Origin of the sequence: Streptomyces sp. F001, assembly GCF_004187715.1 — a bacterium.
Classification (GTDB): domain Bacteria; phylum Actinomycetota; class Actinomycetes; order Streptomycetales; family Streptomycetaceae; genus Streptomyces; species Streptomyces flavusporus.
In genome coordinates this window covers 450,779-506,852 of record NZ_QZWF01000003.1, presented here as the reverse complement: position 1 = coordinate 506,852, position 56,074 = coordinate 450,779, and the positions used below count along the sequence as shown (strand labels likewise).

Below are 56,074 nucleotides of genomic sequence, written 5' to 3'. Positions count from 1 at the left end.
TATCCGCGGATGAGGCTGGAGTTGCGCACGACGCTCTCCTGGAAGGAAGACGTGGAGCTGGCGCTGGACCGGCTGCTGGGGGCGGTGCAGAAGGAGCCAGTCTTGAGGCCTCTCTAGAAGGCTACGCATCAAACGAATGGGCCAGCCCTCTCGGGCTGGCCCATTCGTGTTTCACGTGAAACATGGTGCCGTCTGCTCGACGGCACAGCGTCACTCAGCGATGAAGTCCGCGAGGTCGCGGACGATCGCGGCCTTCGGCTTGGCACCGACGATCGTCTTGGCGACCTCGCCGCCCTGGTAGACATTCAGGGTCGGGATCGACATGACACCGTACTTGGCGGCCGTACCCGGGTTCTCGTCGATGTTCAGCTTGACGACCTCGATCTTGTCGCCGTACTCGGCGGCGATCGCTTCGAGGGACGGCGCGATCTGGCGGCACGGACCGCACCAGGCGGCCCAGAAGTCCACCAGTACGGGCTTGTCGCTCTTGAGGACGTCCTGATCGAAGGAGTCGTCGGTCACATTCTTCAGGGTGCCGGCCACGGCGGGCTCCTAACTGGTTGGTGCGTGGGGCGGATTGAGGGTTCAGGCAGAGGTCTTCTCGGGCTCGGCCTTCTTCGCGTCCGCGAGGGCGGCGAGGAAGCGCTCGGCGTCGAGGGCGGCGGAGCAGCCGGTGCCGGCCGCCGTGATCGCCTGTCGGTAGGTGTGGTCGACCACGTCACCGGAGGCGAAGACACCCGTCAGGTTGGTGCGGGTGGAGGGCGCGTCGACCTTCAGGTAGCCCTCCTCGTCCAGGTCCAGCTGGCCCTTGAACAGCTCGGTGCGCGGGTCATGGCCGATCGCGATGAACAGGCCGGTCACCGCGAGATCCGACAGCTCGCCGGTCTTGACGTTGCGCAGCTTCAGGCTGGAGAGCTTCTGATCGCCCTGGATCTCGGCGACCTCGCTGTCCCAGACGAACGAGATTTTCGGGTCGGCGAAGGCGCGCTCCTGCATCGCCTTGGAGGCGCGCAGAGTGTCCCGGCGGTGGACGACCGTGACGGACTTGGCGAAGCGCGAGAGGAAGGTGGCCTCCTCCATTGCGGTGTCGCCGCCGCCGATCACGGCGATGTCCTGGTCCTTGAAGAAGAAGCCGTCGCAGGTGGCGCACCAGGAGACGCCGCGGCCGGAGAGCGCGTCCTCGTTGGGCAGGCCGAGCTTGCGGTGCTGGGAGCCGGTGGCGACGATGACGGCCTTCGCGTGGTGCACCGTGCCCGCGGTGTCGATGACGGTCTTGATTTCACCGGTCAGGTCTACGGAGACGATGTCGTCCGGAACGAGCTCGGCGCCGAACCGCTCGGCCTGGGCGCGCATGTTGTCCATGAGCTCGGGGCCCATGATGCCGTCCTGGAAGCCCGGGAAGTTCTCCACGTCGGTGGTGTTCATCAGCGCACCACCTGCGGTGACGGCACCCTCGAAGACCAGTGGCTTCAGCGACGCGCGCGCGGTGTAGAGCGCCGCCGTGTAACCGGCGGGCCCGGAGCCGATGATGATCACGTTACGGACGTCGCTCACGGCTTGATTCCTCGTCTCTGGACTGCGTCGTTCGACCGGGGGAGCCCCTTTCAGGACTCTCACCCCACCCAACGGATCCTAAGGGGCGCGCATTCCCGCTGTGCCCGGGCACACGGAGAGCTCCCTGGAGGAGATACCCACGGGAGCACAAACGAGGCGACAGGATGAGGCCTGCTCCTCACTGGCGCGTGTAGGACTGCTCCAGCAGAACCGTGGCCCTGGCGGACGACGACTGATCCACACAGTTCGCGTCGACGACATAGGCCGTGACCCGTGTCGGGTTCGAGGTGTCGGGCAGGACGACGAGGAGGGCGCTCGTTCCCTGATATGTGCCGGACTTGGTCGCAAGGGCGGCGTCGTTGCGACCGATGCCCTGCTGGACGCACTCGGGGACCCGGACCGTGGGCTGCTGAAGGATGCGATTCCTGTCGGTGCCGGGTGTGGACTCCACACCGAAGTCGTCGGGAGTGCGGGAGCCGTTACCGGAGCTCTGGCCCTTGGCGAGGAGATCCACGACCTGCTGCTCCAGCTTCCCCTCGGAGAAGGTGTCCGCGGAGGCGGACTGCTGCTCGTGGGCCGTGGTGCCCGGCTCTGAACCGGTCAGCGAGGACACGAGGACGGAACCGAGCCCCAGAGCGGCGGCAGAGAAGACCGCACCCAGGACAGCCACCCTGCGGCGCCCGCCCCGCCTGCGGTTCTTACGCCCGGGACCGGTGGTGGAGGTGCCTGCGTGGCCAGAGGGACGAGCCGTGGCTGCCGATGTTTCACGTGAAACATGCGTGCCGTCGTCCGCGTCGGAGATCGTGTGGGCCCCGTCGGCGGGTGCCGTGGCGCTCGGCGTATCGGGTGCAGTGGCATGGAGGAGAGCCCCCGCAGCGAGAGCGGCATCGATCCGTTCGGCAACATCGGCGGGCATACGCGCCGGAGCCGGCAGTGTGCCGAGCAGCCCTCGGATCTCTTCCAGCGACGCGAAGACATCAGCGCAGAGTTCGCACTCGTCCAGATGCCGTCGTACATCTGCGGTCCGGTTCGGGGGAAGCAGGCCTTCGGCGAGGTCGGAGATCTCCGTGACGTCCGGGTGCCCGGCCGTATCCGTCGTGGATGTCACGCTCGCCCACCTCCGCCCTTCACAGCAGCTGAATCGCTTGGCCCTGCACCCCGTGGTCCCACACCGTGCGGTCCCGCTGCCGGTGGGACGGATGTCCCCTGGGCCCGGTTCCGTCCCGCGGCCTGCTCTTCGCCGTGACCGGTGTTTTCCGGACGCAGGTGGGTGAGCAGCGGGAGGAGTCTGGCTCTGCCGCGTGCGCAGCGGCTCTTCACCGTCCCGGTAGGGACGTCGAGCATGCGGGCGGCCTCGGCGACCGGGTAGCCCTGCATGTCCACGAGGACGAGGGCGGCGCGCTGGTCGGGCGGGAGTGTGCCGAGCGCTTCGAGGAGCTGTCGATGCAGGTCGTTTCGCTCGGCGGGGGCGGATGCCGACTCGTGCGGCTCGAGCAACTGCTCCAGCCGCTCGGTGTCGTCGACCGGCGAGGTCTTTCGTGAGGCCGCCTTGCGGGCGCGGTCGAGGCAGGCGTTCACCGTGATCCGGTGCAGCCAGGTTGTGACGGCCGACTGGCCGCGGAAGGTGTGGGCGGCCCGGTAGGCGGAGACAAGGGCGTCCTGGACCGCGTCAGCGGCCTCCTCGCGGTCGCCCAGGGTGCGGAGGGCCACGGCCCAGAGGCGGTCGCGATGGCGGCGTACGAGCTCACCAAAGGCGTCCTTGTCTCCCGCGACATGGCGCGCAAGGAGGTCGGCGTCCGACAGATCGGCCCGGCTCGATCCGCTATCCACACATATCCCCCGACTCCCTAGGGGAGGCAACCCTGCTGCTGTCAATCCGACTCGTAAGCCTGAGCGACAGAATGCCACACAGCGGGCCGGCCGATGGTCAGACTGTGCCTTGAAACAGAGTCAGGCTGTTCCGTCAAAGAAGATCAACTGCGCGCTCGATGTGAGTGGCCTCCCCGCGTTGATCATCTTCTTCGCAGGACGGCGCTGCGCCGTACCCGCGAGGTACCAAGGGGAGGGACAAGTGAAGCGTCGCGTCACGGCGGCGGTGCTCTCGGCTTCCGTGGCGTTCCTGGCGCTGTAGCCGACGAACGCGTCGGCAGCCACGTACACCAACTGCCCGAGCGTGAAGCAGTTGGCCCGACGTACAACGAGAACGCCTCGTTCTACTTCACGGGCAGCGGCCCCACGACGAACTGCGCGGTCTGGCGCTGACGTCGGCAGGTCCTTCGGCGGGTGAGGTTCGTTCCTCACCCGCCGTTCCGTTGTAGGCAGGGATCAAGGAATCAGAAGGTGGCACGCAGAACACTTTGGACCTGGGCTCCCGCGAGCGTCGCGCTGGCCGGCCTGAGCCTCCTCACTGCCGCATGCTCGACCGTCTCGGAGGAGAGCACGGAAGGCGGCGGTACGAGTACCCGTGCTCCACAGGCCGTTCCCAGCCCCGCGGGTGTCGCGATCGAGCTCCCGATGGACCGGTACCGGCTACAGGGGAGCGACCTGAAATCCGTCGAGGCTGCCGTGGCCGAGGCCACCAGGACCTGCATGTCCGGCAGGGACAGGCTCTGGCCCAGGGAACCAAGGCGTCCAACGGTGAACCCACCCCCAGCGGCGGGTGCAGCGGTGAGGCGGATCGGACCGTCCGGCTTCCCTACGACTGCGCCAAGGGCGTGGCGGCGGCTCGGACCGTCGACTTCGACGGGTTCGAGAGGTCACTGACTGATCCGGAAGTGGAGAAGGCCTTCTCCGAGTGGTCGTCCTGCATGAAGGCCAAGGGGTACTCGTATCCCACCTTGCTGGCGGCCATGGGGAGCGCCGAGTTCTCCAAAGGACCCATCTCCGACCATGAGTGTGCCCTGGCTCAGCACGACGTGGAGTGCAAGAAGAAGGTGGACCTCATCGGTCGCTGGAACAAGGCCGAGTCCGCGATACGGAGGAGCCTGATCAAGAAGAACCAGGTGATTCTCGACCGGTTCCTGGATCGGCAGACAGCCAAAGCGGCTGCCGCTCGGAAGCTGCTCGGCACGGATGACTGAAGCGAGCGGCCCGCGGCCTTGAACGGCTGCGGGCCGACCTCGTCGTACGGAGCTTCAGCTGGTCACCTTGACGTCGATCACCCTGCCGCGCCACTTGCCGTCGTCCGCCTGTATCGGCAGCTCGGTGAGCCACACCAGCAGGTACCGGGAGGCGAGGGTCTTGTCCGGCTCGAGCGTCACCGTCGCGCCCGAACCCTCGGCGACCTTGGTGTAGCTGTCGAGGGACGTCGGCATTGCGCCGGTGTCGCCGGAAGCGGCGCGGAGCTCGACCGACGTACTCCCCTTGAAGGAGACGGTCACCTTTCCGACCTGCTGGGCCTTGCCGAGGTCGAGGATGACTCCGACGCCCGACTTCAGGTTCCCGAAGTTGGCGCCCTCGTAGTAGCTGGTCTGCCAGTACGTACCCGGAGTGGTGTCGTAGACCTTGTCCACGTCGTCCGGGTACTCCTCGCCGTCGTTGCCGAGCGGGTCGAAGTCACGGGCGCCCTGGACGGCGATCGGCTTGCCGCTGGCCGGCTTCTTCGGGCTCTTGTCGTTCCCGTCCGTCGTCTGCGTCTGGTTCGTGTCGTCGGACTGGTTGCCCTGGTCCATGAGCGCGTCCGCGAGCTGCCAGCTGCCCAGGCCCAGAGCGGCGATGAGGAGTGCCGAGACGGCCCACTTCAAGGCCCTTCCCGTGCGGCTCTGCAGCGGAGGCGGCGGAGCCGGTACCGGCTGGGTGGTGCCGGGACGCGGGGCCTGACGGCCGTACGTGCCCTGCTGGTACGTCGTGCGCTGATACTCCGGCGGTGCGGTGAACGCGGGCTCCGGCGGGCGGATGCGGGGCATCTCGCCGATCGCCTTCACCAGCTCCTCCGGCGTCGTGCAGGGGGACTCGTGCCGGGAGGCGGTCGCGCCGTCGTTGGCGAGCGCGCGCATGGCGAGCTCCGACAGGCCACGGTGGACGCCGGCGCGCACCTGGTCGGGGGCGATGAGACCGACGTCCTTGGGCAGCCCGGCCAGTCCGTAGGCGTCGTCCTCGTACGGCCAGCGCTGGGTGAGCGACGTGTACAGCAGGGCGCCGATGGCTTCCGTGTCGGTGCGCTGCGGGGTGTCGGAACTGATGCCGCGCAGCGCGGCGTTCACGGCGAGACCGCGGATGCGCCACTGTCCGGAGGAGGTGCGCAGCACGGCGTTGGGGTTCAGCCGTAGGTGGGCCAGACCCTCACGGTGGGCGGCGGCCATGGCGGCGGAGACCTGGCTGACCATCTGGTAGGCGTCGTGCGGCTCCAGGGGGCCGGAGGAGAGGAGCGTGGTGAGCTCCGTGGCGTCCGGCAGCCATTCGTGCACGACGTACACGAGATCGTTCTCCTCGACGGCGTCGAGGACCTGCACGAAGCGGGGGTCGCCGAGCAGCGCGGAGGAACGGGCTGCGGCCAGGACGGAGCGGGCCCGGGAGTGGTCCGCGGGCAGCACGTGCACGCCGACGGCGCGGCGAAGTTTCTCGTCGACGGCACGCCAACTGCTGAAACCGTCCAGACGGGTGATGCAGTCCTCGAGGCGGTAGCGTCTGGCGAGCTTGTGGCCGCTGTGCAGCTCGGGCGGCGAGGCTTTCGTTCCGGGATCCTCCGCCCCGCCACTCCCCTGTGCTTCGTCGCGCTCCGTGTCCCGCTCCCGGTTGTTGGCCACCCCGTCGGCCGTGGACTGGTCCGCCTTGGCGGTCAGCGGCTCATCGCCGCTGTTGTCTGCCACGTCGACGGCAGCCGTGCTCCGTTCCGCCACCGTCGTTCCTGCCTCCCCATTCGTTGCGCGCCGTCCGACGCCGAAACCAATTGTGCCCACAGTCCGCCGCTATGCACGACACACGGTGGCGGACGATGGTTGTGCGCGTACCCCCCGATTCAGCGACCCAGACGCCCGCGGACCATGCCGACGAGCGAGTTCAGCTCCGCGATCCGCATGCGGCGGGCGGCGACGTAGAAGATGCCCAGCAGGACGGCACCGCCGGCCAGCAGCGCGGCGAAGGAACCGGCGACGCCCTGGCCGAGGGCCTGGGTGATGCCGTAGCAGGCCGCGCCGCTCAGCAGCGCCGCCGGAACCGAGGCGATGCTCAGCCGCGCGTACGTGCGCAGCACACGGGTGCCGTCGAGGTCACCGCCCAGGCGCTTGCGCAGTCGGTGCCAGGCGACTCCGACGCCGATGGCGTAGGCGAGACCGTAGGAGGCGGCCATGCCTACGACGGCCCAGCGGGACGGGATCAGGAAGAAGCACAGGGCCGAGGCGCCGGCGTTGACGGCGGCCACGATCACTGTGTTGTAGAAGGGTGTGCGGGTGTCTTCGTACGCGTAGAACGCGCGCAGGACGACGTACTGCACGGAGTACGGGATCAGGCCGAGGCCGAAGGCCATCAGCATGTAGCCCATGTTGGTGGCCTCGCTGGTGCCCGACGAACCGAACATCAGCGTGCACATGGGGATGCCGAGTGCCACGAAGCCGAAGGAGAGGGGCACGATCGCGACTGCCGTCGTCCTCAGTCCCTGCGAGATGTCGTCGCGGACGGCGCCGCCGTCGTCCTCAGCTGCGGAGCGCGCGAGGCGGGGCAACAGGGCGGCCATCAGGGAGACGGTGATGATCGCCTGGGGCAGGCCCCAGATGAGCTGGGCGTTGGCGTAGGCGGCGAAGCCGGTGCCGTCGACAGGCGAGTCCTTGCCCGCCGCCGTGGACAGTTGGGTGACGACGAGCGCGCCGGCCTGGTTGGCGAGGACGAACAGGACGGTCCACTTCGCGAGCGTCACGGCCTTGCCGAGGCCATGTCCCTTCCAGTCGAAGCGCAGCCGAGGCCGGAATCCGGTCTCCCGCAGGTACGGGATCATCGCCAGCGCCTGCACGACGAGGCCGAGCAGCACGCCGATACCGAGGAGCCGTTGGCCCTCCGGTGGAATGTTCGTGACCGTCATGCCCGAGTGCTCGGCAGTTCCGTACACCCAGAGGAACATGCCGAGCGTCACGATGATGACGATGTTGTTCAGGACCGGAGTCCACATCATCGCGCCGAAACGGCCACGGGCGTTGAGGATCTGACCCATCACCACATGGATGCCCATGAAGAAGATCGAGGGCATGAAGTAGCGAACGAACGTGACGCCGACCTCGTTGGCGGCGGGGTCACTGGCGACCGCGTCGGACAGCAGGCGGATGAGAAGTGGCGCAGCGAAGACGGAGAGCACAGTGAGCGCGCCGAGCGTCACCATGACCAGCGTCAGAAGCCTGTTCGCATAGGCCTCGCCGCCGTCCTCGTCGTCCTTCATGGCCCGGACGAGCTGCGGCACGAAGACGGAGTTGAGGCCACCGCCGACCGTCAGGATGTAGATCATGGTCGGCAGCTGGTACGCGACCTGGAAGGTGTCACCGAGCAGGCCGACACCCAGCGCCGAAACGATCATCGCCGACCGTACGAACCCCGTGAGACGGGACACCATCGTGCCCGCCGCCATCACGGCGCTGGACTTCAGCAGGCCTCCGGCCCGTCCGCCCTTCTTCGCCGCCGCGGGCGTCTCGTCGGCGGGCGGGGACGGCGGCGCCGGGTACTGCTGGACCGATGCCTGGTACTGCCCGGCAGTTGCCTGGTGCTGCTCCGGCGACGTCTGGACGCCGCCGTACTGTCCCGTCGGCCCCTGGCCCGTGCCGGGTGCGGCGCTCGGACCCGGCACACCGGGGTGCTGCATCGACGGATGGGCACCGCCCTGCTGCTGGTCCCGGAAGAGGTGCGCGAAGGCGTCCGGCTCGTGGCGCTCGCCGCCGACCTGGGTGACCAGGTCGTCGACGCCGACGTACTGGGTCGTGCGGGGGTCGTCGCCGTACGGCAGGTACTGGGTGGGGCCCTCCGGCTCGGGCGGCGGGGTCTGGGCCCACACGCGGGGTCGGGGGCGTACGGCGACTGGGGCGGCTGGGCGTACAGCTGCTGCGGCGACTGGTACGTGCCCGGGGGCGGCGGGGGGTGTGCGGCACGGTCGTAGAGCGCCTCGACGACCGGGTCCTGGGCCGAGAGGTCCTGGTCCCGGTAGGGGTCCTGGTCGTAGGCGTCCTGGAGGTACATGTCCGCGGGGTGCTGCGGCGGCACCTGGCCGTGCTCGGGCGGCGGGCCCTCGGGGTAGCCCGAGCTGCCCGCGGCCTGGCCGCGGTCACCGTCGTACGGCGCGTTCATGGTTACCCCACCTCATCGTCCCGGGCCCACCGGCCACGACATGTCAACGGTCCACTCTCTCACCCGTCCCGGACGGGTCGGCGCTTTCCGCTGAGGTGTCCGGTGTCGGGTCACTCGGCTGCTCCGGGGCGCCTGCCCCGGGCCGGGTGCCCGACTCCTCCCTGAGACGGTGTTCGGGGCTTTCGGGGTTCTGCGGACCGTCGCCGGGCTCGTCCGCGGTCTCGGGGGCGTCCCCGTCGGCCTCGCGGGCGGCCGCGCGCTTGCGCTGGGTGTACATCCGGAAGCCGGCCAGGACGAGCAGCAGGACACCGCCGCCGATGACCAGCATCACCGTGGCCGTGATCTCGGTGACCTTCACGTCGAAGCGGACGGGTGCCCCGTACGGATGGCCGTCCTCCGTGAACAGCTGGGCGTAGACGGTCACCCGGCCGTTGGCGTTGGCGGACGTGGTGAACTTCACGGACTGGCTGTGGCCGCCGGAGACGGCGACGGACTGCTCGTCGTAGGCCTTGCCGCCGATCTCGAGGCGGGTCGGGCTGGTCGAGGTCAGCCGCAGGACCAGGTTGTCGACGCCCTGGACCAGGTTGTTCTGCACGGTCACCGGGATCGTGGCACTGCGGCCGGAGAGTTTGGTCTCCGACTTGTCGATCAGTGTGACCCCTTCGGACAGGTCGTCGAGATATGACTCCACGCCGTCGCGGTAACCCTGGGCCTCGGTGGCCAGGCCGCGCCACGACGTGGACATCTCGCGGTTTATGGCCCGCCCGAAGGGGGTCACCACCCGGGACTGCTGGGTGAGGATCACCTTGAAGCTGTCGAGCTTGTCCTGCGTCTGCGCGATCTGTTCGAAGGCCGAGCGGGGCAGTTCCTGCTTGCGCAGCGAGGACGGGTAGTCGGAGGCCGACGGCACGTTCGTGGTGGCGCCGGGGTCCGGTTTGGCCTTGGCGGCCGAGGTGAGCTCCTGGGCCTCCGTCCAGGTGCCGGCCTGCAGGGCCGTGACCGCTTCGGCCGTGGCCCGGGCCTGGCTGGCGGTCGGCATGCGCTGCGGGGCGATGACGATGCTGCGCTGCTGGTTCGTCTGGAGGTTGAGGGCGAGGCTCTGGGCGAGGAACTTCTGTACGGCCAGTGTGTTGGCGGACGCCCTCGTCAGATCGCCCTGGAAAGCCGTCGACAGCCGCGCGTCCGCGACCACCGCTGTGGTGCCGCCGCCGATGGGACGGGCCGCGGAGGGCGTGTACGGCAGGCCGCCGGTCTCCTCCAGGCTGTCGCTGCGGGCGATCACCTTGTCGGCGCCGGCGGAGGTGGCGACCTTGACGATCGACGGGTCCACGGCGCCGTCCACAGGCCAGGCGAAGTCGGTGCTCGGTGTCACGTGGAGCACGGTCTTCACCGTGGTGGCGGCGACGTCGGTGGCCGCCTTGAACTGGCTCAGTGAGCCGGTGACGTCCGTGCCGTTGTGGGCGAGGGAGGCGAGGTCCGGGTCGGCGAAGGGCAGGGCGACGACCTCCTTGTCCGCCACCGCCTTCTGCAGGTCGGCCAGCCACTGCTTCGCGACCGCCTGGTGGGTGCCCGCCGTGGTCTCGCCCTCGCCCTGGACCCGGTAGCCGCGCGTCATCGCGTCGACGGAGGCCAGGAGGTCCGGGTCGATCACCCAGGTGACGTCGAGGTCCTTGCCCAGCGACACCAGCTGCTCCAGACGGCCGCCCGGGGCGATCTCCTTGGCGAGGCCGTCGTTGAGGAAGACCGGCGTCTGCTGTTCGTTCGAGCCCGTCTCCGCCGTCATGTGCCCGGTGGACACCAGCGGCCACAGGACCGTGGTCTTCGTCCTCGTGTCCGCTTCGGCGGGCTGCCACGGCAGGAACGTCCGCTCGATGCCCAGCACCTGCTCCCAGGGCTGCGCGGCCGTCTCGCCGGACAGCGAGACGCCGAGCTGGTAGACACCGTTACCGCCCAGGTCCAGGTCGTCGACCGGTACGGAGATACTGAAGCGCTCGCCGACGCCCGGAGTCAGCTTGGCGAACTCCTGCGTGAACGAGCCGCCGATCGCCGTGCCGTCGGCGCCCGGTACGTACCCGGTGCGCTTGGCAGCGATGTCGATCGCCGATCGGGTCGTCAGCTCGGGGCCCACACGCAGATCCACATGGGCGTTGGTGACCGCCTGCTTGCCGTTGTTGGTCACTGTGCCGGAGACGGTCAGCGTGTCGCCCTCGGTGGGTGCGCTGGGACTGAGCGAATCGAGGGCGACGGTCACTGTGCGGGAGCCGGAGGCAGCCCGCGCGGAGGTCTGTCCGGCGGCGTCCGCGGCAGGGGCGGCGGGGAGCTGGAGCAGGCCCGCCAGCAGGGGCGCACTGGCCAGCAGCGCCGCGGTGCGCCTCATCCACCGGCGGGCAGGTGAGGGACTCGTCCCCTGGAAGTCTGCCGCCTCGGCCACGCGCTGGTCCGTCCCTCGTCGTCGTCAGTGGTCGTCGGAATGTGCGTCCACGCATGGTAACGATGCGCGCTGAGGGGAAGTGCCGCGGACTGCTCCACAGGATCGGGGAAGGCGGGGCCGCGTCCCGTATGTGCGCGTATAAATGCGCGTATCAAGAGGAACGCCTGCGTACGTCGTGAGGGCTGACCTTGTGCCCGTATCGACAGCGGTGTTTGCGTGCGATCAATCGAGGCGCTCGCGGTCGGCCGGGCCACGTACCCTCTTCTGTTGTGCCGAACGCCAACGATGACACCAGTGCCCTGAGCCAGGTGCGGCACCGCGCGGTGAGTGAGCCGCTGCGGGTCGCCCCGGTCGCCGACGACCTCGCCCGCCGCTTCCAGGAGACGGGATTCTCACTTGCCCTGGTCGGCGGCTCGGTCCGGGATGCGCTGCTGGGCCGGCTCGGCAACGACCTGGACTTCACGACCGACGCCCGCCCCGAGGACGTTCTGAAGATCGTGCGGCCGTGGGCGGACTCCGTGTGGGACGTGGGCATTGCCTTCGGTACGGTCGGTGCCCAGAAGGACGGCTTCCAGATCGAGGTGACCACCTACCGGTCGGAGGCGTACGACCGGACGTCGCGCAAGCCCGAGGTGTCGTACGGCGACTCCATCGAGGAGGACCTCGTCCGGCGTGACTTCACCGTGAACGCGATGGCCGTCGCGCTCCCGGAGAACAAGTTCATCGATCCGTACGGCGGGCGGGACGATCTGGCGGCGCGGGTCCTGCGCACTCCGGGCACGCCCGAGGAGTCCTTCTCGGACGACCCGCTTCGGATGATGCGGGCGGCCCGTTTCGCGGCCCAGCTCGATTTCGAGGTGGCCCCCGAGGTCGTCGCGGCGATGAAGGAGATGGCCGGGCGCATCGAGATCGTCTCGGCCGAGCGGGTGCGGGACGAGCTGAACAAGCTGATCCTCTCCGCCTGCCCGCGCAAGGGGCTGGCTCTGCTGGTCGACACCGGGCTCGCCGATCATGTGCTGCCGGAGCTGCCGGCGCTGCGGCTGGAGCGTGACGAGCACCACCGCCACAAGGACGTCTACGACCACACCCTGATCGTCCTGGAGCAGGCGATCGCGCTGGAGAAGAACGGCCCGGACCTGACCCTCCGCCTGGCCGCGCTGCTGCACGACATCGGCAAGCCGCGGACGCGCCGCTTCGAGAAGGACGGCCGGGTCTCGTTCCACCATCACGAGGTGGTCGGGGCGAAGATGACCAAGAAGCGCATGACGGCCCTGAAGTACTCCAACGAACTGGTGAAGGACGTCTCACGCCTGGTCGAGCTCCACCTCCGCTTCCACGGCTACGGGACCGGGGAATGGACCGACTCCGCGGTCCGGCGTTACGTAAGGGACGCGGGGCACCTTCTCGACCGTCTGCACAAGCTGACCCGCTCGGACTGCACAACGCGGAACAAGCGCAAGGCGGCGGCGCTGTCGCGGGCGTACGACGGCCTGGAGGAGCGGATCGCCCAGTTGCAGGAGCAGGAGGAACTGGACGCCATCCGGCCCGACCTCGACGGCAACCAGATCATGGAGCTCCTGGACATCAAGCCTGGTCCTGCTGTGGGTCGCGCCTACAAGCACATGCTGGAACTGCGCCTGGAGAACGGGCCCATGGAGCACGATGCGGCTGTCGCGGCGCTCAAGGAGTGGTGGGCCGCACAGGGCTGAGGCGGTGAAACGGGGTCATGTTTCACGTGAAACATGACCCCGCAGCCTTGCGAACGAGCCCTATGGGAAACGGCGCCGCACCGTGGTGTTGATGCGGCGCCGTGCGACAGTCCCGACGATGTTTCACGTGAAACATCGGTCCGTGGAACCGGCTGCTTCAGATCAGACCTCAGTGAGGCACAGGAGGAATTCTTCCCCGTCGCCCGTCTCGGCATAGAAGCCGGTGGCCTCGTCGACCTTGCGGCACTCGGTCTCGGCGGTGAACTCCGTGTAGTGCCCGGGGACCTTCTTGAGGACCTTGACCTCGGCCTCCGAGGAGGAGCAGTCCACGACCTCCATGCGGTCCGAGGACGAGGACGCGGATTTGAGGCAGTCGCCCACCGCGGCCTGATCGGCGTCGTCCCGGCTTGCGATCCAACCGCCGATGACTGCGGTCAGGACGGCGATGACGATGACGACGTTCTTGATCGTCTTGAAGCTGAACCGGCGGCGGGGCTGCTCCGGCGGGACCGGGGCATACGGGGCCCCCTGCTGGGGGAAGCCGGGCTGGCCGGGCTGCTGGGGGTAGCCGCCCTGCGGCGGGTACGGGGCCTGGGGCTGGCCCTGCGCGTAGGGGTTCTGGCCTTGCGGCTGGCCCTGCGCGAACGGGTTGCCCTGGGGCGGCGGAGTTGTCACTTGGGGTCCCCCTGGAACGTAGGTGTGCGGCGCACCGCAGGCGCGCGCATAAGACCCACGTAAGTTATCGGGCCCTACTGACAACTCCACAGCCGGGAGTGACTCTGTGGCACTGGTGTGACACTTACCGGAGTTCAAAGCGGGCCATAGCCGCCGCAACTGCCCCGTAGAGCGCAGCCACCGTGAGTACCAGGTGCACCGAGCGCCCGTCCGGCGGCAGCATCAGCGCGGCAACACCGGCGGCGCCGACGAAGGCGATGTTGAACAGGACGTCGTAGAGGGAGAAGATCCGGCCGCGGAAGCCGTCGTCGACTGACGACTGCACGATCGTGTCCGTGGAGATCTTTGCGCCCTGAGTGGTGAGGCCCAGGACGAAGGCCGCGACCAGGACGGGTGCGGTGGCGAACGGGAGGCCGAGGGCGGGCACCAGGACGGCAGCGGATGCCGCGCAGACGACGATCCAGCCTCCGGGGCCGAGCCGTCCCGCGGCCCAGGGAGTCAGCACGGCCGCCGCGAAGAAGCCGGCGCCGGAGATTCCCACCGCCAGCCCCAGCAGGGCGAGTCCGTCGTCCGTGTTCGTGGTCAGGGCGTACCGGCAGAGCATCAGCAGCATGACCGTCAGGGCGCCGTAGCAGAACCGCATCAGCGTCATCGACGCAAGCGCCCAGGCGGCGTCCCGGCGTATCGGCGCGGCGAGGTGGCGTACTCCGGCCACGAGGTCACGGGTGGTTCCGGAGAGCGCCGCCGCCAGGCGTGGCTGCACCAGATCACGGTCCGGACCCAGCAGGTCCCGGGCGATACGCAGGGAGGCCAACGCCGAGCACAGATACAGCACGGCGCCCAGCAGTACCACCACGGTGTCCGAGTCCGCGATCAGCAGCCGTACGACGAAGGCGAGGCCGCCGCCCGCGGTCGCGGCGAGGGTACCGGCCGTCGGGGACAAGGAGTTGGCCATGACCAGGCGGTCCTCGTCGACCACGCGGGGCAGCGCTGCGGACAGCCCCGCGAGGACGAAGCGGTTGACGGCGGTGACGCACAGGGCGGAGATGTAGAAGAGCCAGTCCGGGACGGGGCTCAGCATCAGCACCGCCGTCGTCGACGCCAGCAGGGCGCGCAGCAGGTTGCCGTACAGAAAGACCTGCCGGCGACGCCAGCGGTCCAGCAGGACGCCGGCGAAGGGGCCCACCAGGGAGTACGGGAGGAGCAGCACCGCCATGGCCGAGGCGATCGCGGTGGCCGAGGTCTGCTTCTCCGGGGAGAAGACAACGTAGGTCGCGAGCCCGACCTGGTAGACGCCGTCGGCGCCCTGGGAGAGAAGCCGTACGGCGAGCAGGCGCCGGAAGTCCCGGAATCGGAGCAGGACGCGCAGATCGCGCACGACGGCCATGGGCACAGCCTCACATACGGGGAGGGTCCCCGGGGGCAGTGCCCCGGGGACCCTCAACTGACCGCAAAAGGGGTCGACTTAGCGCTCGACCGTGCCCTGGATGAACTTCTCGACGTTCTCGCGGGCCTCGTCGTCGAAGTACTGGACCGGCGGGGACTTCATGAAGTAGCTCGACGCGGAGAGGATCGGGCCGCCGATGCCGCGGTCCTTGGCGATCTTCGCGGCGCGCAGGGCGTCGATGATGACACCGGCGGAGTTCGGGGAGTCCCAGACCTCCAGCTTGTACTCCAGGTTCAGCGGAACGTCACCGAAGGCGCGACCCTCGAGGCGGACATACGCCCACTTGCGGTCGTCGAGCCAGGCGACGTAGTCGGACGGGCCGATGTGGACGTTCTTCTCGCCGAGCTCCCGGTCGGGGATCTGCGAGGTGACGGCCTGCGTCTTGGAGATCTTCTTGGACTCCAGGCGCTCGCGCTCGAGCATGTTCTTGAAGTCCATGTTGCCGCCGACGTTCAGCTGCATCGTGCGGTCCAGGACGACGCCCCGGTCCTCGAACAGCTTCGCCATGACGCGATGCGTGATCGTGGCGCCCACCTGCGACTTGATGTCGTCGCCGACGATCGGGACGCCCGCGTCGGTGAACTTGTCCGCCCACTCCTTGGTGCCGGCGATGAAGACCGGGAGGGCGTTGACGAAGGCGACCTTGGCGTCGATGGCGCACTGGGCGTAGTACTTCGCTGCGTCCTCGGAGCCGACGGGCAGGTAGCAGACGAGGACGTCGACCTGCTTGTCCTTGAGGACCTGGACGATGTCGACCGGCTCCTCGGCGGACTCCTCGATGGTCTCGCGGTAGTACTTGCCGAGACCGTCGAGGGTGTGGCCGCGCTGGACGGTCACGCCGGTGTTCGGCACGTCGCAGATCTTGATGGTGTTGTTCTCGGAGGCGCCGATGGCGTCCGCGAGGTCGAGGCCGACCTTCTTCGCGTCGACATCGAACGCGGCGACGAACTCCACGTCACGAACGTGGTAGTCACCGAACTGGACGTGCATCAGGCCGGGGACCTTGGACGCCGGGTCGGCGTCCTTGTAGTACTCGACTCCCTGCACCAGCGACGCGGCGCAGTTGCCGACGCCGACGATGGCTACGCGAACCGAACCCATTCCGGTTGCTCCCTGTGTGTACTCGGTGAGGCCCTGACGGGAACCTCACATGGCGGTGTCGTCGGGCGAATCCGGCCGGGAGGTGTCCCCGGGCCGGGGCAGGTCGCCCGACGCTCCAGATGTGGTGTCCTGCTGAGCGGGCCCCCCGGTGGCGGAACCACGAAGGTCTCGCCCGGCCCGCTCGCTCTCGATGAGCTCGTTCAGCCAGCGCACTTCGCGCTCCACGGACTCCATTCCGTGGCGCTGGAGCTCAAGGGTGTAGTCGTCGAGGCGCTCCCGAGTGCGGGCCAGGGAGGCCCGCATCTTCTCCAGCCGCTCCTCCAGCCGACTGCGGCGGCCCTCCAGTACGCGCATGCGTACGTCCCGGGAGGTCTGGCCGAAGAAGGCGAACCGGGCGGCGAAGTGCTCGTCCTCGTACGCGTCGGGGCCCGTCTGCGCGAGCAGCTGCTCGAAGTGCTCCTTACCTTCCGCCGTCAGCCGATAGACGATCTTGGCGCGGCGTCCGGTCAGTGGGGCGGCGAGGGCGTCCTCGGATGTGTTCCCCGGTTCCTCGATCAACCAGCCGTTGGCGACCAGCGTCTTGAGGCAGGGATAGAGCGTCCCGTAGCTGAACGCACGGAACACGCCCAGTGACGTATTGAGTCGTTTGCGCAGCTCGTAGCCGTGCATCGGTGACTCGCGGAGCAGGCCGAGTACGGCGAACTCGAGGATGCCGGAACGCCGGCTCATCGTCGCCCCCTCTCTGCTGCGGTCGGACCGTCACGGTCTTTATGCCGTGCTGATGTATCGACTCGATACATCAGCACGATAGAACGGTGTTGTGGATGCGACAAGAGCGTGGACGGTGAACGGGATCACATCACTGATTCGTTGCAAGTAAGTTGCCCGATTTTGGGTGAACTTCAGGGCTAGGTCGGTTTTGTGGCTGCGTAGTCTGTGCGGCATGCACACCACCGGGAACCGAGTTGCGTCTGGGGGCGTCCTCGTCCTCGGTGCAGTACGGGTGAATGCGGAACCGACCACATCCGTACTTCGGGGGGACCGGAAACCAGCCGCCGTTTCCAGGCGCGCCAGGGTGCGCCTGCCCTAGGAGTAGTCGTTCGATGAGCGAGCACCGTCGCAAACCGCCGCAGCCGCAGGAAGGCGGACGTGCCGCGGCCCGACGCGGCCAGTCCGGTGCGTCCTCCGGCCGCCGTGCGGCACCGCGAGGCGCCACCGGGTCCCCATCCGACTCTTACGGGTCGGGTTCCCCCCGGCCGGGAGGCGAGGAGCTGCCGTACGGCGGCCGCGCCGAGGCCCGGCGCGCGGCACAGAGAAGCGGAGGCGGCCGCCGCAGAGCGGCGGACCCCGGCCGGAGTGGCCGGCGGGCCGTCCCCGGCGGTCCGAACGGGCCCGGGCGGGGACGCGCAGCGGCCCCCGGCAGAAATCGGCTCGTCGACTATCCGCGCGCCGGACGGTACGGCTGGCGCCGCTGGGTGCCGTCCTGGAAGCTGGTCTCCGGGCTGTGCCTTGCCTTCTTCGGCAGCCTGGTGGCCGTGGCCGGCATCGGATACGCCATGGTCAGCGTCCCGAAGGTCGCGGACACCGCGGAGGCGCAGAACAACGTCTACTACTGGTCCGACAACACCGAGATGGTGTCGACGGGTGGCGAGGCGAACCGGCAGATCATCAATCTGTCGCAGATCCCGAAGAACATGCAGAACGCCGTCATCTCCCAGGAGAACAAGACCTTCCGGACCGACAGCGGTATCGACCCGAAGGGCATCGCCCGAGCGGTGTTCAACATGGCCCGGGGCGGCGAGACCCAGGGCGGCTCGACCATCACCCAGCAGTACGTGAAGAACGCGATGCTGGACGACCAGTCGCAGACGATCACGCGTAAGTTCAAGGAGCTGTTCGTCTCCATCAAGGTGGGTGCCTCGGTCGACAAGGACGAGATCATGGCGGGCTACCTGAACTCCGCCTACTACGGCCGCAACGCCTACGGAATCCAGGCGGCGGCGCGTGCGTACTTCAACAAGGACGCCATCAAGCTGAACGCCGGCGAGTGCGCCTTCCTGGCGGCCACGCTCAAGGGAGCCACGTACTACGACCCAGCGGGCGCGACCTCCATCGACCCGGTCGGTGCCAAGCCCGAGGCCAACAAGAAGCGGGCCCTGCGCCAGATGCAGGACACCCTGGACAAGATGGTCGAGTACGGCCACCTGGACGCCGCGGAACGCGCCAAGTACACGAAGCTTCCCAAGGTTCAGAACCCACGCTTCAACACCGCGCTGAGCGGCCAGATCGGTTACCTGGTCGACCTCGTAAACGCGTCACTGATCAGGGACAGTGAAAAGACGGGGATCACCGAGAGCAAGCTGCGCCAGGGCGGATACTCGATCTACACCACCTTCGACAAGAAGAAGGTCGACGAGCTCGAAAAGTCGGTGAAGAAGGTCCAGAAGGCGAACATCAAGCCCAAGGAACGGCCCGACACGGACACGCACGTTCAGTTCGGCGGAGCCTCCGTGGACCCGGAGACCGGTGCCATCGTCGCGATCTACGGCGGTGAGGACGCGACCAAGCACTTCACCAACAACGCCGACGAAACCGGCGCCCAGGTCGGTTCGACGTTCAAGCCGTTCGTGCTCGCGGCGGCGATGAAGTGGGGCGTACGCGATCCGGAGGAGGGTCCCACCCAGGCCCAGGACGAGCGCACCATCGTCTCGCCCAAGAGCCTGTACAGCGGCAAGAACAAGCTCAAGATCAAGGACTACGACGGGTCGGTCTGGCAGAACGAGAAGGGCGAGGAGTGGCTGCAGACCAACGATGGTGACGAGTCGCGTGGCGATCCGCCGAACTACCAGATCGATCTGCGGGAGGCGATGCAGTACTCGGTGAACTCCGCCTTCGTGCAGCTCGGCATGGACGTCGGTCTGGACAAGGTGAAGGAGGCCGCCGTCGACGCGGGCGTACTGGAGAGCAGTCTGGCCGGCGCCGACTACCCGTCGTTCTCCCTCGGTATCTCCAAGCCCAGTGCGATCCGCATGGCGAGCTCGTACGCCACGTTCGCGGCGAGCGGCGAGAAGCGTGATCCGTTCTCCGTCTTGAAGGTCACGGACAAGGACGGCCTGGTCTTCGAGCACGAAGTCAAGACCGCGCGGGCCTTCGAGTCGAAGGTGGCCGACAACGTCACCGACGTCCTGAAGACCGTGGTCGAGGACGGTACTGGTACCAACGCCCAGCTGCAGGGTCGTGAGGTGGCCGGCAAGACCGGTACCACCGACGGCAACAAGTCTGCCTGGTTCGTCGGCTACACCCCGCAGCTGTCGACCGCGATCAGCATGTTCCGGTATCCCGACGACGAGACCATGAAGAACCGCACGTTCCTCGAGATGTACGGAACGGGTGACCAGGAGTCGATTCACGGTGCCTCGTTCCCCGCGGAGATCTGGCACGACTACATGGAACAGGCGCTGAAGGGCGAGAAGGCCGAGAAGTTCCCGACCCCCGAGCCCATCGGCCAGGTGGTCAACGATGTTCCGTCCCCGACCCCCACTCCCACGGTCACCGAGACCGAGGAGGAGGAGAGCCCGACGCCGACCCCGACGCCCAGCGAGTCGCTGATCACTCCCACCCCCTCGGTGACGGAGACCTGCGGCTTCTTCGGCTGCGAGGACCCCAATGGCGGCACCGACAACGGCGGTACCGACACCGGAGGAACGGATGGAGGGGTGACCGTCTCACCATCGCCCACGGATACGGGCGGGGAGAACGGCAACAACGGCAATAACAACGGTGGCAGCCTCTTCGGCGGGACCGGTTAGCAGCCGTATCGCCGGACAAAGGTGTTTCACGTGAAACAAGGGCCGCCGCACCCCCAGGTGCGGCGGCCCTCGGCGTACTCCTGGGCGCGTACGGCAGGATGTGCCCCATGCCCAGTGCAGAAACGACGCCAGCGAGCGTGCAGGAGCCGGACCAGGTGCGGCCCACCACGGCCGACGAGGTTGCCGCAAGCGGCAGTGAGCTGATCGGCGGCCCCATCGGGCGGCGTGCTCTGCTCGGGACGTCCTGGTGGACGCCCGTACGGGTGATCGCTCTGGTGGCGATCGGGATGTTCGTCCTCGGACTGGTCCAGAAGGCGCCCTGCTACAACGGCGGCTGGTTCTTCGGCGCCAGTTCGCAGTACACGCACGCGTGCTACTCGGACATTCCGCACCTCTACAACGGGCGCGGTTTCGCCGATGGACTCGTGCCGTACTTCGACAAGCTCCCCGGCGACATGGAATACCTCGAGTATCCGGTGCTGACCGGTGTGTTCATGGAGGTGGCCGCCTGGCTCACGCCCGGCAGCGGCAGCATCCAGGACCAGGAGCAGTGGTACTGGATGGCCAACGCCGGGATGCTGATGGCCTGTGCGGCCATCATCGCCGTGTGCGTGAGCCGGACGCATGCCCGGCGCCCGTGGGACGGCCTGCTGGTCGCCCTGGCGCCCGCCTTCGCGCTGACCGCCACCATCAACTGGGACCTGCTGGCGGTCGCCCTGACGGCCGCGGCGATGCTGATGTGGTCCAGGGGCCGCTCCCTCGCCTTCGGCGTCCTCCTGGGGCTCGCCACGGCTGCCAAGCTCTATCCCCTCTTCCTGCTGGGACCTCTGTTCGTGCTGTGCTGGCGCGCCGGCAAGTGGCGGGACTTCGGCAAGGCACTGGGAGGCGCGGTCGTCGCCTGGCTGGTGGTCAACGGGCCGGTGATGCTCTTCGCCTTCGAGGGCTGGTCGAAGTTCTACACGTTCAGCCAGGAACGGGGCGTCGACTTCGGGTCCTTCTGGCTGATCATGGCCCAGAACTCCAGCGACCCGCTCAGCACCGAGACCGTCAACACCCTTGCCACGCTCCTGATGCTGCTGTGCTGTGTCGGTATCGCCGTGCTCACGTTCACGGCGCCGCGCCGCCCGCGGTTCGCCCAGCTCGCCTTCCTGATCGTCGCGGCGTTCATCCTCACCAACAAGGTCTACTCGCCGCAGTACGTCCTGTGGCTGATCCCCCTGGCCGCGCTGGCCCGGCCCAAGTGGCGGGACTTCCTGATCTGGCAGGCGTGCGAGGTGGCGTACTTCCTGGGGATCTGGCTGTACCTCGCGTACACGACCAGCGGTGACGCCCACAAGGGGCTGCCGACCGACGGCTACCACTGGGCGATCGGGGTGCACCTGCTGGGGACGCTGTACCTGTGCGTCATCGTGGTGCGCGACATCCTCATGCCGGACCGGGACGTGGTGCGCCGGGCCGGCGAGGACGACCCCTCGGGGGGTGTGCTCGACCGTGCGGCGGACGTCTTCGTACTCGGCCCTGCGGCCCATCCGCCGCAGCACGCGGCCCACTTCGAGGGACCGCAGGTGGAGTGGGGCAGCGGGAAGGCGGCCGGCGGTTCGCTCTGAGCGAACGCTCCCCGGAGGGTGCCGTAGGCCGTGTGACCGGCCATGTGAAAGGCCGTACACGGAATCTCCGTGTACGGCCTTCTGGCTGTCGTGGGCGGGTCGGCCGCCGTCAGCGGTCCATGAGCCGGTCGAACTGCGTGGTGGTGTGCCGCAGATGGGCCACCAGCTCGTCGCCGACCTTCGGTTCGGGGGCGTCGGCCGGCACGAACAGGATGGACACCTGCATGTGCGGCGGCTCGGCGAACCAGCGCTGCTTGCCGCCCCAGACGAACGGAGAGAGATTCCGGTTGACCGTGGCGAGGCCGGCCCGGGCGACGCCCTTGGCGCGCGGCATGACGCCGTGCAGCGCCTTCGGGGCCTCCAGACCCACCCCGTGCGACGTACCGCCCGCCACGACCACCAGGAAGCCGTCGGAGGCCGCCTTCTGCTGCCGGTAGCCGAAGCGGTCGCCCTTGGTGACGCGGGTGACGTCCAGGACCGCGCCGCGGTACTCGGTGGCCTCGTGGTCCCCCAGCCACAGTCGCGTGCCGATACGGGCGCGGAAGCGGGTCTGCGGGAACTGCTGCTGCAGCCGGGCGAGTTCGTCCGCCTTGAGGTGGCTGACGAACATCGTGTGCAGCGGCAGCCGGGCCGCACGCAGGCGGTCCATCCAGCCGATGACCTCCTCGACGGCGTCCGAGCCGTCGGTGCGGTCCAGCGGCAGGTGGATCGCGAAGCCCTCGAGACGGACGTTCTCGATGGCGGCATGCAGCTGCGGCAGGTCCCGCTCGCTGATGCCGTGCCGCTTCATCGAGGACATCACCTCGATGACCACGCGGGCGCCCACGAGGCCGTACACGCCGTCCACCGACGACACCGAGCGGATGACCCGGTCGGGCAGCGGCACCGGCTCCTCGCCGCGCCGGTACGGCGTCAGCACCAGCAGATCACCGCCGAACCAGTCCTTGATGCGCGCGGCTTCGTACGTCGTGCCGACGGCGAGGATGTCCGAGCCCAGCCGCGTGGCCTCCTCCGCCAGCCGCTCGTGCCCGAACCCGTAGCCGTTGCCCTTGCAGACCGGGACGAGCCCCGGGAACTGCTCCTGCACGTGCTTGTGGTGCGCCCGCCAGCGCGCGGTGTCGACGTAGAGCGTGAGCGCCATGGCCGGACCTGGAACCTTTCTCGTGGCTGCGGTGTATCAGAGGTGTGGAAGCTATCGAACCAAACGCCCGGGGCTCAGCGGCGCGACATGTAGATGTCGAGCGCCTTGTGGAGCAGCTTGTTCAGTGGGAAGTCCCACTCGCCGAGGTATTCGGCGGCCTGCCCGCCCGTGCCGACCTTGAACTGGATCAGGCCGAAGAGGTGGTCGGTCTCGTCCAGCGAGTCGGAGATGCCGCGCAGGTCGTAGACAGTGGCACCGAGCGCGTAGGCGTCGCGCAGCATCCGCCACTGCATCGCGTTCGAGGGCCGGACCTCACGGCCGATGTTGTCGGAGGCACCGTAGGAGTACCAGACGTGCCCGCCGACGATCAGCATCGTCGCCGCCGACAGGTTCACGCCGTTGTGGCGGGCGAAGTACAGCCGCATGCGGTTGGGATCCTCGGTGTTGAGGGCCGTCCACATGCGCTGGAAGTACGACAGCGGGCGGGGCCGGAAGTGGTCGCGCACAGCGGTGATCTCGTACAGCCGCTGCCACTCCTCGAGGTCGTGGTAGCCGCCCTGGACGACCTCGACACCCGCCTTCTCGGCCTTCTTGATGTTGCGGCGCCACAGCTGGTTGAAGTTCTTGTGCACCTCTTCCAGCGAGCGGTTCGCCAGCGGCACCTGGAAGACGTAACGAGGCTGTACGTCGCCGAAGCCGGCGCCCCCGTCCTCACCCTGCTGCCAGCCCATGCGGCGCAACTTGTCGGCGACCTCGAAGGCACGCGGCTCGATGAAGTCGGCCTCGATGTCACGCAGGCGCTTGACGTCGGGGTTCTGGATCCCCTGCTTGATGGACGAGGCCTCCCAGCGCCGGATGATCACCGGCGGGCCCATCTTCACGGAGAAGGCGCCCTGCTGCTTGAGGTGCGCCAGCATCGGCTGAATCCAGTCGTCGAGATTCGGCGCGAACCAGTTGATGACCGGACCCTCGGGGAGATAGGCGAGGTAGCGCTTGATCTTGGGAAGCTGGCGATAGAGAACCAGGCCCGCACCGACCAACTCGCCGGTCCGCTCGTCGAACCAGCCGAGGTTCTCCGAGCGCCATTCCGCTTTGACGTCCGCCCAGGCCGGGACCTGCATGTGACTCGCCGACGGCAGGCTCTGGATATAGGCCAGATGCTGCTCGCGACTGATGGTCCTCAGGGTCAGGCTCATTCGGGGCGCTCCTCGGGCTGGTGTGTCCCCATGGGTTCAGGGGCTCCGGCTCTCGCGCCGAAGCCTACTGCGCCCTACGAGCGCCCCGACTGGGCACACGGGACTTCGCCCCGGCCTGTCGCGGCCGGGGCGGTGATCAGCCTGCCCCGAGAGGCTCTGCGCGGTGTCGGCAGGTCAGAAGAGGCCGCCGAAGAGGCCACCGTGGGCCATGCCCAGGAAGAAGCCGATGGCCGAGGCGCCGAGGCCCAGGATCAGTCCGAAGCGTTCGCGGGTCGTTTCCGAGATCCACTGGCCGTACGCGCCGGTGAAGATCCCCACCAGACCGGTCCACGAGCTCAGCAGATGCAGGCTGTGGAACATCGCCGTGATGAAGGAGACCGCTCCGAGTACCAGGGTCACCGCGAGCAGTGCGTCCTGGACGGGGTGGGCCCTGTCGTCCGTGGCGAAAAGGGATCCGGCGGTGTTGGGTCGCAATGCCTGTGCCATGGGGCACCTCCTGCGGAAGACGGCGCATCGTAGCGCCATACACACCCGATGTGTACAGATTGACGGTCCTCACCGCCGGATTTCAACCGGAAGCCGGTGTGCGGGTACTCTGTACCCTCTGCACCGGTGTCTGCCCAGGCCGTGGCCGGGAAGCCCGATCGGGCCCCCGATTGTCAGTGGCGGCCGATACCGTTGCGTACGCATCACAACCCTCCTGCCACGGAACGACCGTGGCCGCTGAGTCCAAAGGAGGTGGGTTCCACATGCGTCACTACGAGGTGATGGTCATCCTCGACCCCGATCTCGAGGAGCGCTCTGTCTCCCCGCTGATCGAGAACTTCCTTTCTGTCGTCCGTGACGGTGGCGGAAAGGTCGAGAAGGTCGACACCTGGGGCCGTCGTCGTCTCGCATACGAGATCAAGAAGAAGCCCGAGGGCATCTACTCGGTCATCGACCTGCAGGCCGAGCCTGCGGTCGTCAAGGAGCTCGACCGCCAGATGAACCTGAACGAGTCGGTCCTCCGGACCAAGGTCCTTCGCCCCGAGACCCACTGAGCTCTTCCGCTCAGCTGATCTCGGGATTCGAGTAGCAGCACAAGCAGCCAGCAGCACACCCGCCGAGAGGTTCACCCATGGCAGGCGAGACCGTCATCACGGTCGTCGGCAATCTTGTCGATGACCCCGAGCTGCGCTTCACCCCGTCCGGTGCGGCGGTCGCGAAGTTCCGTGTCGCGTCCACCCCTCGCACCTTTGACCGCCAGACGAATGAGTGGAAGGACGGCGAAAGCCTCTTCCTGACCTGCTCGGTCTGGCGTCAGGCGGCGGAGAACGTCGCCGAGTCGCTCCAGCGAGGCATGCGCGTTGTCGTGCAGGGCCGGCTGAAGCAGCGGTCCTACGAGGACCGTGAGGGTGTCAAGCGCACGGTCTTCGAGCTGGACGTCGAGGAAGTCGGCCCCAGCCTGCGCAACGCCACGGCCAAGGTCACCAAGACCACCGGTCGTGGTGGCCAGGGCGGTTACAGCGGCGGTGGCGGCCAGCAGGGCGGCGGCTGGGGCGGTGGCCCCGGCGGCGGTCAGCAGGGCGGCGGCGCTCCTGCCGAAGACCCGTGGGCGACCGGCGCTCCTGCCGGTGGCCAGCAGGGTGGTGGCGGCTGGGGCGGTGGCTCCGGCGGCAGCGGCGGCAGCGGCGGCGGCTACTCGGACGAGCCCCCCTTCTGAGCCGTACGGCTTAAAGGGTGGGTCGTATCCAAACTTCTTGATCACACAGGAGAAACACCATGGCGAAGCCGCCTGTGCGCAAGCCGAAGAAGAAGGTCTGCGCTTTCTGCAAGGACAAGGTCACGTACGTGGACTACAAGGACACGAACATGCTGCGGAAGTTCATTTCCGACCGTGGCAAGATCCGTGCCCGTCGCGTGACCGGCAACTGCACGCAGCACCAGCGTGATGTCGCCACGGCCGTCAAGAACAGCCGTGAGATGGCGCTGCTGCCCTACACCTCCACTGCGCGCTAAGGGAAGGGTGACCAACACATGAAGATCATCCTCACCCACGAGGTCTCCGGCCTCGGCGCCGCGGGCGACGTCGTTGACGTCAAGGACGGTTACGCTCGCAACTACCTCATCCCGCGGAAGTTCGCTATCCGCTGGACCAAGGGTGGCGAGAAGGACGTCGAGCAGATTCGTCGCGCTCGCAAGATCCACGAGATCCAGACCATCGAGCAGGCCAACCAGGTCAAGGCCCAGCTCGAGGGTGTGAAGGTCCGTCTGGCCGTCCGCTCCGGCGAGGCCGGCCGTCTCTTCGGTTCCGTCACCCCGGCCGACATCGCCTCGGCGATCAAGGCCGCCGGCGGCCCCGAGGTCGACAAGCGTCGTATCGAGCTCGGCTCTCCGATCAAGACGCTGGGCGCCCACGAGACGTCCGTGCGTCTGCACCCCGAGGTGGCCGCCAAGGTCAACATCGAGGTCATCGCTGCGTAAGCGCTGCGCTCGCTGAAGCAGTCAGTGGGGCCGCATCCTCTGGGGTGCGGCCCCACTGGTATGTCCGGGGTATGGCGGCGTGTTTCACGTGAAACCGAGCAGAACGGGCGCGTCTCCTCGCGGCTCTCTCAGCGCGTGGCGCCCGTGACGAGCCAGCGTCCCGAGCGGGCGCGGATCCACAGCGTGAGCATCCGAATCGTCATCATCAGCGTCATGGCGATCCAGAGCGCGGTGAGCCCACCGCCGAAGGTGGGGACGAAGAGCGCCACGGGCGTGAAGACGGCCAGGGTGAGGAGCATGGCCCAGGCGAGGTAAGACCCGTCGCCAGCGCCCATGAGGACACCGTCCAAGACGAAAACCACGCCGCAGAGCGGTTGGGAGAACGCCACCACCAGCAGGGCGGGGAGTGCGGCGTCCTTCACGGCGGAGTCGCTCGTGAACAGGGAGAGGAAGGCCGGGCGGCTCACCACGACCAGGACGCCGAGTGCGAGGCCGACCACGATGCCCCACTGCACCATGCGGCGGCAGACATCGCGGGCTCCCTCGGCATCATTGGCACCGAGATAGCGTCCGATGATGGCTTGTCCGGCGATCGCGATGGCATCGAGCGCGAAGGCAAGCAGGCTCCACAGGGACAGGATGATCTGGTGCGCAGCGATATCGGCGTCACCGAGGCGAGCCGCAACGGCCGTGGTGATCATCAGGATCGCCCGCAGTGAGAGCGTGCGGACCAGCAGCGGTACGCCGGCCTGTGCGGACGCCTTGATGCCGGCGGCGTCGGGACGCAGAGAGGCGCCGTGCCTTCGGGCCCCGCGGACGACCACCACGAGATAGACCGCGGCCATGCCCCACTGAGCGATCACGGTGCCCCAGGCGGAGCCCGCGATGCCGAGGCCGACGCCGTAGACGAGGACCGCGTTGAGGACAGCGTTGGCGACGAAGCCCGCGACGGCGACATAGAGCGGTGTCCTGGTGTCCTGCAGGCCACGCAGGACACCGGTCGCGGCGAGTACGACGAGCATCGCGGGTATGCCGAGGGCAGAGATCCGCAGATAGGTGGTTGCGTACGGGGCCGCCGTGTGGGAGGCGCCGAAGAGTTCCACGAGGAACGGAGCCATGGGCAGGACGATGGCGATGACACCGGCGCCGAGCAGCAATGCCAGCCAGATGCCGTCCATGCCCTGGCGGATGGCTGCAGGGAGTTCGCCTGCGCCCACGCGCCGGGCCACGGCCGCCGTGGTGGCGTAAGCGAGGAAGACGAAGATGCTGACCGCGGTGGTGAGAAGGGCGGAGGCGACGCCGAGTCCGGCGAGCTGCGCCGTACCGAGGTGGCCGACGATAGCGCTGTCGGCGAGTACGAAGAGGGGCTCGGCGACCAGTGCGCCGAAGGCGGGCACGGCCAGCGAGATGATCTCTCGATCGTGCCGGCGTCGGACGGCCTTGAGGGGCGCAGGAGCCTGTGTCATGAGCACCAATCTAATCGTCCACAGGTAAGAGATGCAAAGCAATAGCGCCCCTTACCTTCCGTCTCGCGGTGTGCGCTGTCGTACACAGTTCGAAGCGATCTTGGGCCGACTGGGAAAGTTTTTCTTCTGCACAGCCGGTGGATGGGAAAGGTGCAGGTCAAGGTGGGTTATTGGCGCCGACTGGGGGCTTGTTCACAGGGCTGTCCACCGCGTCGTGCACAGGTTTCGGGGAGTTCTCCACAGCATCGGGGCCGTCGTCCACATGGCCTGTGGATAACCGGATTGGCTGACGGTGCCCAGGGGCCTAACGTGGTCCGGCGCTCACTCCGTCCGCCGACTGAGAAATCGGTACAAAACTAAGGCGGGCAGAACCGGAGTTGAGCCTCTCATTTGTCAGTGCCGTGCCGTAGAAAGAGGGCATGGCGAGGTCCGCTCGGCGGACGGGAGGAGGTGGCTCGGTGAGCATTTCCGAGCCCTTGGACGACCCGTGGGCCGACAGCGGTCCCAGTGATCGTCTGCCCTCCCGCCGCCGCGGCGACGGTGGCCCCGGGCGCGATGAGCAGCATGAGCGAGGCCGGGACAACGGTGCGTGGGACGGCGGAGGTTCGTCCTTCGAAAGGGTCCCGCCGCAGGACCTCAACGCCGAGCAGTCCGTCCTGGGCGGCATGCTCCTGTCCAAGGACGCCATCGCCGACGTCGTCGAGATCCTCAAGGGTCATGACTTCTACAAGCCCGCCCACGAGACGATCTACCAGGCGATCCTCGACATCTATGCGAAGGGCGAGCCGGCCGACCCGATCACGATCGCCGCTGAGCTCACCAAGCGCGGCGAGATCAACAAGGTCGGCGGCGCATCGTATCTGCACAGCCTCGTGCAGACGGTGCCGACGGCTGCGAACGCCGAGTACTACGCGGAGATCGTCCACGAGCGTGCCGTGCTGCGCCGTCTCGTCGAGGCCGGTACCCGCATCACTCAGATGGGATACGCGGCCGACGACGACGTCGACGAGATCGTCAACCGGGCCCAGGCCGAGATCTATGCGGTCACGGAGCAGCGCACGAGCGAGGACTATCTGCCGCTCGGCGACATCATGGAGGGCGCGCTCGACGAGATCGAGGCGATCGGCTCACGCACCGGCGAGATGACCGGGGTGCCCACGGGGTTCACCGACTTCGACTCGCTCACCAACGGCCTGCACCCGGGCCAGATGGTCGTCATCGCCGCGCGTCCCGCGATGGGTAAGTCGACGCTTGCGCTGGACTTCGCGCGGGCTGCATCGATCAAGCACAACCTGCCCAGCGTCATTTTCTCTCTCGAGATGGGGCGCAACGAGATCGCGATGCGTCTGCTGTCGGCCGAAGCCCGCGTCGCGTTGCACCACATGCGATCCGGCACGATGACCGACGAGGACTGGACGCGTCTGGCCCGCCGGATGCCGGATGTCTCCGCGGCCCCGCTCTACATCGACGACTCCCCGAACCTGTCGATGATGGAGATCCGTGCCAAGTGCCGTCGCCTCAAGCAGCGCAACGACCTCAGACTGGTCGTCATCGACTACCTCCAGCTGATGCAGTCCGGTGGTTCCAAGCGCGCCGAAAGCCGTCAGCAGGAGGTGTCGGATATGTCCCGAAACCTCAAGCTTCTGGCCAAGGAGCTGGAGATTCCCGTCATCGCGCTCTCCCAGCTGAACCGTGGCCCCGAGCAGCGCACCGACAAGAAGCCGATGGTCTCGGACCTGCGTGAGTCCGGCTCCATCGAGCAGGACGCCGACATGGTCATCCTGCTGCACCGCGAGGATGCCTACGAGAAGGAGTCGCCGCGCGCCGGCGAGGCCGACCTGATCGTGGCCAAGCACCGAAACGGTCCGACCGCGACGATCACGGTCGCGTTCCAGGGCCACTACTCCAGGTTCGTGGACATGGCGCAGACCTGATCCGGTGCCCGGCGCGGTGGCATGGACGGGCAGGCGGAAATGCGCTCGACGTGGGCCGTCCGGCCGGATGAACTGTGGGCATGACGACAATTCAGGAAGAGTTGCTTCCGGGTACACGCCGGGCGCTGCTGCACCGCATCGCCGTGGCTCAGTCCGAAGGGCGTTCTCCGTCGTTGGTCGCAGCGGTCGTGCGGGACGGGCGGACCGTGTGGCACGGGGCGCGGACGTCGGTGGACGGACACGCGCCGGACGAGAACGTGCAGTACCGGATCGGCTCGATCACCAAGACGTTCACCGCGGTGCTCGTGCTGCGTCTACGCGACGAGGGCCTGCTCGATCTCGGCGACCGGCTGGAGAAGCATCTGCCCGGCACCGGTGCGGGCGAGGCCACCATCGCCGAACTGCTGGCGCACATCGGTGGTCTGGCCGCCGAATCACCTGCCCCGTGGTGGGAGCGCAGCCCAGGGTCGCTGCGTCCGGAGCTGGCCGATGTGCTCGGCGATGATCCTTTCCTGCATCCGATCGGGCGTCGGTTCCACTACTCGAACCCCGGCTACACGCTGTTGGGTGCCCTGGTTGAGCAGCTGCGCGGGGCTTCCTGGGAGGAGGTACTCCGGCGTGAAGTGCTCGAACCCCTGGGCCTCAACCGAACGAGCGCACACCCTTCGGCCCCGCACGCGGGCGGCTGGGCGGTGCATCCCTGGGCCGATGTGCTGCTGCCGGAGCCTGCGGAGGATCTCGGTCGGATGGCCCCGGCCGGTCAACTCTGGTCCACTACAGGCGACTTGGCCCGATTCGCGGTCTTCCTCGCGCAGGGCGACGATCGGGTGCTGAGCGCGGAGACTGTACGGGAGATGCGGATGCCCGCCGCGCCGGCAGAGGCCGCTGATGTCGCGGACGGGGTCACCTACGGGCTCGGGCTCCAGATCCAGCACCGTGACGGGCGTCTGCTCGTCGGCCACTCCGGGTCGCTGCCGGGCTTCCTGGCGAACCTCACCATCAGCGTGGCGGACGACGTCGCGGTGGTGGTGCTGGCCAACTGCACCTCCGGTCCGCTGTTGGCCGCCGTGGGCGCGGACCTCGTGCGTATCGTCGCCGAGGCAGAACCGCGGATTCCCGAACCATGGCACCCCCTGCCGGACGTCGACGCTTCCGTCCTGGAGTTGGCGGGGCAGTGGTACTGGGGGACTTATGCGTTTGCCCTGCGGCTGACCGGCGACGGAGGTGTGTCGCTGGAGCCACTGTCCGGCAATGGCCGCCGTTCGCGCTTCCGGGACAATGGTGACGGCACCTGGACGGGCCTGGAGGGCTACTACGCCGGAGAACTTCTGCGTGCTGTGCGCCGTCGGGACGGGTCCGTGAGTCATCTGGACCTCGGTTCGTTCGTGTTCACGCGTCAGCCGTACGACGAGAACGCGGAAGTGCCGGGCGGAGTGGACCCGGAAGGGTGGCGGGGGATCAGCTAGCGTCACCGTCCCGCGACATGAGGAGGGCTGTGTTTCACGTGAAACACAGCCCTCGTTCGTTCAGAGCGCGAGCTTGAAACCCACGTGGGACGCCGTGAATCCGAGCCGCTCGTAGAAGCGGTGGGCGTCCGTACGTGAGGAGTCGGAGGTCAGTTGTACCAACTGGCAGTCCTGGTGCCGGGATTCATCGACAGCCCACTGAATGAGCTGGGTGCCCAGCCCGCTGCCGCGCTCATCGGCATGAATCCGTACACCTTCGATGATCGACCTGGTGGCGCCGCGCCTGGACAGCCCGGGAACGATCGTGAGCTGGAGCGTGCCGACCACGCGGCCCTTGCGAACAGCGACCATCAGATGCTGGTTCGGGTCCGCGCTGAGCCGCTCCAGCGCTGCGAGGTACGGGGCCAGGTCGTCCGGTGACTCGCGCCGGGCGCCCAGTGGGTCGTCCGCGAGCATGCCGACGATTGCGGGGATGTCGTCGGCGACCGCGGCTCGTATCTCAAGATCTCCCATGGCTGCACCCTAGGCGGGCACCTTCACCGACTCCACAACCCGGACCAGCGGGGCAAGTTCGGGGTTCTTGGCGGCCTTGTCGAGCGCCTCACGCAGAGCCGCGTCGTTGGTCGGCCGCGCCTCCTCCAGCAGCTTCAGGCCCGCCTCGGTGACGTTGGTGTAGATGCCCCGGCGGTCGGTGGGGCACAGATAGCGCTCCAGCAGACCGCGGTCCTCGAGCCGGGTGACCAAGCGCGTGGTGGCGCTCTGGCTGAGGACGACCGCGTCCGCGACCTGCTTCATCTGCAGGTGCCCGCCGTCGCCGTCGTGCTGTCGGCTGAGCACGTCGAGCAGAGAGTACTCGCGCACGCTGAGGCCGTGCTGGGTCTGCAGGGCGCGCTCGATGTGCGCCTCGATCCTCCCGTGCAGCAGGGAGAGGGCGCACCAGCCCTGGGCGAGGGCGGTGAGCGCGGGGTCCGTCGCTGTCATTGGCGTTTCCTCCGTCACGGAGCGGCTGGAATCCAGGATAGACCACGGCTGCAATAGCCTGTGGTTGCATATAGTCAGCGTCTACAACTATTGTTGGCGCACGTAAAGCGCTCTTGCAATCTCTGGGAAGGTGTACACCCCATGCCTCTCGCGCTTCTGGCCCTCGCGGTCGGGGCCTTCGGAATCGGCACGACCGAATTCGTGATTATGGGCTTGCTGCCCGAGGTCGCGGCCGACTTCGGGGTCTCCATCCCGACCGCCGGCTTCCTCGTGACCGGCTATGCGCTCGGTGTGATGTTCGGCGCCCCGCTGATGACCGTGCTCGGCACGAAGGTCTCCCGCAAGCGGATGCTGATGGTGTTGATGGGCCTGTTCATCGTCGGCAACCTGCTCTCCGCCATCGCTCCCGTCTTCGGGCTGATGCTCGTCGGCCGCGTGGTCGCCTCCCTCGCCCACGGTGCCTTCTTTGGTATCGGCTCGGTTGTCGCGGCCGAGCTGGTCGCCCCTGACAAGAAGGCCGGAGCCATCGCGATGATGTTCACGGGTCTGACCGTCGCCAATGTCGTGGGCGTCCCACTGGGCACGCTCGTCGGGCAGTCCGTCGGCTGGCGGGTCACCTTCGCCATCGTGGCCGTGCTGGGCGTCGTCGGTCTGGCCGGCATCGCCAAGCTCGTCCCGGAGATGCCCAAGCCCGAGGGCGTGCACCTGCGCCACGAGCTGGCTGCCTTCAAGAACGTCCAGGTCCTGCTCGCCATGGCGATGACCGTCCTCGGCTTCGGCGGAGTCTTCGCGGCCATCACCTACATCGCGCCGATGATGACCCACGTCGCCGGCTTCGCCGACGGCTCCGTCACCTGGCTGCTGGTCCTCTTCGGCCTGGGCATGGTCGGCGGCAACCTCGTCGGCGGCAGGTTCGCCGACCGCGCCCTGATGCCCATGCTGTACGTCTCCCTGGGCGCCCTGGCCGTCGTGCTCGCGCTCTTCACGCTGACGGCACACGACAAGATCCTTTCGGCCGTGACCATCGCGCTGATCGGTGCCCTGGGTTTCGCCACCGTCCCGCCTCTGCAGAAGCGCGTCCTCGACCAGGCGCACGGCGCTCCCACCCTGGCCTCCGCGGTGAACATCGGCGCGTTCAACCTCGGCAACGCCCTCGCTGCCTGGCTCGGCGGCCTCGTCATCGCGGCCGGTCTCGGCTACACCGCCCCTAACTGGGTCGGAGCCGTCCTCGCCGCGGCCGCTCTGGTCCTCGCCTTCCTCTCGGCCGCTCTGGAGCGCCGCGAGAGCACCCCCAGTGCCGTGGTGGTGTCCGGTGCGCCCACCGACCAGCGGACCGCCGTCCACCACTGAACCCTGCCGAACCCCCTCGCCAGTCCCACCCGTAAGGAGAAGTCCGCATGACCACGTCCACCGCCGTCGCGCCCCTGACCATCCAGGACGCCGAGATCCTCGTCACCGCGGCCCATCGCGCCGCCGAGGCTGCCGCAGCGACCGTCAGCATCACCGTCCTGGACGCCGGCGGCCACCTGCTCGCGTTCCGGCGCGACGACCGGGCCGTACTGATCTCCGGCGAGACCAGCACCCGCAAGGCGTACACGGCCCTCCAACTGAACGCGCCGACCGCCGACCTCGTCGACGCGGTCAAGCCCGACGGGCCCTTCCACTCCCTGCCCACCGCGCTCGACCGCCCGCTGCTGTTCATCGCGGGCGGCCTGCCTATCCACCGCGGCGGGCGGCTGATCGGTGCGATCGGCGTCGGCGGGGGCGCACCGGATCAGGACCACGGCTTCGCCACGGCCGCCGCGGAGGCACTCGCCTGAGCCGGCCCCGATCAGCGGGTAACGCCGGTTCCCTGGAGGGACCGGCGTTACCCGTGCCGGAGCATCAGCCGGCAGCCACCGTCAGCGGAGCGAAGCGCCGACTCCAGTCACCGGGCAGCTCCGCGATCCCGTACGTCATGACCGCGTTGAAGGCGACCGACGCCAGCCCTCGCTCCTTCGCCCACACCAGCAGCTCCTCGTGCCGTACGTCGATGTCGGTGCGCAGTGGGCGGTCGGTGTGGGCGGCGAGCGAGGCGATCAGCGCCTTCGCCGTCTCGGTGTCCCGGGCGATCAGCGGGCCCACGACATGGGTGTGCATGTTGGGCCAGGCGGCCGCGTATCCGATGATCCGGCCGTCCTCCTCGGCGACGCGGACCTGGTCGGCGAAGGCCGGCAGCCGGGTGAGGATGTGCGTGCGATCGGCGCCGAACACCTCCAGGTCGAGGCGAAGGAGCGTGGTGAGGTCCTCGGCGGTCGCAGGTCGGGTGGCCACCGCGAGCTCGGCGCCGCCCGGCATGAAGGGGCCGCGCAGCATCTCCGCCCGGCCGGTGACCTTGAAGCCGAGTTCCTCGTAGAGCGGGCGGCCGTTCGAGGTCGCATGCAGAGTCAGGGGTGTGGCGCCCATGATCGAGATCACGTGGCGCATCAGTCGCCGTCCGACACCCTGGCGGGCGTGCCGCTCGGCAACCAGGACCATGCCGACGGCTCCCAGCTCAGGGCGTTCCGGTGGCCCGTATTCGGTGACTGTGCCTGCGGCGACGAGCCCTCCGTCGGGGTCGTCGATGCCGTATCCCTTGCCGGCGGTGAGAAGGAAGCCCCATTTGTGTTCCTCCCGCGGCCACCCCCGGTCCTCGGACAGGTCGGCGCAGGCGGTGAGGTCGCGGAGCGTCAGACGGCGGATCGGAAGAGCGGCGAGGGCAGGAGTAGGCACGCAGGTCAGGCTGGCCGACCGGTGCCCCCGACGTCCACTGGTTTCGGGAGAGACGTAAGCGCTTTTGGCCATTGTCGTGGCGACCAGCGGAGTGGGTGGACAAGCGCGGGGTGTTTCACGTGAAACATCGGAGAACGGCGGGCATCCATCTGGCTCAGCCCGCGGCGGGAACACTCCTCTCGCTAGCCTCACATGCCATGGCGAGACTTCATCTCTTCGATCTCGACGGCACGTTGCTGCACGGCAGCTCCGCGCCCGTGGAGATCTCGCGGCAACTCGGGCTGGAGTCCGAGACCGTGGCGCTCGACCAGGAGATCGCAGCCGGGCTGATCGGCCCACCGGAATATGCGCAGCGGGTACATGCGCTTTGGGCAGATCTCACGGAGGCGCACGTGGCCGCAGCCTTCGACGGCGCGCCCTGGCTGAGACGTATCCGTGACGTCTGGGCGGAGATCAGGCGCGCGGGCGACTACTGCGCTGTCGTGTCGCTGTCTCCATCGTTCTTCGTGGCGCGGCTCACGGCGTGGGGTGCGCATGCGGCACACGGATCCCGCTTCCCTGCGGTGCCGTTCACCGAGCCTGTGGACCCTGCCGGAGTCCTCAGTGCCGCGGCCAAGGTCCTCATCGCCGACCGGCTGTGCCAGGAGTTCGGCGTGACGCGCGCGGACTGCGTCGCGTACGGGGACTCGTCGTCGGACCGGGATCTCTTCGGCGTCGTTCCGGTATCCGTCGCGGTCGACGCGGACCACCATCTGGCCGCTCTCGCAACCCACTCCTATACGGGGAGGGATCTGTGGGATGCCTATGAATTGGTCCGCACCGCCCGGTAATTGAGGGAACTGATGGTTCGCCCCTTGGTCAAAAGAGTGGTGGGTCAAGGGGGGACTTGTGTGGGGCGCGGGGGCCGGTATGGTCGACTCCGGTTGCCGTCCGGGATGTGGTGCGCCCTTCCCGTGCGGGCGGAAAGAGGGGCAAGGGAGCCTAACGGGACGGAGAGATCGACGACCCGCATTCTGGGTTAAGCGGCTGAGGTTTCCGTGTGAAGTGGGATGCTGCGGGGAGAGTACTGCGGCCAATGTCACACTCTCGCCCTACTTGTCCGTACGAAGTGGGAACACGAGTTGAATATGGCCGCGTTGACCGCGACAGCGAACGGGGAAAGCAGCCGGCTACGGGGGAAGCAGGCATCTTCCGACTGAGGAAGTGCGCAGACCGACCGAAAGATGTTCGAGGCGAGGCACACCATGGACGCTCCGACCACCACGTCGGCCGACAACGGCACTTCAGACGGCGGGGGCGGCTGGTTCACGCCGCGCAAGAAGCCGATGCCGACTCCGGGCAGCGAGCGGGAGACGGCAGATGGCCGGCGCCTGGCCGCGATGCGCCCGGTGGGCAGGACAACCACCGGGACTGATCACGAGGCGCCTCCGGACGAGGTCGCACGGGGTGCCACACCGCAGGTGACGGAGCCGCACACACAAGCGCAGGCCACGGGCTCGCCGGCCTCAGCCACCCACCCCGAGCCGCGCGGCTACGGAGCTCCTGGCCCCCAGCCGGCCGCAGCCGATGCCGGGACGGATCGTGAGCGAATAACGGCACCTGCGATATCCACGCCCGCACCCGCCCTCTTCCGCACCGAGGCGCCGCCCGCCGCTCACCGCGTACCCGCGCAACGGACCGCCGCCGAACACACGGAGCCGTCTCTCTTCGCTGCCGGCACAGCGCCCGCAGCCGGCCCCGCCTCCAATGCCGATCTGCCCGCCCCGCACGCTGATCAGCCCATCGCCCACGAGGACGCCTCCCCGGACGCTGTGCTCATCCGCCGGACCATGACCACCGTGGCCCCCGTGGCCGACAAGGTCACCTCGTACTTCTACGCGCTGCTCTTCGTCCGCCACCCCGATCTGCGGCCCCTCTTCCCCGCCGCGATGGACGCCCAGCGCGACCGCCTGCTCAAGGCGCTGCTCACGGCCGCCGAGCACATCGACAACGCCGACGTCCTGGTCCCGTATCTGCAGAACCTGGGCCGCGGCCACCGTAAGTACGGCACGCGCCCCGAGCACTATCCGGCCGTCGGCGAGTGTCTGATCGGCGCGCTGAGCCGGTACGCGGAGCCGGTCTGGGACGGGGAGACCGAGGCGGCGTGGGTGCGGGCGTACACGACCATCTCGCAGGTCATGATCGACGCCGCGGCTGCCGACGAGCTGCGCGCCCCGGCCTGGTGGTACGCCGAGGTTGTCTCACACGACCTGAGGACCCCGGACGTCGCGGTCATCACGGTCCGCCCCGACCAGCCGTATCCCTTTCTCGCCGGGCAGTACACGAGCCTGGAGACGCCGTGGTGGCCGCGTATATGGCGGCACTACTCCTTCGCGTCGGCGCCCCGCTCCGACGGACTGCTCAGTTTCCATGTGAAGGCGGTCCCCGCGGGCTGGGTCTCCAACGCCCTGGTGCACCGCGCCCGCCCCGGTGACGTCGTCCGCCTCGGCCCCCCGGCCGGTTCGATGACCGTGGACCACTCCACCGACAGCGGACTGCTCTGTCTGGGCGGTGGCACGGGCATAGCGCCCATCAAGGCGCTGGTCGAGGACGTCGCCGAGCACGGCGAGCGGCGCCCCGTCGAGGTCTTCTACGGAGCCCGCACCGACCACGACCTGTACGACATCGACACGATGCTCAGGCTCCAGCAGACACACCCCTGGCTCTCGGTCCGCGCGATCATCGACCAGCAGGCACATCTCCAGCTCCCCGATGCCATAAGGGAGTACGGCCCCTGGAACGAGTACGACGCCTACCTCTCGGGCCCGCCCGGAATGATCCGCAGCGGTGTGGACGCCCTGCGGAACGCCGGCATTTCCTCGGAGCGCATACGCCACGACTCGGTGGAGGAACTCGTCGCCGCCGGAAGCTGACCCGGGCCGGCCACCGGCCGGGTCAGCCCAGATCGGGAGCGTGCATGGCCCGGACGCCCTCGATGTTCCCGTCGAGGTAGTGCCGCAGCGACAGAGGTACGAGATGGACGGAGGCGATCCCGACACGGGTGAACGGCACCCGTACGATCTCGTACTCGCCCGCGGGCTCGTCCACCTCGGGACCGTGCCGCAGGGACGGATCCATGGACTCGAGTCGGCAGACGAAGAAGTGCTGCACCTTCACACCAGTCGCGCCGCCGTCCTCGCCGATGTGCTCGACGGTGTCCACAAAGCACGGCACAACATCGGTGATCTTGGCCCCCAGTTCCTCGTACACCTCGCGATGCAGAGCATGGACGACGGTGGGGTCTCCTGGTTCGACACCGCCACCGGGAGTGACCCAGTAGGGATCCATGCCGGGCTTGGTGCGCTTGATCAGGATCAGGTCGTCGCCGTCCAGGAGAACGGCGCGGGCGGTGCGCTTGACCACGGGTCGGACGGTCATGGGAGAAATGTGGCCCGGCTGGTTCCACGTGAAACATCGCGAAACGTCATCGGTCGAGCCCAGCGCGTGAGACCTCCCGATTGTTCGGCTCAGCACCACTCGGCGGCCGCACGCTGCAGCCACTCATGGGCCCGTGCGATGTGCGGCATGGCCAGGGTGCCGGTGCGCACGACCAGGAAGTACGTCCGCAGCGGCGGTACGGCCGGATCATGCAGAGCGACGACGTCACCACGCTCCAGGGCGGTCTCGCAGAGGTAGCGGGGCAGGACCGCCAGCCCGGCACCGGCGGCCGTGCAGGCGAGGACGGCGCGGAGGTCCGGGACGATGACGGTGCCGGAGGCGGCGGGGCGGGAGTCGAAGACAGAGGCCCAGTAGCGGGAGACAAAGGGCAGCGACTCGTGCACCTCGACGACGGGCAGGTTCTCCAGGGCGGACGCGCCCTTGTCGTGCAGCGTCCCGGTTCCGATCTGCTCGGCCCAGTGCGGGGCGGCGACCAGGACGTGCTCCTCGTCGCACAGCGGAGTCGCCGTGAGCAGTCCGCCGCGCGGCTGGGCTGTGCAGATGGCCAGATCATGATGGCCGGCGGCCAGCCCTTCCAGGGTCTCCTCGGCGTTGCCGAAGGACGCGCGTAGCGCGAAGGCCTGTCCGTCCTCGCCGGTCAGTTCCACGAGCGCGGGCAGTGCCCGCTCGGCGGTGAACTCAGGGGGCCCCGCCAGATGCAGGGTGCGTAACGAGGACTCGTCGTCGAGCCCGCTCTCGGCTATCTCCACCAAGGCGTCCAGATGCGGAGCGGCCTTGTGCGCGAGCTCGTCGCCTATGGTCGTCGGCGTCACTCCCCGGGCCTGCCGCAGGAACAGAGGGCGGCCCAGCTGTTGTTCCAACGTCCGGATCTGCGAGGTGACAGCCGGCTGGGAGAGGCCCAGCAGGGCGGCGGCGCGAGTGAAGGAACCGGCCCGGTGCACGGTGACGAACGTGCGCAGCAAGGCCAGATCCATGGAACGCCCTCCCCTTCCCTGTCTGTCTCCCGCCCCCGGACAGGGCCCAACTATAAATAAGTCGATAGGTCTCTGTCGCTACTGTGATTGGACACTGACACAGAGTCAACTAGCCTTGTTCGCGCGGTTCTTCGCGCGCAGAACCGAGGGCGGTCCGAGCCACGAGGGGGGAGGCTCGGACCGTCCGTTCTACGTAGCCGGGCACCCGCCGGGCGTCCGGGAAGCGGTCACTTCGCCGACTCGTCCAACGCGGCCAGCACATCCGCCACCAGATCCCCGGGATCCTCGGCGCCGACCGACAGCCGAATGAAGCCCTCCGCAACCGCGTCCCCTCCCCAGCGCCCGCGCCGCTCGGCCGTGGAGCGCACGCCGCCGAAGCTCGTCGCGTCGTCCACGAGCCGTAGCGCGTCGAGAAAACGGTCCGCACGCGCGCGCGTGGGCAGGGTGAAGGAAACCACGCACCCATAGCGGTGCATCTGCTGCGAGGCAATCTTGTACGAGGGGTCGCTCATCAGTCCCGGGTAGCGCACTCCGAGATCCTCGGGCCAGTCGCGCAGCGCCTCGGCGACCGCGAGGGCGCTCGCGTTCTGCCGGTCCACGCGCAGTTGGAGCGTGGCGATCGAACGGTGCGCGAGCCAGGCCTCCATGGGCCCGGGAATCGCACCGACGATCTTGCGCCAGCGGCGTACGGCAGCCATTGCCGCAGGGTCGCGGCCGGTGACGTAGCCCAGGAGGATGTCGCCGTGCCCGGTGAGCTGCTTGGTGCCGCTGGCCACGGAGAAGTCGGCGCCGAGCTCCAGCGGGCGCTGTCCGAGCGGTGTCGCGAGCGTGTTGTCGACCGCGACAAGGGCGCCCCGCGCGCGTGCCGCCTCTGCGAGCCGCCGGACGTCGCACACGTCCAGCCCGGGGTTCGACGGGGTTTCGATCCACAGAAGCTTCGCGCCGTCGAGGACGTCCAGCTGGGCATCACCGGCGGTCGGGGCGGTGCGCACCTCGATGCCGTACGCCTCCAGCTGGGCGCGCACCAGGGGCAGTACCTGGTAGCCGTCGCTGGGCAGGACGACCGCGTCCCCGGCGCGCAGCTGGGAGAAGACCACCGACGAGATGGCGGCCATGCCGGACGCGAACACCAGTGTCTCCACGCCGTCCTGCCCGGGCGCCTCCAGCTCGCCGATCGCGCGCTCCAGGTGGGTCCAGGTCGGGTTCTCGTCGCGGCCGTAGGTGTACGGGCCGGTGGGGTCGCCCGGCAGGTGGTAGTGAGCGGCGAACACCGGACCGGGCAGCGTCGGCTCGTGCTTCACCGGCTCGGGCAGACCGGCCCGCACCGCGCGCGTGCCGTCACCGACACCGTTGCTCTGACCCGTACCGTTCATGCTGCCCGTCCTTCCACGTGCTCACGTACCGCGGCGAGCAGTCCTTCGCTCGCCCCCTCCACCATCTCAAGGCACTCCTCGAAGCCGTCCATGCCCCCGTAGTACGGGTCGGGGACGTCGAGGTCGTCACCCGCGGCATCGGAAGGGGCGCACAAAGCATTTGCTGAGGGATCGTGGCCGGGCGACGGGCGGGTGTACGAGCGCAGCAGGCGCACCTTCGCCGCGTCCTGCTCGGTCGGCGCCAGGCGGCGCAGCACCTTGAGGTGGCCCGAATCGAGCGCGATGACCAGATCGAGCCGGGAGAACCACGACGGCTGGAACTGCCGTGCGGTGTGCTCACCGTCGTAGCCGTGCTCCTGGAGCACGGCCACGGTGCGCGGATCGGCCGGATCGCCCTCGTGCCAGCCGCCCGTGCCGGCGCTGTCGACCTCGACCAGGCTGTCCAGCCCGGCCGCCACCACGCGCGCGCGGAAGACGGACTCGGCCATCGGGGAGCGGCAGATGTTGCCGGTGCAGACGAAGCAGACGCGGTACGTCATCGGCGTTCAGTCCCCGTCGGGCAGGACGACGTTGAGCGCCCAGGAGACGATCGAGATGATCAGGCCGCCCAGGACGGCCGTCCAGAAGCCCTCGACGTGGAAACTCAGGTCGAGCTTGTCGGCCAGCCACGAGGTCAGCAGCAGCATCAGCGCGTTCACCACCAGGGTGAACAGGCCGAGCGTCAGGATGAGCAGCGGAAGGCTCAGCAGCTTCACGATCGGCTTGACCACGAAGTTCACCAGGCCGAAGACCAGCGCGACGAGGATCAGCGTGCCGACTTTCTTGCCGGTGCTGTCACCCGTCAGGGTGATCTTGTCGAGCAGCCATACGGCGACCGCCAGGGCGCCCGCGTTGGCGATCGTCTTGACTACGAAATTCTTCATGTGTCTGATCGTGGCAGACGAGATCGGTTACGAGTACGGGCGCGAGGCGACGAGTGGCGATGAAGGCATTCCGGCTGGACGAACTGGAGACGGAACGCGCCTCCAACGAAGGGGCCTACCTGCAGTTTCTGCGGGAACGGAACATGTCGGTCGGGCTGTACGCGCTCAATGCGGGCGAGCATGATCCACAGAAACCCCACAACCAGGACGAGGTCTACTTCATCGTGAGCGGACGCGCTTCGATCACCGTCGGCCTGGAGACCACCGACGTGGCCCGCGGGAGCGTGGTGTACGTGCCCGCCGGAGTGGCCCACAAGTTCCACCACATCAGCGAGGACCTGCGGGTGCTCGTGGTGTTCTCTCCGCCCGAGAGCTGATGCGCCGGCTCGGGGTTCCCTAGGGGATCGGTCAGGGGAGGACAAGGGCTGACGGGCCCCCCGCCGGGCCCCTGCCGGCCCTAGCCTTGAGGCAGGACATCACAGGAGCCGGCAGGACGGCGGGCTCAGCGGAGCCGGTGCGGCTGACGGGTGGAGAGAGAGGGACAAGGGCGATGCGAGAGATCTTCACGGGTCTGCCGTGGTGGGTGAAGTGGATCGCGGTGCCGGTCATCGCCCTGGTCGTGTTCGGTGGCCTGATAGCCAGCGTCGTGGGCTTCGTGATCGGGCTGCTGTTCAAGGTACTGGTCTTCGTGGCGCTGGTCGGTGGACTCATCTACGTCGTACGGAAGTTCACGACGAGCTCCACGTCGCGCAGCGACTGGTGACAGGAGTGGGTGACGGGAACCGGTAACAGGAATCGCCGGTTCCCTCGGGCGAGGGAAGTTTCCGTACGGAGCGTCTGCAAGCGGTGGCAGGCGGTTAGAGTCCGGAACTCGACGCGGGGACGACGACCTCGCGAGCGGCGTACACCTCCGTACACCCCCAGCCGTGTTCCCCGCACGGCCCGACCTCTGGCGCTTCGGGAGTGACCCTTGGCCACGGTTGACACCGCACCCGCACAATCCCCCGTACCCCCGTACCCCCGTACCCCCGTACCCCCCGTACCCCCCGTACCCCCGTACCCCCCGACCCCCTCCGGCCTCGGCGCTCCGCGTCAGGCCCCCGAACAGCCCACACCGTCCCGGACCAGGCCCGAGCGATCGCGCCCACTCTCGGACTCCCCGACGAACTCCCCTCCACCAGCGCGCCCGACGGCATGCGCGGCGCGCCGACCGACGAGTGGCCCGGCCTCTCCGTCGACTCCTTCTGCTCCCCAGCAGCCCGCGACCCTCATCGGATCCGTGCAGCGCGCGATGCGCCTGCTGGAATGCGTCGCCGGGCATGAGCACGGCGCACCCGCCAAGCAACTGGCCCGCGAGACCGGCCTGGCCCTGCCTACGACGTACCACCTGCTGCGCACCCTGGTGCACGAGGGCTATCTACGCCGCGACAAAGGGCTGTTCTTCCTCGGAGAGGCGGCTGAGCGGCTGAGCAGCAGAGGGGCGCAGGAGAAACGTCGCAGCACGATCGCCGAGGCACTCGCACACTGGCGGGATGTGATCGGCGTTCCCGTGTACTACGCGATCTACCGCGACGGCGAGATCGAGGTGGTGCGCGTCTCCGACACCCCCGGCAACCCGGCGGTCGAGGAATGGGCCGACTTCCGTGAGACCGGGCATGCGCACGCCATCGGTCAGTGCCTGCTGTCCCAGCTGGACGAGGAGGCCCGCCGCGCCCACCTCGACCGCTACCCCGTGCAGTCCATCACCCGGTACACGGTCCGTGACAGCCATACGTTGCTGCAACGCATCGACCAGATGGGCCGGATGCAACCGGTCGTCGAGCGCCAGGAGTATGCGCTGGGCACCGTCTGCGCGGCGATTCCGATCACGCTGGGCACCACGGCCGGGACGATGGCCATTTCCCTGCCCTGTCACCAGGCCGACCGACTGCTGCCCGCGGCGCGGCAGTTGCAGAGCGAGGTCGGACGCCTTCTGGGGTCGCTCGCACTCTCTATCAGTATCTGAAAACTCACTCCTTGTGATCTGGTGTGTACGTTCAGCAAGATGCCACCAGTGTCCGAAGTTCGTTCCCGGCCAGTCGACGGCAAATGACGGGGTAGGCGATGCGCGAGTCCGTACAGGCAGAGGTCATGATGAGCTTTCTCGTGTCCGAGGAGCTCTCCTTCCGCATTCCGGTGGAACTGCGCTACGAGACGTGCGATCCCTACGCCGTGCGGCTGACCTTCCATTTGCCGGGAGACGCTCCAGTGACCTGGGCATTCGGCCGGGAGCTGCTGATCGACGGGGTGGGTCGGCCGTGCGGGGAGGGCGATGTCCGCGTCTCGCCGGTCGCACCCGAGTCGCTGGGCGACGTTCTGATCCGGCTTCAGGTCGGCAGCGACCAGGCGCTGTTCCGATCGTCGACCGCGCCGCTGGTCGCCTTCCTCGACCGTACGGACAAGCTGGTGCCGCTGGGTCAGGAAGGCGCGCTCGCCGACTTCGACGCCCATCTCGACGAGGCTTTGGACCGCATCCTGGCCGAGGAGCAGAGCGCGGGCTGACGCGGGCGCGACGGCGTGGGTGGTGTAACGCTTCGCCTGGGGCTCTGCAAGGCCGTGGGTGGCACGGGCGGGGCTGAAGAGGTGCGTGTGGAGGTTGTGGCAGGAACGCTTCTTCCTGAGCTCTCCAGGGCCTCGAGAAGTATCAGGAGGCGGTCTCCTCGGGAGGAGCCGGGGCGGCTTCTCAAGCTGGTGCCTCCTGCCTCCTGCCTTCTCGCCTGCCGCGCGGCCGGGTTCCTGCTTTCTCGCCTGCCGCGCGGCGACGTCTCCCGCATCCGCTTCAGTGCTTGCGTCGCCGTCCCTTCCCGCCGCGTGCCGCCGCAGCCGGGCCACCCCCGGCCGTCGCCGATGTCGCCGACTCCGTTCTGTGCCGGTCGGCGGAGACCACCAGGGCCGCGAGTCCCGTGGTGACCGGGACCGATGCCACCAGACCGATCGACCCCACCAGCGTGCGCACGATCTCCTCGGCGACCAGCTCGCTGTTGGCGACCGTCCCCACGCTGCTCTGCGCAATCGAGAAGAGCAGCAACAGCGGCAGTGCGGCGCCCGCGTAGGCGAGGACGAGCGTGTTGACGACCGAGGCGATGTGGTCGCGGCCGATGCGGATGCCCGCCCGGTACAGCCCGCGCCAGCCCATCGTCGGGTTGGCCTCGTGCAACTCCCAGACCGCCGAGGTCTGCGTGACCGTCACGTCGTCGAGCACACCGAGTGAACCGATGATGATGCCGGCCAGCAGCAGACCGCTCATGTCGATCGACGGATACAGGCCGTGGATCAGACCCGTGTTGTCGTCGGTGTTGCCGGTGAGCGCGGCCCAGTCGATGAACAGCGAACCGAGCACACCGATCAGCAGCAGCGAGACAAGGGTGCCGAGCACCGCAACGGATGTTCGGGCCGACAGACCGTGGCACAGGTACAGGGCGACCAGCATGATGGCGCTCGCCCCGACCACCGCGACGACCAGCGGGTTCGAACCCTGGAGGATTGCGGGAAGGATGAAGAAGTTCAGCACCAGAAAGCTGATGGCCAGCGAGATGAGCGCCATGAGGCCGCGCATCCGGCCGACAGCCACGACGGCCACCGCGAAGATGCCGGCGAGCAGTGCCATCGGGAGCCTGCGGTTCACGTCGGTGACGGAGTACTGCAGGTCCTCAGGGGCGGAAGGCTCGTAGGCGGCCACGACCTTCTGGCCCTCGTGCAGCTGCCGTGACTGGTCCGGCTGCACGATCTCGGTGAACGTACGGCCTTTGTCCTTGCCGGTGTCGATCCGGATCGTCGCCCTCTTGCACAGGCCGTTCGCCTGCTGCTGTGCGGAGGAGCCCTCGGCGGTGGAAGTGTCGCCGTTCGGTGTGTCCGCCGAGGCGTTGACCGAGTCGCAGGGCAACTCCTCGATCTTGGTGACCGTGGCCTGCTGGGTCTGCCGGTCGAAGCCGACGCCGGTGCGCTCGTGCGGTGGGGCGCCACCGGGCCAGAGCACCGCGAGGCCGACCACCACGGCAGCGGCGAATGGGATGAGGACCGCCGCGATCACCTTGCGCAGGTGCATGGAGACGGGAGCCGCGGGCCCATGACCGTGACTGTGGGAGTGCCCGGCACCGGATCCGGCTCCTGATCCTTGTCCCGGCCCACCGGATCCGCGCCCAGGTCCGCCACCGGAGTCCTGTGCCGGTCCACCGGAGCCCTGTGCCGGTCCGCTACCGGAGCCTTGGCCGGGCCAGCCTCCAGAGCCGTTTCCCGGCCCTCTGCCAGATCCCTGTCTCGGTCCGCCCACCGAGTTGTGGCCGCCGCCAGCCCCGGATTGCCGGTCGCCGACCCCGGAACCCGGTCCGCGCTCTTGTCCACCCGCGGCCCCGGACCCGTATCCGTCGTGGGCTCCGGATCTGTATCCATCACCGGCTCCGGACCTGTACTCACCACGGGCACCGGACCGGTGCTCACCACCGGACCCGGCCCCATATCCGGCACCGAAGTCACCGAAGTCCTGTCCGCCACCAAAACCGTGCCCGCCACCGGCGCCGCGGCCGTCACCACGGCCGTTGTCCGCTCCAGAGCCGGTTCCGGGGCCCATGCCGGGGCCGGTTCCGCGCGGGGGTTCGGGCGGCGGGAACGGGGGCTGCTGATTCGTGGTCACCGACCGATCATCGCAAGAACGACCGGGCCCCTCTGTTCACCGCGCCCGAATTGACGCTAGCGTGGGGGGACCTTTGTACACGCGGGAGCTCGGAGCACCGGGCTGAGAGGGCGCTGACCTCCGTCTTCGCGATGTTTCACGTGGAACATCACTGTGCACGAGTGATGTTTCCCATGAAACGTCGGCAAACGGAAATCGCTGCGTCGACCGCCGAACCTGTTACCGGGTAATGCCGGCGTAGGGAGACGGTCTCATGACCAACAAGGACGCACGCATGCCTGCCTCCACGCAGAACGCGACCAACGACGCGAGCAACGGGGAGGCCGGGAAGTCCATCGGCTGGCACAAGGCGTACGTCGAAGGCTCACGCCCCGATCTGCGCGTGCCGGTCCGTCAGGTGCACCTCACCAACGGGCAGTCGGTGACCTTGTACGACACCTCAGGCCCGTACACCGATCCACTCGTCGACACCGATGTCCGCCGGGGGTTGCCGCCACTGCGGGAGAACTGGATCATCGCTCGCGGCGACACCGAGGAGTACGCGGGCCGTCCCGTCCGTCCCGAGGACGACGGGATCAAGCACACCTCGCCGCGCGGCGGCCTGCGCAACCTCGACGCGGTCTTCCCCGGCCGGCCGCGCCAGCCGCGCCGCAGCCGTGGCGAGAAGGCGGTCACGCAACTGGCGTATGCCCGCCAGGGCGAGATCACGCCCGAGATGGAGTTCGTGGCCCTGCGGGAGAACGTTTCGCCCGAGGTGGTCCGCGAGGAGATCGCGGCGGGCCGGGCGGTCCTCCCCGCGAATGTGAACCACCCGGAGATCGAGCCGATGATCATCGGCAAGCGGTTCCTGGTCAAGGTCAACGCCAACATCGGCAATTCCGCGGTGACCTCCTCCATCGAGGAGGAGGTCGAGAAGATGACCTGGGCTACCCGCTGGGGGGCCGACACGGTCATGGACCTGTCCACCGGCCGCAACATCCACACCACCCGCGAGTGGGTGCTGCGCAACTCCCCTGTCCCCATCGGCACGGTGCCGCTCTACCAGGCCCTCGAAAAGGTCGACGGCAGGGCCGAGGAGCTGACCTGGGAGATCTACAAGGACACGGTCATCGAGCAGGCCGAGCAGGGCGTGGACTACATGACGGTGCACGCCGGAGTGCGCCTTCCGTACGTGCCGCTGACGGCGAACCGCAAGACCGGCATCGTCTCGCGCGGCGGCTCGATCATGGCCGCGTGGTGCCTGGCGCACCACAAGGAGTCGTTCCTGTACGAGAACTTCGAGGAACTCTGCGAGATCCTCGCCGCCTACGACGTCACCTATTCGCTGGGCGACGGCCTGCGGCCGGGCTCGATCGCGGACGCCAACGACGAGGCGCAGTTCGCGGAACTCCGAACTCTCGGGGAACTCAACCGGATCGCGAAGCGTTTCCATGTTCAGACCATGATCGAGGGCCCGGGCCATGTCCCGATGCACAAGATCAAGGAGAACATCGACCTTCAGCAGGAGATCTGTGATGAAGCTCCGTTCTATACGCTCGGCCCGCTGACGACGGACGTCGCGCCGGCGTACGACCACATCACCTCCGGCATCGGTGCCGCGATGATCGCCTGGTGGGGCACGGCCATGCTCTGCTATGTCACGCCCAAGGAGCACTTGGGCCTACCCAACCGTGACGACGTCAAGACCGGCGTCATCACCTACAAGATCGCCGCCCACGCAGCCGACCTCGCCAAGGGGCACCCCGGTGCACAGGAATGGGACGACGCGCTGTCCGACGCCCGCTTCGAGTTCCGGTGGGAGGACCAGTTCAACCTCGCCCTCGACCCGGACACGGCGCGGGAGTTCCACGACGAGACCCTGCCGGCCGAACCCGCCAAGACGGCTCACTTCTGCTCGATGTGCGGGCCGAAGTTCTGTTCGATGAAGATCAGCCAAAGCATCACAGAGCGGTTCGGTGGTGCGACGGCTGAGGGGGCGTCCCCCGAGCAGATCGCCGAGGGCATGCTCCAGAAGTCCAGGGAGTTCGCGGAGGCGGGCAACCGTGTGTACCTCCCGCTTGCCGACTGAGTCGTCCTCAGGGACTCCGGTCCGGGTGCTGCCCACCCGGACCGGAACCCTCGGCTCGGTCACGCCGTGGCGTCCTGGGGATACCAGCGGAGTTCCACCGTGTTGCCGTCCGGGTCCTGGACGTAGATCGATGTGGCGACGCCGCGCGCGCCGAACCGTTGGACGGCGCCTTCGAGGACGGTGAACGTGCCGGACTCGATGACCGCATCCCAGTCCAATGGCTCCACGGCGATACAGATGTGGTCGACGTTGGATGTTCCCCGGGGGTGGTGGACCAGGTCTATGAGTGTCTCCGGGCTCACCCGCACCGAGGGGAACGGGACTTCGCCGGCCCGCCACTCGGTGACGCGTACCGGTTCCAGGCCGAGGGTTCCGGCGTAGAAATCAAGGGACCGTTCGACATCCTCGACGTTGAAGACCAAGTGGTCGAGGGCCTTCACCCGCAGGGTGGTGGTCACTTCGCCTCCAGGGCGACCACATGGCGGAGCCAGTCGGTGAACAGGGCGGCGTCGACATCGTCGGCAGTCCTGATCTTCACGGAGGCCATCTGACGGGAACCGGGACTGAGCCGTCCGGAAGGGTCGGGCACTTCCTGGCCTCGCCAGAGACCGAAGGTGATGTAGGACCTGTACGCCTTGAGCAGGCAGATCGGCATCTGCCCGGGCTTGTCGCCGAGGCTCCAGGTCGGATGGCCGTGCCACATCGCTCCGCTGCCGTCCGGCAGGCTGGCCTCTATGACAGGGACCAGCTTCTCGCCGATTTCGCGCAGCCCGTCATCGAGCCCTGTCAGATAGGCGGTGATGTCAGTAGTGGTCATGAGGCTTCCTTCGTGGGTGGAGGAGTCAGGCGCTCTGTGAGTGCGGATCGATCAGCCCGGCGCCTGGACGGCGGAGGAGCGAGTGTCGGCGGTGTGCACCGGGGTTCGCATCGAGGGACCGGGCGGACGCCTTCTACGATCCGCCGGGAAGGAAGCCTCCATCAAGGCAAGATCGCAATACAATTGTTGAGTCAGATTCAACGGCCGGGGGGGGCCATGCTGGAACGGCTGGAGCTGGAGACCTTCCTGACGCTTGCCGAGGAACTGCACTTCGGCCGGACCGCCGAACGCCTGCGTATCACGACGGGGCGGGTCAGCCAGCTGATCAAGAAGCTGGAGCGCCGCATCGGCGGAACGCTGTTCGAACGCACCAGCCGTACTGTCCGACTCACCTCGATCGGGCGGCAGTTGGCCGATGACCTGACGCCCTTGGTCGCGGGGATGGAAGAGGCGCTGCGCAGGGCTGCCGACGCCAGTCGCGGGTTCACGGGAGAACTCCGCGCCGCCTTTCTCGGAGAGTGGACGGCGCCTGTACTGCTCAGGACGGTCGGCCTGTTCAGCGAACGCCACCCCGACTGCCGGGTGGACGTTCGGGAGGTTCAGCTGTACAACTCCCGGGCGAGCTTGACGGACGGCTCGATCGACATCCTCCTCGCCTCGTACCCGTTCGACGGAATGGCATGTGGACCGGTCCTGATGAGGGAGAACAGGGTGCTCGCGGTGGCGTGCGGGCATCCGTTGGCCGCCGAGGAGTCGGTGTCGGTCGAAATCCTCGCGGAGTACCCCGTGGTGCAGTATCCGCAGGTGACCTCCACGGCCTTCAAACGGGACCGCACACCGGACCGCACTCCGTCGGGCAGGCCCGTCACGGCGGGACCGGCCGGCGGTTCGTTCTCGGAAATGCTCACCCTGGTCGCGATGGGCCAGGGCATCCTTCCGGTCGGTGAGCATTCCCGGCAGTACTATCCCCGACCGGACATCGCCTACGTGCCACTGCACGACGCGGAGCCGATCGAACGGGGACTGGTCTGGCGGGAGGGGAACACCACGGAGCGGATACGCGAGTTCGTACGGGCAGCGACGGACGCCGCCCAGACGGCGCCGACCGAGTGAACCCCCGTATCCAGGCGGAAGGTCCCCTCGATGAAGATCTCCCAGGACATCCGCAGCGAACACGGCAGAACGCGGGCGGAGACCGAGGAGGGGACGGCGCAGAAGTCGAAGGAGTCCGCGACCGCGGGTGACCGCGTGTATCTGCCGATCGCGGACTGAAGGCCGTCAGGCCGAGACCAGGTGGCGGCGCCCTGGTCCACCAGGGCGCCGTGTCACCCCGGTCAGCCCGGTCCTCGGGAAAGCCGCGCCTCGGCTCTCTCGGCTCGGCAGACTGACTTCATGGCAGCGACTTCACTGAGCAAGGGTGCCAACCTTCCCATCGATGCCCGGGCGGTACGCGTCGAGCTCTCCTGGTCCGAAGGGCCGGGCGTGCCCGACGTCGATGCCTCCGCATTGCTGCTCACCGCGGCCGGACGCGTTCGGGACGACGGTGACTTCGTCTTCTACAACCAGCCGAACCACGCCTCCGATGCTGTGACCCACCTGGGGAAACAGCGTGCCGCCGGGGCCACCTCCGACACGATCGGGGTGGACCTCGGTTCACTGGAACCGGCCGTCGAACGGATCGTGCTGTGTGCGTCGGCCGACGACGGGACGTTCGGGCAGGTGCCCGGACTGATGCTGAGGCTGCTCGACGACGGGACGCGGACCGAGCTCGCCCGGTTCGAGATGGAGGCCGGGGCGGAGACCGCGTTCATCGGAGGTGAGCTGTACCTGCGGCAGGGGCGGTGGAAGTTCCGTGCGGTCGGGCAGGGGTACGCCTCCGGGCTGGCGGGCCTGGCCACCGATTTCGGCATCACGGTCGACGACGCTCCGCCGGCCGTGCCGGTCCAGCCCGGCCGACCGACCCAGCCGACGGCACCTGTTCAAGCCCCGCCGACACCATCCGCCCCGCCGGCCCCACCGACGGTGCCACCCACCGCACCTCCGACGACACCACCCTCACCCACCACACCCCGCCTGACCAAGGGCGAGGAACACCTGCCCGTGGACATGCGCAAGCGGCTGTCCCTGCGCAAGCAGCAGGTGGCGGTGAGCCTGACCAAGCACGGGGTCGCCGGAACCACCGCGCGCGTCATCCTGGTTCTCGACGCCTCGGGCTCCATGTCGTCCCTGTACTCCCGCGGCATCGTGAGGGACGTGGTGGAGCGCATGGCCGCTGTCGCCGCACAACTCGACGACGACGGCGAGATGCAGGCCTGGACATTCGCCTCGAACGCGGCCCGGCTGCCCGATCTCCGGCTCGGGGAGCTGCCCGAGTGGCTGCGGCTGCATGTCCGGGTCGGTGAGCTGAGCCTCTTCGGCCGCAAGAAGGCGAGGAAGGGCCTCGAGGCAGGTCAGGTCGACATGCGGATGATCGGTATCCAGAACGAGGAACAGAAGGTGATCGCCCAGGTCCGGACATACGTCCGGGAGAACCCGGCCGTGGCTCCCACACTCGTGCTCTTCTTCTCCGACGGAGGTGTCTACCGCAACGCCCAGATCGAGCGAGAGCTGCGGGAGGCAGTGGAGGAACCGATCTTCTGGCAGTTCGTGGGTCTGGGGCGGTCCAACTACGGCGTGCTGGAGCGGTTCGACACCCTGCCCGGCCGCCGTGTCGACAACGTGGGCTTCTTCGCGGTCGACGACATCAGCACGGTCCCCGATCAGGAGCTGTACGACCGGCTCCTGTCGGAGTTTCCGAGCTGGATGGCCGCGGCCCGCCAGGCGGGCATCCTCTGACCGGATGTCGCCGCCCGACGCGCAGAGCACCACGGCGGGCGGGTGGCCCGTGCGGTCGGCATGGCCACGCACAGCCGCAGGTACAGCCGGGTGTGTTCGGCTTGCGCTCCCCTGGGTGGGGGCGCAAGCCGAGGATTACTCCGGCTGGTGCTCGGGCCCCCCGAACTCCGGACTCGTGTAGTCCGGGCTCGTGAAGCTCGGGCGCGAGCCGGATTCCGGGCCGTCGCCGGGGCTGGTGAAGCCCGGGCGGTCGTAGCCGAGGTGCGGGATACGACTGGTCGGCGCCGACGGGGCCGTACGGTGCAGTGCGGCCGGGCCGGGGTCGGCGAGGGCCTCCCGCAGAAACGGCAGGATGCCGTTCTCCAGCAGGGCCTCCTGCCAGGCTTCCCTGGCCTTGGCCACCTCGCCGCTGAGCTCGCCGTACGGACCGGCCTCCAGCGAGGGCCGGTTGCGCAGTGCGGTGAGCAGCAGCCCGACGGCGGCGACCAGGATCGCGACCGCGGTGACGGCGCCGAACACCCACCCGGTGGTGAGCATGGTCTCGGCGAAGGCCGGCTCGGGGGTCAGCATCTTCAGGATGTAGCCGACGAGCAGGAAGATCGCCGCGGCCGTTCCGGCCAGGACGGGGGCGAGGACCGCGACGACGGCGACGGCACCCGCGCCGGCGGTTTCGGCGACCTCTCCCATAGTGGTGGCGAGCCCCACCGCGCCCGTGCCGGGCTCCGTAGAGCCGGACTCGCGGGCGGACGACGGGGTGGACGGCGCCGGGCGGCGCAGTTCCTCGCGGACCTTCACGTAGTGCTGGTACTCGGTCGCCGCGGCCGCCGTGATGAATGCGGTGGCGTTGAGCGCCATGGTGCGCAGCTGTTCAGGGTTGAGCCGCTGTCCGACAGCGGCCAGTTCCGGGCGTTGTGGTGCGGAGCGCAGCGCCTCATCGAGGATCCGCTCGTATTCCTGGCGGTCCTCGCTCAACAGGTGCTGCGGAACGCTGTTCATGTGCATCCCCCGATGCTCCGTAGGGCTGGTGGCTCGCACGCTGACGAGCCGTTGGGCAGAAACGGAGGGGAGCCTGCTACGGATAAGCCGATGGTAGAGCGGTGACGGTGCGCCGTGACAGGGGGTTTCCAGAAATTGGGCCCTGGCCTGCGCCGTCGTGCGCCGGTCCGCCGTCGCGGTACGCCTGCCCGGTAAACCCTCAGATATCCAGGGGAAGTTGCTGGACCAGTAGCTTTCCGGCCATGGTCACTCCGCCGTCCATGGCGATGGCGAGGCCGTCGGCGTAGACGTGCGGTCCCTCGACCACGGGACCGGCGCTGTCCTCGCCCTCCTCGGAGCCGACCTCGCCCAGCAGATACGGAATGGGGCTGTGGCCGTGAACGATGCGGGTACCGCCGTACGTATCGAGGAGGGAGCGTACGGCGTCGGCGCCGCCCTCGTCGCGGAAGGAGAAGCGCTTGGTGAACTTGCGGAACAGGTCCCAGACTTCGTCCGCGTCGTTACGGGTGAGGGTCTCGCGGACGTTGTCGTTGACTTCCTCGATGGAGTTGCCGTACTCGAGGTAGGCGGTGGTGTCCGAGTGGACGAGCAGATGGCCGTCGACCTCCTCGACGGCGTCGAGGCGGGCCATCCACTGCAGATGGTGGTCCTGGAGGCGGTCCATGTCGGCCTTCTGACCGCCGTTGAGCAGCCAGGCCGCCTGGAAGGTGGCGGTGCCCGCGCCGGAGTTGACGGGGGTGTCGCCGAATCGCTTGGCGCCGAGCAGCAGCAGTTCGTGGTTGCCCATCAGGGCCTTGCAGTAGCCGCCGGCCGCGGCGGCCTCGGCGGACAGCCGCATCACGAGGTCGATGACGCCGATGCCGTCCGGACCGCGGTCGGTGAAGTCGCCGAGGAACCACAGCCGGGCGGTGCCGGCGCACCACTGGCCGGCGGCGTCGATGAGGCCTTTCTCCTGCAGGGCGGCCACCAGCTCCTCGAGGTAGCCGTGGACGTCGCCCACGACGTAGAGGGGGCCGGGGCCGGTGCCGGGCTGCGGGGCCGGCGTGGGTGCGGGCGCGGGGTCGACGGTCACCTGAAGCGTGTCACCCCGACGGATGACGGGCAGGTCGCGCTCCGTGGGGGTGTACCCCTCCGGGTGGCCGACCGGTTCCGCGACGGGGCTGATGGCCTCGCCGGGATGCGTGCTGTGGACGTACGGACCGGTCTCGTGCACGTACGCGGGCACCCGGAAGTCGCGCAGCGTCGCCGTCCGCTCCACCTCGGGTCCCTGACCGGCCCCCTGAGTCATCGACCCCTCCACCATCGCGCCGCATCTGCACCGCTTCGGACTGCCTGGTCGCAGCGGCCCGCGGTGTCGTGGGCCCATCATAGGAATGCGGATCGCGCTGTGTGATGACCCAGGGGTAGTGAATCGGAGCAAGACTCCAGTTCACCGCGGCTTTCGCCCCGATTGGGCAGGGCTTTGCCCGCCTGGTGACCGCCCCGCGCCGACCCCTCCCGGGTGACCGCCCCGCTTTACCCGTGGTCGGGCGACCGCGGCGGGCTGACCGTCGTGCGCGGGGAACGCCGCTGCGACGAGGTCCGCACGATCAGCTCGGTCGGTATCACCTGCTCGACCGGACGGTCCGATTCCATGCCCTCGATGGCGTCGATGAGCAGCTGGACCACGGCCGTGCCGATGCGGCGCGGCTTCAGGGAGAGTGTGGTGATGGCCGGCTCGGTGTTGGCGTACACGGTGGACTCGCTGCAGCAGACCAGCAGCAGATCGTCCGGTACGCGCAGTCCGTAGCGGCGGGCGGCGGCGAGCAGGTCGGTGCCGTTCGGGTCGAACAGGCCGTAGACGGCGTCCGGTCGGTCGGGGCGGGCCAGCAGCCGGTCGGCGGCGACGGCGCCCGCGCACGGGTCGTGCGCCGGGTAGGCCTCGTAGACCGGGTCCTGGCCGACGCGTTCGCACCAGTGCAGATACGCGGTGGTGGACAGGTGCGTGTACGTGTCGGTCGTGGTGCCGGTCAGCAGGCCGATGCGCCGGGCGCCCGCTTCGGCCAGGTGGTCGAGGATGCCGAGGACGGCGGCCTCGTGGTCGTTGTCGACCCAGGCCGTGACCGGGAGCGTGCCGGCCGGCCGGCCGTCGGAGACGACCGGGAGACCCTGCCGGACGAGTTCGCTGACGACCGGGTCCTGGTCGGACGGGTCGATGACGACGGTCCCGTCGAGGGCGACGTTCGACCACACGTCGTGACGCGAGGTCGCGGGCAGGATGACGAGGGCGTAACCACGGGCGAGCGCGGCGGAGGTGGCGGCGCGGGCCATCTCGGCGAAGTACGCGAACTCCGTGAAGGTGAAAGGCTCATCCCCGTATGTCGTCACGGTCAGACCGATCAGTCCGGACTTGCCGGTACGGAGGGTGCGGGCGGCGGCCGAGGGGCGGTACCCCAGTCGGTCGGCGACCTCGCGGACATGGCGTCGGGTGGCGTCGGGGAGCCGGCCCTTGCCGTTGAGGGCGTCGGAGACGGTCGTGATGGAGACCCCGGCGGCGGCGGCCACGTCTCTGATGCCCGCCCGGCCCGGCCGACTGCCTCGACGTGAGGTTTCCGCGCGGCTCACCTGGTGCTTCCCTGCTGCTGTCATGGCGAGCCGATAGTAGGGCTCACATGGTGGGGTAGTGCGGACGCATATGCACCCATTGACAGGCACGTTTCTGCAAGGTTATTGGGTGTCAAATTCCTTGGAATGCAAGGGAGTTGACCCATCCAGTTGCAGTACTTGATGTTTCGGAGCACACAGGCCTGCCAAGTGGTCGATGTTTCGAAGAGGTCTCAACTCACCTGCACGGGTGATGCGCGCTACGGCGTGAGCCACCGGCGCGTAGATATATGTGCAGCACGCCCCCCGATTCACCCCCTTCATACGATGATGCCCCTGATGCCAGTGGGACAGATGGGGTTCGTCCGGCACACATGGAGGCCGCACGAGGAGGTGTGCGCAGTTGC

The 56,074-nt window shown here is 68.3% G+C and carries 50 protein-coding genes and 2 pseudogenes (1 of these 52 only partly in view); 23 read left to right on the top strand and 29 right to left on the bottom strand.

Annotation, left to right across the window (positions count from 1 at the left end):
* A protein-coding gene (locus tag StrepF001_RS15610; protein ID WP_129798837.1) for a GNAT family N-acetyltransferase crosses the window boundary here: on the top strand, positions 1–117 show its final stretch. Its footprint begins 501 nt before the window's first position; 117 of the gene's 618 nt are visible here — the last part of the coding sequence; its start codon lies off the left edge, out of view; its stop codon occupies positions 115–117.
* A 93-nt stretch (positions 118–210) separates the two neighbouring features.
* Here the strand turns inward: StrepF001_RS15610 and trxA are convergent, their stop codons facing one another.
* The 4 genes from trxA to sigM form a co-directional block, all read right to left on the bottom strand.
* On the bottom strand, positions 211–543 hold the full coding sequence (trxA, locus tag StrepF001_RS15605; RefSeq protein ID WP_129798836.1) for a thioredoxin: 333 nt from the start codon (positions 541–543) through the stop codon (positions 211–213).
* Between the two features lie 42 nt (positions 544–585).
* Entirely contained in the window at positions 586–1,554 is a 969-nt protein-coding gene (gene trxB / locus StrepF001_RS15600) for a thioredoxin-disulfide reductase (RefSeq protein ID WP_129798835.1), read from the bottom strand.
* Between the two features lie 178 nt (positions 1,555–1,732).
* Positions 1,733–2,662 carry a hypothetical protein gene (locus StrepF001_RS15595; protein ID WP_129798834.1) on the bottom strand — a complete coding sequence of 310 codons (930 nt, stop codon included), beginning with the start codon at positions 2,660–2,662 and terminating at the stop codon, positions 1,733–1,735.
* Entirely contained in the window at positions 2,659–3,384 is a 726-nt protein-coding gene (gene sigM, locus StrepF001_RS15590) for an RNA polymerase sigma factor SigM (protein ID WP_129798833.1), read from the bottom strand. The genes StrepF001_RS15595 and sigM overlap by 4 nt, the downstream gene beginning before the upstream one ends.
* 884 nt (positions 3,385–4,268) lie before the next feature.
* Between sigM and StrepF001_RS15585 the strand changes: the two genes are divergently transcribed.
* Positions 4,269–4,634, top strand: a complete 366-nt coding sequence (locus tag StrepF001_RS15585; protein WP_129798832.1) for a hypothetical protein — start codon at positions 4,269–4,271, stop codon at positions 4,632–4,634.
* Positions 4,635–4,688: 54 nt separating this feature from the next.
* Here the strand turns inward: StrepF001_RS15585 and StrepF001_RS15580 are convergent, their stop codons facing one another.
* From StrepF001_RS15580 to StrepF001_RS15570, 3 genes and pseudogenes are all read right to left on the bottom strand, one after another.
* A complete protein-coding gene (locus StrepF001_RS15580; RefSeq protein ID WP_129798831.1) occupies positions 4,689–6,392 on the bottom strand; it encodes a protein kinase family protein in 1,704 nt (567 codons plus the stop codon).
* Between the two features lie 119 nt (positions 6,393–6,511).
* Positions 6,512–8,814, bottom strand: a pseudogene (murJ, locus tag StrepF001_RS15575) (murein biosynthesis integral membrane protein MurJ).
* A 43-nt stretch (positions 8,815–8,857) separates the two neighbouring features.
* Positions 8,858–11,245, bottom strand: coding sequence for a DUF6049 family protein (locus StrepF001_RS15570; protein ID WP_129798830.1), 2,388 nt, complete (start codon positions 11,243–11,245; stop codon positions 8,858–8,860).
* A gap of 269 nt (positions 11,246–11,514) precedes the next feature.
* On the opposite strand from StrepF001_RS15570, the gene StrepF001_RS15565 reads away from it, so the two are divergent.
* Entirely contained in the window at positions 11,515–12,954 is a 1,440-nt protein-coding gene (locus StrepF001_RS15565) for a CCA tRNA nucleotidyltransferase (protein WP_129798829.1), read from the top strand.
* Positions 12,955–13,116: 162 nt separating this feature from the next.
* Here the strand turns inward: StrepF001_RS15565 and StrepF001_RS15560 are convergent, their stop codons facing one another.
* The 4 genes from StrepF001_RS15560 to StrepF001_RS15545 form a co-directional block, all read right to left on the bottom strand.
* Positions 13,117–13,629 (bottom strand): hypothetical protein, encoded by a 513-nt coding sequence (locus StrepF001_RS15560; RefSeq protein ID WP_206306865.1) that lies wholly within the window; start codon positions 13,627–13,629, stop codon positions 13,117–13,119.
* Between the two features lie 124 nt (positions 13,630–13,753).
* Positions 13,754–15,016: an MFS transporter gene (locus StrepF001_RS15555; RefSeq protein ID WP_129798828.1), complete on the bottom strand. Its 1,263-nt coding sequence runs from the start codon at positions 15,014–15,016 to the stop codon at positions 13,754–13,756.
* Positions 15,017–15,094: 78 nt separating this feature from the next.
* Positions 15,095–16,177 carry an inositol-3-phosphate synthase gene (locus StrepF001_RS15550; RefSeq protein WP_129798827.1) on the bottom strand — a complete coding sequence of 361 codons (1,083 nt, stop codon included), beginning with the start codon at positions 16,175–16,177 and terminating at the stop codon, positions 15,095–15,097.
* A gap of 45 nt (positions 16,178–16,222) precedes the next feature.
* On the bottom strand, positions 16,223–16,906 hold the full coding sequence (locus StrepF001_RS15545) for a PadR family transcriptional regulator (protein ID WP_129798826.1): 684 nt from the start codon (positions 16,904–16,906) through the stop codon (positions 16,223–16,225).
* 374 nt (positions 16,907–17,280) lie between these two features.
* Here StrepF001_RS15545 and StrepF001_RS15540 point away from each other — a divergent pair, with 374 nt between their 5' ends.
* Positions 17,281–19,986, top strand: a complete 2,706-nt coding sequence (locus tag StrepF001_RS15540) for a transglycosylase domain-containing protein (protein WP_129798825.1) — start codon at positions 17,281–17,283, stop codon at positions 19,984–19,986.
* Between the two features lie 98 nt (positions 19,987–20,084).
* Positions 20,085–21,593: a glycosyltransferase 87 family protein gene (locus tag StrepF001_RS15535; RefSeq protein ID WP_129798824.1), complete on the top strand. Its 1,509-nt coding sequence runs from the start codon at positions 20,085–20,087 to the stop codon at positions 21,591–21,593.
* A 109-nt stretch (positions 21,594–21,702) separates the two neighbouring features.
* Here the strand turns inward: StrepF001_RS15535 and StrepF001_RS15530 are convergent, their stop codons facing one another.
* The 3 genes from StrepF001_RS15530 to StrepF001_RS15520 form a co-directional block, all read right to left on the bottom strand.
* Positions 21,703–22,734 (bottom strand): alanine racemase, encoded by a 1,032-nt coding sequence (locus StrepF001_RS15530; protein WP_129798823.1) that lies wholly within the window; start codon positions 22,732–22,734, stop codon positions 21,703–21,705.
* A gap of 74 nt (positions 22,735–22,808) precedes the next feature.
* Positions 22,809–23,930, bottom strand: coding sequence for a peptidoglycan bridge formation glycyltransferase FemX (gene femX, locus StrepF001_RS15525; RefSeq protein WP_129798822.1), 1,122 nt, complete (start codon positions 23,928–23,930; stop codon positions 22,809–22,811).
* Positions 23,931–24,104: 174 nt separating this feature from the next.
* Positions 24,105–24,416, bottom strand: coding sequence for a hypothetical protein (locus tag StrepF001_RS15520; protein ID WP_129798821.1), 312 nt, complete (start codon positions 24,414–24,416; stop codon positions 24,105–24,107).
* A gap of 263 nt (positions 24,417–24,679) precedes the next feature.
* Between StrepF001_RS15520 and rpsF the strand changes: the two genes are divergently transcribed.
* From rpsF to rplI, 4 genes are all read left to right on the top strand, one after another.
* A complete protein-coding gene (rpsF, locus tag StrepF001_RS15515; protein WP_009189556.1) occupies positions 24,680–24,970 on the top strand; it encodes a 30S ribosomal protein S6 in 291 nt (96 codons plus the stop codon).
* Between the two features lie 77 nt (positions 24,971–25,047).
* Positions 25,048–25,632 carry a single-stranded DNA-binding protein gene (locus StrepF001_RS15510; protein ID WP_129798820.1) on the top strand — a complete coding sequence of 195 codons (585 nt, stop codon included), beginning with the start codon at positions 25,048–25,050 and terminating at the stop codon, positions 25,630–25,632.
* A 59-nt stretch (positions 25,633–25,691) separates the two neighbouring features.
* Positions 25,692–25,928, top strand: coding sequence for a 30S ribosomal protein S18 (rpsR, locus tag StrepF001_RS15505; RefSeq protein ID WP_003949403.1), 237 nt, complete (start codon positions 25,692–25,694; stop codon positions 25,926–25,928).
* Positions 25,929–25,946: 18 nt separating this feature from the next.
* The gene (gene rplI / locus StrepF001_RS15500; protein ID WP_129798819.1) at positions 25,947–26,393 is read left to right on the top strand and encodes a 50S ribosomal protein L9; all 447 of its coding nucleotides are present in this window, start codon (positions 25,947–25,949) and stop codon (positions 26,391–26,393) included.
* Between the two features lie 128 nt (positions 26,394–26,521).
* Here the strand turns inward: rplI and StrepF001_RS15495 are convergent, their stop codons facing one another.
* Positions 26,522–27,859, bottom strand: coding sequence for an MATE family efflux transporter (locus StrepF001_RS15495; protein ID WP_129798818.1), 1,338 nt, complete (start codon positions 27,857–27,859; stop codon positions 26,522–26,524).
* Positions 27,860–28,317: 458 nt separating this feature from the next.
* Between StrepF001_RS15495 and dnaB the strand changes: the two genes are divergently transcribed.
* Positions 28,318–29,793, top strand: a complete 1,476-nt coding sequence (gene dnaB / locus StrepF001_RS15490) for a replicative DNA helicase (protein WP_129798817.1) — start codon at positions 28,318–28,320, stop codon at positions 29,791–29,793.
* Between the two features lie 80 nt (positions 29,794–29,873).
* Positions 29,874–31,259, top strand: a complete 1,386-nt coding sequence (locus StrepF001_RS15485; protein ID WP_129798816.1) for a serine hydrolase domain-containing protein — start codon at positions 29,874–29,876, stop codon at positions 31,257–31,259.
* Positions 31,260–31,319: 60 nt separating this feature from the next.
* Here the strand turns inward: StrepF001_RS15485 and StrepF001_RS15480 are convergent, their stop codons facing one another.
* Together StrepF001_RS15480 and StrepF001_RS15475 are read right to left on the bottom strand one after the other, a co-directional pair.
* Positions 31,320–31,772 carry a GNAT family N-acetyltransferase gene (locus StrepF001_RS15480; protein WP_129798815.1) on the bottom strand — a complete coding sequence of 151 codons (453 nt, stop codon included), beginning with the start codon at positions 31,770–31,772 and terminating at the stop codon, positions 31,320–31,322.
* Between the two features lie 9 nt (positions 31,773–31,781).
* Positions 31,782–32,240, bottom strand: coding sequence for a MarR family transcriptional regulator (locus StrepF001_RS15475; RefSeq protein WP_129798814.1), 459 nt, complete (start codon positions 32,238–32,240; stop codon positions 31,782–31,784).
* A gap of 141 nt (positions 32,241–32,381) precedes the next feature.
* Here StrepF001_RS15475 and StrepF001_RS15470 point away from each other — a divergent pair, with 141 nt between their 5' ends.
* Entirely contained in the window at positions 32,382–33,590 is a 1,209-nt protein-coding gene (locus tag StrepF001_RS15470; RefSeq protein WP_129798813.1) for an MFS transporter, read from the top strand.
* 47 nt (positions 33,591–33,637) lie between these two features.
* Positions 33,638–34,060, top strand: a complete 423-nt coding sequence (locus StrepF001_RS15465; RefSeq protein ID WP_129798812.1) for a heme-binding protein — start codon at positions 33,638–33,640, stop codon at positions 34,058–34,060.
* Between the two features lie 64 nt (positions 34,061–34,124).
* Here StrepF001_RS15465 and StrepF001_RS15460 read toward each other — a convergent pair whose 3' ends face one another.
* Positions 34,125–34,991, bottom strand: coding sequence for a GNAT family N-acetyltransferase (locus StrepF001_RS15460; RefSeq protein ID WP_129798811.1), 867 nt, complete (start codon positions 34,989–34,991; stop codon positions 34,125–34,127).
* 197 nt (positions 34,992–35,188) lie between these two features.
* Between StrepF001_RS15460 and StrepF001_RS15455 the strand changes: the two genes are divergently transcribed.
* Together StrepF001_RS15455 and StrepF001_RS15450 are read left to right on the top strand one after the other, a co-directional pair.
* Positions 35,189–35,821: a haloacid dehalogenase-like hydrolase gene (locus StrepF001_RS15455; RefSeq protein ID WP_129798810.1), complete on the top strand. Its 633-nt coding sequence runs from the start codon at positions 35,189–35,191 to the stop codon at positions 35,819–35,821.
* A gap of 414 nt (positions 35,822–36,235) precedes the next feature.
* On the top strand, positions 36,236–37,903 hold the full coding sequence (locus StrepF001_RS15450; protein WP_206306864.1) for a globin domain-containing protein: 1,668 nt from the start codon (positions 36,236–36,238) through the stop codon (positions 37,901–37,903).
* 22 nt (positions 37,904–37,925) lie between these two features.
* On the opposite strand, the gene StrepF001_RS15445 is transcribed toward StrepF001_RS15450, so the two are convergent.
* From StrepF001_RS15445 to StrepF001_RS15425, 5 genes are all read right to left on the bottom strand, one after another.
* On the bottom strand, positions 37,926–38,408 hold the full coding sequence (locus StrepF001_RS15445) for an NUDIX hydrolase (protein WP_129798808.1): 483 nt from the start codon (positions 38,406–38,408) through the stop codon (positions 37,926–37,928).
* Positions 38,409–38,497: 89 nt separating this feature from the next.
* Positions 38,498–39,403 (bottom strand): LysR family transcriptional regulator, encoded by a 906-nt coding sequence (locus StrepF001_RS15440; RefSeq protein WP_129798807.1) that lies wholly within the window; start codon positions 39,401–39,403, stop codon positions 38,498–38,500.
* Between the two features lie 227 nt (positions 39,404–39,630).
* Positions 39,631–40,776, bottom strand: coding sequence for a cystathionine gamma-lyase (locus StrepF001_RS15435; protein WP_129798806.1), 1,146 nt, complete (start codon positions 40,774–40,776; stop codon positions 39,631–39,633).
* The gene (locus StrepF001_RS15430) at positions 40,773–41,315 is read right to left on the bottom strand and encodes a low molecular weight protein-tyrosine-phosphatase (protein WP_129798805.1); all 543 of its coding nucleotides are present in this window, start codon (positions 41,313–41,315) and stop codon (positions 40,773–40,775) included. Before StrepF001_RS15430 ends, StrepF001_RS15435 begins: the two co-directional genes overlap by 4 nt.
* 6 nt (positions 41,316–41,321) lie before the next feature.
* On the bottom strand, positions 41,322–41,699 hold the full coding sequence (locus StrepF001_RS15425; RefSeq protein ID WP_129798804.1) for a phage holin family protein: 378 nt from the start codon (positions 41,697–41,699) through the stop codon (positions 41,322–41,324).
* A gap of 59 nt (positions 41,700–41,758) precedes the next feature.
* On the opposite strand from StrepF001_RS15425, the gene StrepF001_RS15420 reads away from it, so the two are divergent.
* The 4 genes from StrepF001_RS15420 to StrepF001_RS15405 all read left to right on the top strand — a co-directional run bounded on the left by StrepF001_RS15420 (position 41,759) and on the right by StrepF001_RS15405 (position 44,240).
* Positions 41,759–42,076 carry a cupin domain-containing protein gene (locus StrepF001_RS15420; RefSeq protein ID WP_129798803.1) on the top strand — a complete coding sequence of 106 codons (318 nt, stop codon included), beginning with the start codon at positions 41,759–41,761 and terminating at the stop codon, positions 42,074–42,076.
* A 173-nt stretch (positions 42,077–42,249) separates the two neighbouring features.
* Entirely contained in the window at positions 42,250–42,462 is a 213-nt protein-coding gene (locus StrepF001_RS15415; protein WP_129798802.1) for a DUF5326 family protein, read from the top strand.
* A gap of 507 nt (positions 42,463–42,969) precedes the next feature.
* Entirely contained in the window at positions 42,970–43,704 is a 735-nt protein-coding gene (locus StrepF001_RS15410; protein WP_276322828.1) for a helix-turn-helix domain-containing protein, read from the top strand.
* 98 nt (positions 43,705–43,802) lie between these two features.
* A complete protein-coding gene (locus StrepF001_RS15405) occupies positions 43,803–44,240 on the top strand; it encodes an SsgA family sporulation/cell division regulator (protein ID WP_129798800.1) in 438 nt (145 codons plus the stop codon).
* A gap of 277 nt (positions 44,241–44,517) precedes the next feature.
* On the opposite strand, the gene StrepF001_RS15400 is transcribed toward StrepF001_RS15405, so the two are convergent.
* A complete protein-coding gene (locus StrepF001_RS15400; protein ID WP_129798799.1) occupies positions 44,518–46,008 on the bottom strand; it encodes a YibE/F family protein in 1,491 nt (496 codons plus the stop codon).
* Between the two features lie 613 nt (positions 46,009–46,621).
* Here StrepF001_RS15400 and thiC point away from each other — a divergent pair.
* Complete coding sequence (gene thiC / locus StrepF001_RS15395) at positions 46,622–48,436, top strand: phosphomethylpyrimidine synthase ThiC (RefSeq protein ID WP_129798798.1); 1,815 nt, start codon at positions 46,622–46,624, stop codon at positions 48,434–48,436.
* Between the two features lie 59 nt (positions 48,437–48,495).
* On the opposite strand, the gene StrepF001_RS15390 is transcribed toward thiC, so the two are convergent.
* A complete protein-coding gene (locus StrepF001_RS15390) occupies positions 48,496–48,882 on the bottom strand; it encodes a VOC family protein (RefSeq protein ID WP_129799117.1) in 387 nt (128 codons plus the stop codon).
* An 8-nt stretch (positions 48,883–48,890) separates the two neighbouring features.
* Positions 48,891–49,253: a DUF1801 domain-containing protein gene (locus tag StrepF001_RS15385; RefSeq protein WP_129798797.1), complete on the bottom strand. Its 363-nt coding sequence runs from the start codon at positions 49,251–49,253 to the stop codon at positions 48,891–48,893.
* A gap of 216 nt (positions 49,254–49,469) precedes the next feature.
* On the opposite strand from StrepF001_RS15385, the gene StrepF001_RS15380 reads away from it, so the two are divergent.
* From StrepF001_RS15380 to StrepF001_RS15370, 3 genes and pseudogenes are all read left to right on the top strand, one after another.
* Complete coding sequence (locus tag StrepF001_RS15380; protein WP_129798796.1) at positions 49,470–50,366, top strand: LysR family transcriptional regulator; 897 nt, start codon at positions 49,470–49,472, stop codon at positions 50,364–50,366.
* A 27-nt stretch (positions 50,367–50,393) separates the two neighbouring features.
* Positions 50,394–50,525, top strand: a pseudogene (locus tag StrepF001_RS15375) (thiamine biosynthesis protein ThiC); the annotation flags it as partial.
* A 120-nt stretch (positions 50,526–50,645) separates the two neighbouring features.
* Positions 50,646–52,088: a VWA domain-containing protein gene (locus tag StrepF001_RS15370; RefSeq protein ID WP_129798795.1), complete on the top strand. Its 1,443-nt coding sequence runs from the start codon at positions 50,646–50,648 to the stop codon at positions 52,086–52,088.
* A 135-nt stretch (positions 52,089–52,223) separates the two neighbouring features.
* Here the strand turns inward: StrepF001_RS15370 and StrepF001_RS15365 are convergent, their stop codons facing one another.
* From StrepF001_RS15365 to StrepF001_RS15355, 3 genes are all read right to left on the bottom strand, one after another.
* A complete protein-coding gene (locus StrepF001_RS15365) occupies positions 52,224–53,090 on the bottom strand; it encodes a hypothetical protein (protein WP_129798794.1) in 867 nt (288 codons plus the stop codon).
* Between the two features lie 193 nt (positions 53,091–53,283).
* The gene (locus tag StrepF001_RS15360) at positions 53,284–54,387 is read right to left on the bottom strand and encodes a metallophosphoesterase (RefSeq protein WP_276322824.1); all 1,104 of its coding nucleotides are present in this window, start codon (positions 54,385–54,387) and stop codon (positions 53,284–53,286) included.
* Positions 54,388–54,599: 212 nt separating this feature from the next.
* Positions 54,600–55,712, bottom strand: a complete 1,113-nt coding sequence (locus StrepF001_RS15355; protein ID WP_129798792.1) for a LacI family DNA-binding transcriptional regulator — start codon at positions 55,710–55,712, stop codon at positions 54,600–54,602.
* Positions 55,713–56,074: the final 362 nt, after the last annotated feature.

What these genes read in the sequence shown, in the direction of transcription:
- StrepF001_RS15450 (WP_206306864.1), top strand. Translation starts at nt 36,236, where the DNA reads ATGGACGCTCCGACCACCACGTCGGCCGACAACGGCACTTCAGACGGC.
- StrepF001_RS15365 (WP_129798794.1), bottom strand. Translation starts at nt 53,090, where the DNA reads ATGCACATGAACAGCGTTCCGCAGCACCTGTTGAGCGAGGACCGCCAG.
- StrepF001_RS15435 (WP_129798806.1), bottom strand. Translation starts at nt 40,776, where the DNA reads ATGAACGGTACGGGTCAGAGCAACGGTGTCGGTGACGGCACGCGCGCG.
- StrepF001_RS15385 (WP_129798797.1), bottom strand. Translation starts at nt 49,253, where the DNA reads ATGACCACTACTGACATCACCGCCTATCTGACAGGGCTCGATGACGGG.
- StrepF001_RS15425 (WP_129798804.1), bottom strand. Translation starts at nt 41,699, where the DNA reads ATGAAGAATTTCGTAGTCAAGACGATCGCCAACGCGGGCGCCCTGGCG.
- rpsF (WP_009189556.1), top strand. Translation starts at nt 24,680, where the DNA reads ATGCGTCACTACGAGGTGATGGTCATCCTCGACCCCGATCTCGAGGAG.
- rpsR (WP_003949403.1), top strand. Translation starts at nt 25,692, where the DNA reads ATGGCGAAGCCGCCTGTGCGCAAGCCGAAGAAGAAGGTCTGCGCTTTC.
- StrepF001_RS15540 (WP_129798825.1), top strand. Translation starts at nt 17,281, where the DNA reads ATGAGCGAGCACCGTCGCAAACCGCCGCAGCCGCAGGAAGGCGGACGT.
- StrepF001_RS15550 (WP_129798827.1), bottom strand. Translation starts at nt 16,177, where the DNA reads ATGGGTTCGGTTCGCGTAGCCATCGTCGGCGTCGGCAACTGCGCCGCG.
- StrepF001_RS15545 (WP_129798826.1), bottom strand. Translation starts at nt 16,906, where the DNA reads ATGAGCCGGCGTTCCGGCATCCTCGAGTTCGCCGTACTCGGCCTGCTC.
- thiC (WP_129798798.1), top strand. Translation starts at nt 46,622, where the DNA reads ATGACCAACAAGGACGCACGCATGCCTGCCTCCACGCAGAACGCGACC.
- StrepF001_RS15440 (WP_129798807.1), bottom strand. Translation starts at nt 39,403, where the DNA reads ATGGATCTGGCCTTGCTGCGCACGTTCGTCACCGTGCACCGGGCCGGT.
- StrepF001_RS15370 (WP_129798795.1), top strand. Translation starts at nt 50,646, where the DNA reads ATGGCAGCGACTTCACTGAGCAAGGGTGCCAACCTTCCCATCGATGCC.
- StrepF001_RS15480 (WP_129798815.1), bottom strand. Translation starts at nt 31,772, where the DNA reads ATGGGAGATCTTGAGATACGAGCCGCGGTCGCCGACGACATCCCCGCA.
- StrepF001_RS15475 (WP_129798814.1), bottom strand. Translation starts at nt 32,240, where the DNA reads ATGACAGCGACGGACCCCGCGCTCACCGCCCTCGCCCAGGGCTGGTGC.
- StrepF001_RS15510 (WP_129798820.1), top strand. Translation starts at nt 25,048, where the DNA reads ATGGCAGGCGAGACCGTCATCACGGTCGTCGGCAATCTTGTCGATGAC.
- StrepF001_RS15405 (WP_129798800.1), top strand. Translation starts at nt 43,803, where the DNA reads ATGCGCGAGTCCGTACAGGCAGAGGTCATGATGAGCTTTCTCGTGTCC.
- StrepF001_RS15380 (WP_129798796.1), top strand. Translation starts at nt 49,470, where the DNA reads ATGCTGGAACGGCTGGAGCTGGAGACCTTCCTGACGCTTGCCGAGGAA.
- StrepF001_RS15355 (WP_129798792.1), bottom strand. Translation starts at nt 55,712, where the DNA reads ATGACAGCAGCAGGGAAGCACCAGGTGAGCCGCGCGGAAACCTCACGT.
- StrepF001_RS15430 (WP_129798805.1), bottom strand. Translation starts at nt 41,315, where the DNA reads ATGACGTACCGCGTCTGCTTCGTCTGCACCGGCAACATCTGCCGCTCC.
- StrepF001_RS15495 (WP_129798818.1), bottom strand. Translation starts at nt 27,859, where the DNA reads ATGACACAGGCTCCTGCGCCCCTCAAGGCCGTCCGACGCCGGCACGAT.
- StrepF001_RS15415 (WP_129798802.1), top strand. Translation starts at nt 42,250, where the DNA reads ATGCGAGAGATCTTCACGGGTCTGCCGTGGTGGGTGAAGTGGATCGCG.
- StrepF001_RS15520 (WP_129798821.1), bottom strand. Translation starts at nt 24,416, where the DNA reads ATGGCACAGGCATTGCGACCCAACACCGCCGGATCCCTTTTCGCCACG.
- StrepF001_RS15465 (WP_129798812.1), top strand. Translation starts at nt 33,638, where the DNA reads ATGACCACGTCCACCGCCGTCGCGCCCCTGACCATCCAGGACGCCGAG.
- StrepF001_RS15530 (WP_129798823.1), bottom strand. Translation starts at nt 22,734, where the DNA reads ATGGCGCTCACGCTCTACGTCGACACCGCGCGCTGGCGGGCGCACCAC.
- StrepF001_RS15445 (WP_129798808.1), bottom strand. Translation starts at nt 38,408, where the DNA reads ATGACCGTCCGACCCGTGGTCAAGCGCACCGCCCGCGCCGTTCTCCTG.
- rplI (WP_129798819.1), top strand. Translation starts at nt 25,947, where the DNA reads ATGAAGATCATCCTCACCCACGAGGTCTCCGGCCTCGGCGCCGCGGGC.
- StrepF001_RS15485 (WP_129798816.1), top strand. Translation starts at nt 29,874, where the DNA reads ATGACGACAATTCAGGAAGAGTTGCTTCCGGGTACACGCCGGGCGCTG.
- StrepF001_RS15420 (WP_129798803.1), top strand. Translation starts at nt 41,759, where the DNA reads ATGAAGGCATTCCGGCTGGACGAACTGGAGACGGAACGCGCCTCCAAC.
- StrepF001_RS15360 (WP_276322824.1), bottom strand. Translation starts at nt 54,387, where the DNA reads ATGGTGGAGGGGTCGATGACTCAGGGGGCCGGTCAGGGACCCGAGGTG.
- StrepF001_RS15470 (WP_129798813.1), top strand. Translation starts at nt 32,382, where the DNA reads ATGCCTCTCGCGCTTCTGGCCCTCGCGGTCGGGGCCTTCGGAATCGGC.
- StrepF001_RS15455 (WP_129798810.1), top strand. Translation starts at nt 35,189, where the DNA reads ATGGCGAGACTTCATCTCTTCGATCTCGACGGCACGTTGCTGCACGGC.
- femX (WP_129798822.1), bottom strand. Translation starts at nt 23,930, where the DNA reads ATGAGCCTGACCCTGAGGACCATCAGTCGCGAGCAGCATCTGGCCTAT.
- StrepF001_RS15535 (WP_129798824.1), top strand. Translation starts at nt 20,085, where the DNA reads ATGTGCCCCATGCCCAGTGCAGAAACGACGCCAGCGAGCGTGCAGGAG.
- StrepF001_RS15555 (WP_129798828.1), bottom strand. Translation starts at nt 15,016, where the DNA reads ATGGCCGTCGTGCGCGATCTGCGCGTCCTGCTCCGATTCCGGGACTTC.